This window comes from Myxococcales bacterium, assembly GCA_022184915.1.
In the GTDB taxonomy this organism is placed as follows: Bacteria; Myxococcota_A; Polyangia; order Fen-1088; family Fen-1088; genus JAGTJU01.
This window is the reverse complement of sequence record JAGTJU010000001.1, coordinates 922,745-980,415: the sequence shown is the minus strand read 5'-3', so window position 1 is coordinate 980,415 and position 57,671 is coordinate 922,745. Positions and strand designations below refer to the sequence as shown.

Sequence of the window (57,671 nt, the reverse complement as noted above, 5' to 3'; positions counted from 1 at the left end):
AGGAGACCGCGCTCAGCAACCTGATCGTTCCCTACCGCCTCGATGGCAAGCTGCTCATGATCGCGACGGCAGATCCCACCCGGGAGGATCTGCTCGTGCAGTTGAGGATGTCGACCATGTGCGACGCGCGCTTCTCGTTGACGACGCCGTCGGCCATCGAGCGAGGGCTCGAGAGAGCCTACGGAGCGGCAGTCGCAGCGCAGCCCTTCCTCCCGCGCCCTGCGAGGGCGGCCCCGGACCCGGGCGCTTCGTCGGTGCTCGAACAGCGGCTCGCTCGGCTCGAGCAACACGTTTCGATGCTGGTCAACACGCTGGCTGACAGCGACCTCGTCGACGTCTCCAAGTTCAAGACCTGACGCGCCCCCAGGGGGGCTCGCGCCTCAGTGTCCCCGGCGAATTTCGGGCGGCGGGAAGCCGATCTCGAACAAGTGCACCGGCTCGCGCTTGCAGGTCACGGCGCCAGTCTTCAGATCGACCAGATGAGGAACCTGGGTGCTTTCCCTCTCGTATACCACCCGATAGCCTCGCTCCGACAGTGTGTCGATCACGATGTCGACGGCCAGGGCATCCTCGAAGAGCGGAGATTGAGACTTGATGTGGGCGCGACCCGCGAACGCATGCCGACGAATTGGGGGCACGAACTCTGCGTCGATCACCGCGACCACGGCACGAAACAGCGACGCATGCCGATGTTCATAGTTGTCGAGACGCCGCACCAGCTCCTGCCGTGCATGTACGATGATCTCGGCTGTCACGGGAATGTGATGGATTATGTCGTAGGTGTCGTGGTCGAGTTCTAGGGAGCTTTGGTACTTGAACTCGTTCTTGATGTTTTCTTCAACTTCGTCGAGCGCAGCCTGCGCATTGATGAAGTGGTAGTGGAAATGCTTGCGGAGACTGGTGAGTGCTTCGTACGTCTGCTCCTTGAACGTCCGATAGCGGCTTCGCGCCAAGTCCTCGTTGACGTCGGTGGGTCGCAACTCGATGGGCCGGCCTACACCCGTCCGCGCCACCTGTTCGTTGTGTAGCAGGATCTCCTGCCCGCGGATCAGCTGTCGTTCGACCGAGGTCTGCTCGTCGATGAAGAGCACCGTGATCCGGAAGAGCGGCCTTCGAAACTCTGGGCCGAGAGGCGTTTTGAAGAACTCCGTTCGCAGGTCGAGCATGCGGTCGTGGAGCAGCTTTACGGCCTCGACCTGCATCTTGGTCCGTGGGAAACCATCCACCACAACGCCCGATTCGTACGCGGGCTTGAGCAGCTGGCGCAGGAGCACCTCGATGACCTCCCGATCGCCCACCAGCGCGCCCTTGTCCTTGAGCGCCTGCATCTCGGGCGCGTCGAGCAGATCGCTCATGACGATGGGAGCTGCCGTCAGGCCCCGCTCGCGCATGATGAAGGGCGTGTTCGTCCCCTTGCCTGCACCCGGGGCGCCGCCGAGCCACATGATCTCCTTCGGAAAACGCAAATTCTGCCGACCGAAGTCCGCCTCGAGCCGTCGCCAAACTTGGTCGAAGATGAGCGGAGCGTCCTTGATCTCCAGCTCGGCATTGGGGGCCAGGGTGGCTTCGCTGTCAGCGGGTGTGTTTACGGGCATGGGCACGGCCGCCATTATGAGGTCTACCTGCGGCCCCGGCCAGACGCCTTGTCACACTTCCCCCGCACACGCCCCGGACGCCGCATGCCAGGCCCACGAGACCGCAAGGCGCGACAGGCCGGAAACATGCCCTCCAAAGTCACGGCCTCGGCCTGCGCCGCCTCAGCCGGCCGCAGCCGTCTCGCTCGGCCCGGGCACGAAAAAAGGGCTGCGAAGCTATGGAGCCGCGCAGCCCTCGTCCCGAGTGCGGCCGATCAGACCGCGTCTTTGGCAGCCTTGACCGGGCGTGCCTTGATCACTTTACGCGCGGGCTTGGCCTTGAAGACCGTGGGCTCGCCCGTGAAGGGGTTGGTGCCCTTGCGGGCCTTCGTGGCGGGCTTCTTGACCACGGTCATCCGAACCAGACCAGGCACCACGAAGAGAGAGTTCTTCTTGAGCTCCTTGTAACCGAGATCGGCCAAGGCTTCGACCACGCCCTTGACGTCCTTGCGGGCCAGCTCGCTCTTGTCCGCGATCGCTTGGATCAAGCCGCTTTTGGACAGGGGGCCACCAGTGGCCTTTTCTTTAGTTGCTTTTGCTTTCTTTGCTTTCTTTGCCGCCATCACGTCTCCTTTTGCGGAACGTACGACAGTATTGAAACCCCGTTTTTTCGGCTTCCACAACATAAATTGTTGGTTTTCGTCGGTATTTCTGCGCATCTCGGTACGCGCGTACGACGAAGGCGCGCGCAAACTTCGTCGCAAAGCCCCTTCCGCGTTGGGCGTCACGGGCGCGTGCAAACCTTCAGGAGCTACAAGAGAGCATCGAACAGCCGGGCCGCCGGCGGGCCCACTCGGGACGTTTGGCCGCGAAGCTTTCCCGCCCGGGCTGTGGCTCGTAGGGCCGCTTCAAGACATCGAGCAGCTCAACAAGAGCCGCCTCGTTGCCATCTGTCACCTTCTCGATGACCTGCTGCACAAGATAGTTTCGCGGCACGTAAAGCGGGTTCACCGCGTCCATGCGTCGCTTGCGCTCTTCGGGGGAAAGTCCCTCCCGCGCAACGCGCGCGGCGTAGCCCTCGAGCCAGCGCGCGAGCGGACCCGGAACCGCGAGGGCTGCTCCGTCGGGCACGTAGTAGGCGCCGCGCAGAGCCTCGAAAGCGGCTTCGACGGAGCCGCCGGGGTCCACCTCGGTCAGTAGCCGATAAAACAGAGTCATGTCGGTCTCGGTCACCATGAGCAACGCAAAGAGCTCGTCGATGAAGCGTTCATCGTCCTCCGCCGTCTCCGCGCGCTCCGTGAGCCCCAGCTTGCCCAGCATCATGCGGCGATGCCCTGCCTCGAATTCGTCCTTGTAGGCTTTGAGCGCCTCTTCGAGGGGTGCCACGTCGTCTTGCAGCTGCGCCAGAGCCGCCGCGAACTGCAGCAGGTTCCAAAACGCGACCTGGGGCTGATGGCCGAAGCGATACCGGCGGCCCTGGGCGTCGGTGATGTTCGGAGTCCAGTGAGGGTCGAAGGGCTCGACCCATCCGTAAGGTCCATAGTCGATCGTGAGGCCCAGAACCGACATGTTGTCCGTGTTCATCACGCCGTGCACGAAGCCCACCCGCATCCAGTGCAGCACCATGCGGGCAGTGCGACGAACGACTTCCTCGAGAAACCCCGCGAGATTCATGCGGGCCTCCTCCACGAACTGCGGATAAAACTGGTCGAGGGTGTACCGCAACAAGGCCTCGAGCGTGCGGCGGTCCTTCCGAGCGGCGTGAAGCTCGAAGCTGCCAAAGCGCAAAAACGAGGGCGCCACCCGACACACGATCGCCCCGGGCTCGAACGTGGGATTCCCGTCGTAAAGCATGTCCCGCTCGACCAGCGCCCCCGTGCCCACCAACGAGAGGGCGCGCGTGGTCGGGACGCCCAGATGAAACATGGCCTCGCTGCAAACCAGCTCTCGCAGTGACGAACGCAGCACCGCCCGGCCGTCCGCTCGGCGGGAGTAGGGTGTGGGGCCCGCCCCCTTGAGCTGCAGTTCGTAGCGCGCACCCGCGTCGTTCACCACCTCGGCGAGCGTGATGGCGCGGCCATCCCCCAGCTGCCCTGCCCAGGAGCCAAACTGATGGCCTCCATAACAGGCTGAATAGGGCTTCATGCCCGGCAAAACCAGGTTGCCCGCGAGCACGGCCGTCAAGGTGGGGGTCTCTTTCGCCGCGAGATCCAGCTGCGCTGCGACCTCGGGCACGAGGGCGAGCAGCCGGGGCGCGGGCACGGGCGTGGGTGTCACGTGCGAATGGCACGCCTCGAACACCTGACGAGTGGTGTTGTCCGTGCGAGGGTCTCCGGGCAGCGATGCCACGAAGCGGTTCTCGAAACGAAGCCCCTCGACCGGCCTGGGCGAAGCTGAAGCATCTGTAAGCGGAGGAACCATGTCGGCTCAACCCTAGCAGCCCGACCCCGCCCCTTGCCCGGTAAGCGAACGAGGACGGGCCTTGCACGAACGCGGAAGGCCTCTCACAATCGAAGCGAGGGCGTGCACGACGTGCGGACACGCCCAAAACTCTCTCGCAACGGTCGAGGGGCGTTCGAGCCAACGGAAGGGACTAGATGCACATCGACACGAACCAGCGGCTCTCCCGGTCGCAGCTCCGCCGGGCAGAACTGTTGCTGGTCGCGGTTTTGGTTGGTTCCGGCGTGCCCGGACAGGCGGCCCCGGCGATGCCGCTGCCCCGCGCTCCTGCGCCGGAGGGGGTGTCGCTCGAAGCCCTGAACCTCGCTGGCGTCAAGGCGCTCCGGGCCAACAAGGACCGCAAGAGCTGGGTCCTGGTGAACTTCTGGGCCACCTGGTGTGGTCCCTGCATCACAGAGTTCCCGGACCTTCTCGACCTGGAACGAGACTACGCTCAGCGCGGCTTCGAGCTGGTCACCGTGGCCGCTCAGTCCGAGGACGAACGCAACCAGGTGCTCGCCTTCCTGACAAAGCAGGGCGCGCGCGGGCGCAATTACTTGTTGGCCGATGCGGACAAAGAAGCCGCCCTGACCGCGTTCGACAAGGCATGGGAGGGAGGACTTCCCTTCACGCTGCTGCTGTCACCCAAGGGGAAAGTGCTCTACCGGCAGCAAGGCCCCGTCGACGTGGCAAAAGTGCGTACCCTGCTGGACAAGGGTCTGAGCAAGGCCGCGCGCTGAGTCAAGCGTAGCCGCCGGCGAAACGTCGGGCCGTGTCCATGCTCCTTCTGGCGACCCGCAGCCCTCCTCTGACGGAGGAGACCGTGTTTCAAATTGCCGCGGTGGCAGGCCTGTCTGCCGCGGACGTCCGGCAGCGTTTGAGTGGGAGCTTTCCTCGCGTGCTGGCCATGGCGGCGTCGGGAGAGCCTCTCGACGGTATGGCCCCGCGACTCGCAGACCTGGGTCTCGAGACGCTGGTCTGCGACCCGGCCTGCGCCCCCTCGGATGCGGAACGGCTGCTACCACGCGCCCTCACCTTCCATCCCGAAGCCCTCATCGTGGACGATGCCCAGGGCACGCCTCACATTTGCCCATGGGGGGCGATCGCCCTCATTCAACGCGGCGTTCGGCTCCACGTCGAGGTCAAGGCAACGAGCACCACCCAGCGCCGCTTCTCACCCGTCCGTGCGCTGCTCACCGGAGGGCTCTCCCTTTCGCGCAAAGAAACGCGGGTCGAAAACCAGGTGCGAGAGCAGCCGGAGCGGTTCGTGCTGCTTCACCGAAGTGACGGCCAAGACGACATCATGCTCTACGAGCGCCGCCTCCATTACCAGTTCCTCGAGGACCGGATGCAGGCCTCGAGCTTCGCCAATTTGGAAACGGTCCTTCAGGTGGTGCGTACGCACGCCCCCGCCGCACGCGTCGAGGACCGGGTGGGACGGCCAGGGTTCGTCAACGCCCTCCCCAAGACAGCCACGGATCCCGTCGATCTCGCCCTCTACCTAACCCAGCTCGCCGTCGCGCGTGACGCGTGAGGCGCGGGGGCGCTCTCGCGCCTACCAATGGGTCCAGCCCCCCGCGCGACCTCGCCGCGCTCACCCCTCCTTGAGAGCCTGCACGAGGTCCACCAAGGCCTTTTTGCCATCACCGAAGAGCATGAGGCAGTTGTCGGCCGCGAAGAGCGGGTTCGGAATGCCCGCAAACCCGGGGCTCAAACTGCGCTTGACCACGACCACGGTGCGCGCTTTGTCGACCTCGAGGATGGGCATGCCGGCAATAGGGCTCTTCGGATCCGTGCGCGCCACGGGGTTCACCACATCGTTGGCCCCGATCACCAACACCACGTCCGTCTGCTGGAAGGTGGGATTGATCGTGTCCATGTCCACGAGCAGATCGTAGGGGATGTCCGCTTCGGCCAACAGGACGTTCATGTGTCCGGGCATGCGGCCTGCCACGGGGTGGATGCCGAACTCGACCGTGATGCCTCTGCCCTTCAAGAGGTTGGCCAAATCGCGGACCACGTGTTGGGCCTGCGCCACGGCCAAACCATAACCCGGAACCACGACCACGCGTTGAGCGCTGTCGAAGAGCATGGCCACCTCTTCAGGTGAGGACGACTTCACCTTGCCGCCATACACCTCGTCGGCCTTGGCCTTTCCGCCGGAAGCGCCTGGCGCAAACTTGGCGAAAAGGACATTCGTGAGCGAGCGATTCATCGCCTTGCACATGATGTTCGTCAAGATGATGCCCGAAGCCCCCACCAACGAGCCGGCGATGATGAGCACGTTGTTGTTCAGGACGAAGCCCGTGGCCGAAGCCGCGATGCCCGAGTACGAGTTGAGCAGGGAGATCACCACCGGCATGTCAGCGCCACCGATCGGAATGACGAGGCCCACGCCCAGGACCGATGAGATCGCGACGAGGTACCAATAAAACTCGGTTCGCGTTGGGTCCATGCCCACGACGACGCCACAGGCGACGGCCGCCAAGGCCAGCACGGCGTTGAGCGCTTGCTGGGCTGCGAACGCCGGGATCTTTTCGACCCACTTGAGCTCTTGCAGCTTCGCGAACGCAATGAAGCTACCCGTCAGGGTGACGGTCCCGATCAGCCCCGAAGCCACGGTGGCCACCATAAACGTGGCCGTGGACACCTGAAGGCCGAGCTGCACCTGGTAAAGCGCGGTCGCAGCCACCAGGGTCGAAGCGGCGCCACCGAACCCGTTGAGCAGCGCCACGAGCTGTGGCATGGCCGTCATGGGCACCTTCACGGCGACGATGGCCCCCACGAGAGATCCCACGGCGATGCCGGCGAGAATCATGCCGAACGAGGTGATGCGCTGATCGAGCAGGGTCACCAACACCGCGATGAACATCGCGATCGCGCCGTAGGCGTTGCCGCGAACAGCGGTTTTGGGCCGGCCCAGCAGTTTGATGCCCAGGATGAAGAAGACAGAGGCGACGAGATACGCCAGGTTGATGATGTTGTTCAGCACGGGGGATCCGTTCAGGTCGAAAGGAGAGCAGCAGGAGGCTAACGACGGCGAAACGCGCGACGGGCGTCAGCGCTTTCGCTTGAACATGGAGAGCATCCGGTTCGTCACCAGGAACCCTCCCACCACGTTGACGGTGGCCAGCACGGTCGCCCCGAAGCCCAGCCACATCGACAGCTGGTCTTCCTTCATACCGGCCGCCAGGAGCGCGCCCGCGAGCGTGATGCCCGAGATGGCGTTCGACCCGGACATCAAGGGGGTGTGCAGCGTCGGCGGCACCTTCGTGATGAGCTCGAAGCCCACGAAAACTGCCAACACGAACACGGTAAGGCCGGTAATCAGAGTTTCCAACTTGGTTCCTTCTTGGCGGATGGCCCACCCGTTCCGGAGGCCGGAGGCGGACAGGCGCAGCGAATCTGGGCGACCCCGGGGCAAACCCAAAGGCCTTGCCGCAGAGAGCCCGCTTATTACCCGGGTTCGCGGGTTTCGGCAAGACGGCTCCCACGGCGGGAGCCCCCCGCGTCCCTCCGCGTCATCGTACCCGCCGGCTCAGGCCTTGGGGGAATTGATTCCCCTGCTGGAACCCGGCATGCTCATTGCGTTCATTCATGCCGAAGCGTCATTGGTTGATGAAGTCAGAGCCAGAGGTGTTCTCGATCGACGATTTGGCAGCCGCCAAACGAGGCACCACATTCTGGGACGGCGTCAGAAATTACCAGGCTCGCAACCTGCTTCGGGACGAGATCCAGGTGGAAGACCTTGTGCTGTATTACCACTCGAATGCGGCTCCCTCGGCGATCGTGGGGACAGCCGTGGTGGTGAAGCCGGGCAGCCCTGATCCTACCCAGTTCGATCCGAAGTCCGACCACCACGATCCGGCGTCAACCCCGCAAGATCCGCGATGGTTCGGGGTTCACATCCAGTTCGCGAGCAAGTTCTCACGCCCCGTGACCCTCGACGAGGTCAAGGCGGATCCCCTCCTGTCCGAAATGGTCCTCGCGAAGCGGAGTCGGCTTTCGGTTCAACCGGTGACGAAGGCCGAATTCGACGCCATCGTGAAGCTGGGCAGCGGCCGCTGACGCCGGGAGGGCCGGACTGAGACGCGCCTCACCCCTTCAGGATCTGCCCACGGTAGATCCGCATGGGCCGCGACGGTGCAGGGGCGATCGGTCCTGGTGTCGGAGGCGGGCGAACAGCCGTTGCCTGGGTGGTCGGCGTCCGGGACTGAACCATCGTGGGCGTGGAGCGAGACAGCGGGGGAGGCACGGGCGGAGGCGTGGGTCGTGACGCCGTCAGCGTGGGCAAACCGGTAGGCGTGGGGGGAACCACAGGCATCGTCTGGGGTGGCAAGCTCCCGTGGCGCTGGGCGATGCGGTCACCCACCCGGCGCGCCATCAAGTTGACGGCCATACGTAAGGCGGGCCCGTTGACCTGAGCCGTGGTGATGAGACACAGGAAACCATTCGGCACGCGCCGCGCGTGCAAAGCCTGCTCACCGAACTCGAGCACGAACAGGTCGAGAAAATCGCCTGTCGACGACATGGCTTCGTGGAAGCGCCCGAGCCGTGGAGCTACTTCCCGTAAAGCGCTGTCGTCCACGAACGCCGCCAGGTCGCGCGCCACGACCTCGCCTTCGTCCGAAAGCACGAAACTGGCCATGACCCCCTCGACGTCCCTGAGCGAGGGCAACGCAGCCGTGAGCTCCATGTCCATCATGACCTCCTAAAGACCGAAGCGGGCTTTGAAGCGCTTGAGATCGTCCTGATTGGCGATGCTCTTTGCGACCACCTCCCCGGAGTGCGATACCAGCATCGCCCATCGCTTGTTCTTGAACTGCATGTCGATCGCGGTGAGCCGATCGAAACCCAGGAGTTCGCCCACCAAAGCACCAAGGCGGGCGCCGTACGACAGGGCTCCGGAGAAATGCTCCTCCACAGGCCCCTGGGCTGTGATGGTGCCGTCGGTGCCGATGCGGATCTCCCTGTCGGGGCTGGGTTCAGGAGCCAATTCCACCACCGAAGTTGCCGAGATGGGGCGTTCCAGTGGAGGCGGAGCTTCGGCGCCCACGGGGCGAAGCGGGTACCCCCCCATCCCTCCGAATCGTGTGTTCGCGCTCATGTACGCCTCTCATGTGTCATCGTCGTCATCTTGGTCGTCGTCCAGGTCGTCATCTCGTCGGATAAACCATGGCTGGAGTCGCCGCCACGGTGGGGTCAGCGTCGGAAGCCGAGTCAACCGTAGCATTCGTGAACACACCCTGGAACTCGGGGTAGGCTTCGACGCCGTGCTCCACGAGATCCAGACCGGTCAACTCCGCTTCGCGGTCCACCCGGACGCCCAGCGTGGCCTTCAGCAGCCGGAACACGATGTAACCCACCCCGAAGGCCCACACGAAGGCTGCAGCCACGCCGACGATCTGTGACATGAGGAGGTTGGCGCTTCCGCTCGTGAGCAGGCCATTACCCTTGGCAAACAAACCCACCGCCAGGGTCCCCCAGGCGCCGCACACGCCATGCACCGAGATGGCCCCCACGGGGTCGTCGACGCGAATCTTGTCCACCAAGACGACCGAGACCACGACCAGGAATCCGGCGGCGAGCCCCACGACGAGAGCCGAGGCCACGGAGAACACGTCACACCCCGCGGTGATTGCCACGAGTCCCGCAAGGGCGCCGTTCAGGGCGAACGTGGGATCGGGCCGCTTGAACCAGAGCCACGACAACGCCATGCCTCCAAACGCGCCGGCAGCAGCCGCCATGTTCGTCGTGACGGCGATGCTCGCAAATGCCGCATTGCTCACAGAGGTGGTGCTTCCCGGGTTGAACCCGAACCAACCCAGCCAGAGAATGAAGACGCCCAGCGACGCCAAGGGCAAGCTGTGCCCAGGCATCGCGGTCACCTGCTGGCCCCTGTAGCGTCCCGAACGTGGCCCCAGGACGATGGCGCCCGCCAGGGCCGCCCAGCCGCCCACCGAGTGGACGACCGTGGAGCCGGCGAAGTCGTGGAAGCCCATGTTCTCGAGCCAGCCCGACCCAAGATACAAGCTGCCCCACGCCCACGACCCGAAAAGAGGGTAGATGACGGCGGTCATCACCGCGGAAAACACGACATAGCTGCCGAACTTGGTTCGCTCGGCCATGGCGCCCGAAACGATGGTGGCTGCCGTGCCCGCAAACGCCGTTTGAAAGAGGAAGAAGGCCCACGAGAAGCCCTCCGACCACCCTTTGGCTGAAGCCATCGTTTGCTCTCCGAGCACGTTCGAGGGGTCGTAGAAGAACCCGTTCATACCCGCGAACCCACCGGAGGCGCCGAACATGAGCCCGAAACCCAGGACCCAGAACGCCATGGAGCCCACCGAGAAATCCATGAGGTTCTTCATGAGGATGTTTGCCGTGTTGCGGGCACTCGTCATGCCCGCTTCCACCATGGCAAAGCCAGCCTGCATGAAGAATACGAGGAAGGCGGCAAGGCAGGTCCAAAGCGCGTTGACCTCGTCCGCCGTGAGCTTGACTGCGGCATCCTCGGCGAACGCCGGTGAGGCCCAGGATGGCACCAACGCCAACGCCATGAGCATGCCCGCTGCGGGGCCCACCCTTCGTGTCCGGAGCACTTGCCTCATCTTCATGCTCGCCCAGGGTAGCGCCGGTGTGGTTAAGCGCGCGTTTCGGGAAGGGCAATTCTGAGTGACTTGACCAGGGCTAGGGCGGACGCGGGGCGGCGAAGTCGCGCCGCGCACGAAGACCCAAGAGGGCCAGTGTGCCCACGGCACCCCTGTCTGCCACTCTGCACGAAGACGCCTTCGCCCGGGCAACTGGTGCCCAGAAACAGGGCGACCCTCGTCTGCGTTTCGGTTGGCAGCGTCAGGCATTTTCCCCTAACCTGAAAAGACAAACCCTTAGTTTTTGCTCGCTTTATCCTCGCTTTACCCTGGCTTTTCCATGTCATCGGCTACCCACGACTCGTGCGGGTGGCGCCCGGCAGCGCCGTGCGCGCCCCGAGACCCGGCTCCATCGCGTCGCCGCGCCCCACGGGCCCGGACGTCCCTTGCCTTGGGGCGCCTGGCTTTCCTCTTGGCTACGGCGTTGGTCGGCGGCGCATGCGGTCACGACGACGCTGCGCAGATTCCCGACGGGGACGCGAAGGAGGTGCCGATCCTGGATGCGGGCGCCCCGGGGGACGGCGCCCAAGCCCCCGAGCGCGTACGGCCGGGCTTCGAGACCACGGACGCGGACACCTGGACCCCCGCTAGCCCCGACGCGGCCACCCAGGATCCGGACGGCGGGAGCGGCGCCCCCCTCCTCTTCACCGTCAAACAAGGATGCGCCTTGCGGGCCGAACGGTTCTGCACCCGCCTGGCCACGTGCTCCGACTTCAAGCTGCGAGAAGCGTTCGGAAGGCCCGAGGTCTGTCGATCCCGCTGGGCAGCAGCCTGCGAGGCCGATGCGGCAGCGAGAGACACGGGGCACACGCCCTTCACGCTCGTGCTGTGCGCTCAAGAGCTCGAGCGGGCCGCGTGCCCCCAAATTAGCGAGTTCCTCGAGCCCGAGGCCTGCCGCCCCCCGGGCATGCGTCCGGAAGGCAGAGCGTGCGGCGGGCATACGCAGTGCGCCACCGGTTTCTGTGAGCAGGTCGATGAGGGCTGCGGAACCTGCCGCGCCACGCGGCCCGAGGGGTCTTCCTGCGCGGAGACGGCCGGCTGTCTTTCGGGCCTGCGCTGCGGCATCGCGGGAATTTGCATTTCGCCTTCGGGGCTGGGCGCCTCCTGCAGCGAGGACACGCCTTGCCCCCCTGCCCTCGCGTGCCTCGGCGGGCAGTGCCAGGCGCCGCTCACCGCCGGCATGCCCTGCAGCGGCGACGGCCAGTGTGCGCACACCGACGGCCTCCTGTGCCTGACCGAGCCGCAGCTGACGACGCTTGCGGCGGCGCCCCTGCCCGTCTGTCGGGTGGCTCCCCTCGGAACCGCCAACCAGATCTGTCGCATCGAAGGACGAATGGTGGTGCATTGCCCGGGCGGGCGGGCCGCGTGCGTCAGGAACAACCTGGGCGAGCATCGTTGCTTGACGCCTGCGTCCGACGGGGGAGCGTGCGGAGCCAACGCCGGCGGACGGACGTGTGTCGGCCCCGCCCGCTGCGTCGCGGGCGTTTGTCGCCTGGCGCCTCTTTCCACCTGTGAACAGTGAGCGCCTCTCGCCTGTCTCACGAGTTGGCCATGGCGCAGGCCGCGGCCCTGGCAGCCGGGGCCGCCATCGAAGCGGTCGGCCCCACCCAGCAGGTGAACAAGTCCGACGGCTCGCCCGTAACCGCCGCCGATCTGGCCGCAAACCAGGCCCTCATCGAGACCTTGAGGGGCCACTTCCCCCACGATGGCTGGCTGAGTGAGGAATCCGTCGACGGGCCGGAACGACTCGGCTGCGAGCGCGTGTGGGTGGTCGATCCCCTCGACGGCACTCGCGACTTCGTGGCCCGAACGGGAGAGTTTTCGGTGCACGTGGCGTTGGTCATTGACGGGCAGGCTCAGGTGGCCGCCGTGCTCGAACCCTCGGCTGGCCGCCTCTCCTGGGCGGTGGCAGGCGAAGGCGCGTTCATGTCCGAGCGGCGTGGCCCCACGCGCCGCCTACGGGTCTCCGAACAGAACCGCCTGGCAGCGTTCCGTATCGGGACGAGTCGATTCGCGGCGAACGCCGCACTTCACAGCTTTCTCGCGGACTCCCCGCCCCTGGCGCGGACCGGGATGGGGGCCTCCACGAAGATGATGGCGCTCGCACGGGGCGAGCTCGATGCGTGTGTGTGGTTGTCGAGCGCAGAGAAGGAGTGGGACACATGCGCCCCCGCGCTCATCGTGACCGAGGCGGGAGGCTGCGTGACCGACGCGGACGGGCGTGCGTTCACGTACAACAGACCCGACGTGCGCCACGGACGCGGCATCCTCGCCAGCAACGGACTTTGCCACGGCCTGCTCCGGCAGCGCGCTCAGCGGGCCTTTCCGGGGACCTCCGCATGAGCCCGCCCCCCTTTCTTTTCGTGGAGGGCATCGATGGCAGCGGGAAGTCCACCTGCGCCCGCTGGCTGGCTGCGCAGTTGCCGCGCACGGGGCGCTATGTCGTCACCGTGCACGTTGACGACTTTCGTCGACCCGTGGCCTGGGCAGAGTGCGCCGACGAAGCCACCGCCTATTACGACCGCTACTACGACCTCGCTCGGCTCGACGACACTTTGGCGCGCATCAAAGGCGGCGACGCGGTGGTCGAGGTTCCCCGCTACGTCGAGGGAGCACCCGAGAGCGTCTTCGCGCTTCATGTCCCCACAGCCAGCGTGGTCGTGGTCGAAGGGGTCTTCACGCAGAGGTTGACCCATGCAAGGGCCGCCGCCCTTGTCTCGATCGAGGTGGACTGGGCGATTGCCGAGGCACGGGTTCAAGCACGCGACGAGGCGCGCGGCCGCACGGCCGAAGACGTGCTTCACCGCATCCACCATCGTTACTTCCCCGCGCAGCGCCGGTATCGTCAGCGCCACGAGCCAGCCCGGCGAGCCGATTGGGTCGTGACGATGAACACGCAGGGCGCCCGGCTCGACCGTCGACCGGCCGACAAGGCCCGAGGATTCGGGGCCGTGCTTACGCGAAGTGTCTCGGAAGCGCTCGCGGCGTTCTGCGTTCGAGGGGCCCCGTAGAGGCTCTGGGGGCCACCGAAACGGCACGGGGGCGCCGCCGCGCTGCCGTGCCACAAACGTAACTCACGGCGGCAGTTCCGCTTGTGGGGGCTTCCCCCCATGCTAACGTTTGGCTCCGGGTTGGGCGGCGTGGCGGGGCGGCACGGGAACAAATCGAACCTGCCGCAGGTTCCCCCTCTGAATAAGGAACGGACCATGGCGACATTCGGCACGCTGACTCTGTTGTTGGCTTTCGTCGTCGCGACCTACGGCGGTGTCGCCTCGGTCGTGGGCGCACGGCGCAGCAACGAGCGTTTGATGGCTTCGGGACGGGCCGCCACGTACCTGCTTGCCGCGGTACTCGGCCTCTCCTCGGTGGCGATCGTGTACGCGTTTTTGTCGCAGGACTACTCGATCAAGTACGTCCAGCACTACACAGACGCCAACTCTCCCCTCTTCTACAAGATCACAGCCTATTGGGGGGGACTCGACGGTTCCATCCTCTGGTGGGTCTTCCTCCTCGCCGTGTTCGGCGCCATTGCCATCCACACGAACCGGCACCGGCACAAGGAGATCCTGCCCTACGCCATCGCCACGCTGATGGTCATCGCAGACTTTTTTCTCTTCCTCATCCTCTACCACAAGAACCCCTTCGCCACGTTTTTGGGTGAGGCGCCCACGGTAGGCAACGGGCTCAATCCGCTCCTCCAAAACGCGTACATGATCACCCACCCCCCGGCGCTCTACGTGGGCTTCGTGGGTATGAGCATTCCGTTTGCCTTCGCCATGGGCGCGCTCATCTCCGGGCACCTCGATGACGCCTGGATCATGTCGGTACGCCGCTGGACCCTCATCGCCTGGTTCTTTTTGTCGATGGGCCTCACCCTGGGCATGCTGTGGGCCTACGAGGAGCTTGGCTGGGGCGGTTTTTGGGCTGGGACCCCGTCGAGAACGCAGGGCACTTCCCTGGTTCACAGCGACGGCCTTCCTGCACTCCATCATGATCCAGGAGCGACGGGGCATGATGAAGATCTGGAACTTCACCCTGGTCATCCTGACGTTCCTGCTCACCATCTTCGGCACCTTCATGACCCGCTCGGGCATCGTGCAGTCGGTCCACGCGTTCGGCCAAGACACGAAGCTCGCCTGGATCTTCCTGTTTTTCATGGGTGCCGTGACCCTCATCAGCTTCGGGGTTTTGATCGTTCGTTTGCCCCTCTGCGTTCGCGCGGCCAGCTCGACTCCATCCTTTCGCGTGAAAGCGCCTTCCTCTTCAACAACTGGATCTTGCTGTTCACGGCGTTTTTCGTCTTGTTCGCCACCATGTACCCAACCCTGTCGGAGTGGCTGCGGGGCGAGCGGTTGACCGTGGGCCCGCCCTTCTTCAACCGTTGGATGGTGCCTATTGGTCTGGCGCTGCTCCTGCTGACGGGCATTGGCCCTCTCATCGCTTGGCGCAAAGCCTCGGTGAGCAACCTCAAATACCAGTTCACCTGGCCCACGCTCTCGGCGCTCGGCACCCTGGGCGCCTGCTTCGTCTTGAAGCTGACAGACTCGATCGCGGCCACCATCTGCTTTACGTTCTGTGCGTTCACTCTGGGAACCATCCTGCAAGAGTTCGCGCGAGGCATTCGGATCCGGCGCAAGAACAGCGGCAGCGACCCCTTCTCGGCTCTGCTGGGCATGATGCTGCGAGGGCGCCGTCGTTATGGCGGCTACGTGGTGCACGTGGGCATCGTGCTGATGTTCGTGGGCTTTGCCGGCACCGCGTACCAAAAAGAAGAGCAGATCGAGATGCGCCCCGGTCAGGAGATCAACTTCGGCGGCTACGCGCTCAAGCTACTGAAGCTGCGCCACGAGGAAGACCGCCAAAAGGAGATGGTGACGGGGGACATCCTCGTCTCGCAGCGGGGGAAGGAGATAGATCGCCTTCACCCGGCCATGTGGTACTACACAAACAAAAACAGCGACCGCACGACCGAGGTGGCCATTCGGCGCTCGCCCGCCGAGGATCTCTACATCACGCTCGGGAACTTCGACCTTTCTGAAGGCATCGGCAACTTCGAGATACGCGTGAATCCCCTGGTGGATTGGATCTGGGTGGGGTTCATGATGTTGGCCTTCGGCACGGGCATCACGTTGTTGCCGGAACGCGTGCTTGCGCCGCTCGCGGCCAAGGTGAAGGCCGATGTGGGCGGGGCCACCCAGGCCGCCACGACCCTGCTCCTCGTGGCGTTCGTGGGCGTTGGCGGTCTCCTCATTCCCAGCCGGGCCGCTGCGGCGCCAGAGCCCTCCCATATCGAAGCCGAGCTCGAGTGGTTCGGCAAGAACTTGATGTGCATGTGTGGCTGCCGGCACATCCTGGGCGACTGCGGCGAGGCCGAGTGCGACTACGCCCCGAAAGAGTTCGCCATCATCCGCGGCCTCCTGGAGGAGGGCAAAACGAGGGACGAAGTCATCCAGTACTTCATCGCACGCTACGATGGGCAGTCTGCGTTGGCAGCACCGCTCGACCAGGGGGTGAATCGCCTCGCCTGGGCGTTGCCCTACGGCATGGGCGCGGCGGGCGTGGGAGCCCTGGCGTTCGTGGCCTGGCGGTTCTCACACAAAAAAGCCGCGCTTGGCCCCGGTCTCGCGGGCGGCGAAATTGAGCCCAAAGGCAGCGCCAACCAGCGCCCCGACCTCGAGGACAAGCTCGACGAAGAGCTCGACAAGCTCGACTGATCCGCGGCCGGCTTTTTCGCTCCGTCTGCTTTCCGCGCGCGTGCCGGGCGCGTACACTCTCGCCGTTCCTCGCCGCTCCTTCCCCCCTCTCAAAGTGCCTACCACCTCCCCCGCATCCCATTCCCACGCCTCCCGCGGCCTTGCGCTGTCTTTGGCGGTCATTGGCGCCGCGGTCGGAGTGGCCTTCGGGGTCTTCGTGGGTCGCCTGGCCTTCGGCCCTCCCCTGGTCATGCTGGGCCTCGGAGGGATGACCTTGGGCTTCGCCGCCGTGGCCGCCTGGCGTGTGCTGGGCCCCCTCGTCGATCCCGCCTCCGTCGAGCGCATGACAGCCCCCACGGAGCCAAGCCGGGTGCGCGACTTGCAGCGAGAGAAAGCCTCGGTGCTCAAGGCGATCAAGGAGGTGGAGATGGACTTCCACATGAGGAAGATCTCCGAAGCCGACTACGAAGAGATGACCCAGCGCTACCGCCGCAGAGCCATGCGCCTCATCGGGGAACTCGAGGCCGGCGACGATTTGCGCGCGCTCATAGAGCACGAACTGCGCAACCGCTTGGCCGACGGCGAAAAAAAACGGGGCCCCCGAGGCGGGTGACCAGGCCGCCGCGGCACCCGGCCCGCACCGCAGCTGTTCGGCATGTCAGGCCGTGAACGACGCGGATGCCGAATTCTGCAAGAAGTGTGGCCACAAGCTGGCGGCTTCCGGGGAGCCCACGTGAGGCGCTTACCTTCCGCACGACGCGGAGCTCTCGCAGCGCAAGCTTGTGCGTGGGCCCTGGCTGCCCTGTGCCTTGCCTCGCCAGGCTTTGCCCAACCGCCCGATCTGCGCCAAATGGCGGGGCGGCCTCTGCCCGTGGCCGATCTGCCCGCGGGCACCGTCAGCGTGCGGGTGGCGCGCAAGATGCCCGCAAACCCGGCGACCGGGATCGCCGTGAAGGCCACGGTGACGCCCAACGGAGGCGCCCCGCAGGTCAAGACGGAGACGACCGGCGAGGACGGACGCGCCACGTTCGCGGGCCTGCCCCCGGGGGCCATGTTCCAGGCCGTGGCCGTGGTGGACGGGGAAGCGCTCGAGACCCAGCCCTTCGCCGTGCCGGCCACGGGAGGCGTGCGCACCATGCTCATCTCGGGTTTGCCCCCCGCGGGGTCTTCGCCCGCCGGCGCGGCGCCCGCGGGCGACCCTCATGCAGGCGGCACGCCCCCCGCAGCGCGGTTTTCGTTCTCGATCACGGTGCCGGCGCCTGAAGCGTCGTCTGACCTACCTCCCGGAACTCTCGAGGTGGGGGTGGTGGACGACGAAGGCCGGCCGGTGGCGGGAAACTCCGTCAACTTGGGTCAGGCGGGTAAGGACGGCCGGGTACAGGCGTTCGAGCAAACGACGGACGCACGAGGGATTGCCCGCTTCGCCGACCTGCCCACCGCTCCCGACCTGGGCTATCTGGTGGTTGTGGAGGTTGGAGGGTTTCGCGTCGGCAGCCGTCCTTTCCGCATGCCACCCGATGCGGGAATGCGGCTGCCTCGTCTGGCGCCCCCCGCACGCACCGATGACCTGTCGGTGTTGAGCCTCGATCGCTCGTCACGCTTCATTTTCGAGGTCAGAGAGGATTTCCTCTTCGTGGGCGAGGTGCTCTCGTTCAAAAACGACTCTGACAAGGTCTTCGACGGCGGCCCCGGCGGCATATTCGTACCGCTGCCAACGGAAATGACCAGCTTTCAGGCGTTCAACGACAGCGCCCCGGTGGAAGAGGTCAAGAGCAAGGGTTTGCTGATGCGGGCCCCTGTGCCTCCCACCGGCCCCCGAGACAAGGGGGTGCAGGCGCGGTTCGCGTTCATGCTCCCCACCTACGGGGATGACACGCTCGTGTTCGAGCAAAAGATGCCCGTCGGCGCAAAGAGCCCGCTGGTCATCGTACCCGACAGCTACAAGCTGACGCTTTCATCGCCGGGCCTCAAGACCCTGCCGAAGGACACGGACAATCAGGGAAACGCCGTGTCTCTTTACGAGCTTGCGGACGTCAAGGCGGGCGAGACCATCGAGATCACGATCGCAGGTCTGCCGAAGGTCGACCGCGCGGGACACATGGTCGTCATCGCGCTCTGCCTCGTCCTCTTGGCCTGGGGCCTGTGGGGCGTTTTGGGGGTGAAGCGGGTGGATGCAGGCAAGCTCGACAGGCGGCGCCAAGATCTCCGCAACCGGCGCGAGAATCTCTTTGGCGAGTTGGTGGCCCTGGAGCGCAAACGACGCAGCGGCGCCGACGTCGACGAGGCGCGCCGCGCCACCCTGGTCACGCAGCTCGAGAGCGTGTACCGCGACCTTCAGGCGCTGGACCAGCCCAAGGCCTAGCGACATGTCCGTCGAGGGCCCGTGCTTGCACCTGGAGAACGTGGGCAAGTCCTTCGGGCGCCACCGCGCCCTCGTGGGGGTGAGCACCGTGTTTTCCCCGGGGCAGGTGGCCACCATCCTCGGACCGAACGGCGCCGGCAAGAGCACGTTACTGGGCGTGCTGGCCACGCTGGTTCGGCCCACCACGGGCACGCTTCGGTGGGGTGACGCTCCCCTGCATCCCACGGCACCCGCCCGCGCGGCGATCGGGTACGTGGGGCACGATCCGGGGCTCTACGGCGACCTCGGTGCCTTCGACAACCTCGCGCTCTTCGGCGCTTTGCACGGTCGACAGATCGCGGCCCCTGCCCTGCTCGAACGCGTGGGCTTGGGGCACGTCGATCCCACAGCTCCCGTACGAACGTATTCTCGGGGCATGCAGCAAAGGCTCGCCCTGGCTCGGGCGCTGCTCCACGAGCCCCCGATCCTGCTCTTCGACGAGCCCAGCGCGGCCCTGGATCCTACGGGCGCGGAGTGGCTGGCCGCGCAGCTGGCCGCACAGCGGGCCGATGGGCGCATCGTGGTGGTGGTGACCCACGACCTCGACGCCGTGGCGCCCCTGGCCGATCAGGTCCTGGTGCTCCGCCGGGGCCGCCTGGTGTACGACGCACCGGTGCCCGTGCCCCTTTCGGGCGAAGACCTGCGGCGTCTGTACCAGGACAAGACTGCCGCCGCGCGTGTGCCGGAGGCGACCTGATGTCCACGAATCGTCCGCCTTCCTTCTTCAAAACCGTCTTGCTCGTCGCGGGCAAGGACCTTCGCATCGAGTGGCGTAGCCGCGAGATCACCGCCACCATGGGCTTTTTTGCCGTGCTCGTGGTGCTCATCTTCGCCTTCGCCTTCGTAAACCCGGCGGGCGACGCCCTCTTGCCCCCGGTGACGGCGGGCATCTTGTGGGTCGGGCTGCTGTTCTCCGGCACCATCGCCCTTGCCCGCACCTTCGACCGCGAGCGGGACTTGGAAGCGGTGAGGGCGCTGCTGCTTTCACCTGCGCCGCGGGCGGCCATCTATCTGGGCAAGCTGCTGGGCGTGGTGGCTCTGATGCTGCTGGTGGAGGCGGTGGTGACCTTCCTCGCCGCGGTCTTCTTCAGCGCGGACATCGGCCGCCACGCGGCCTGGCTGGTGGTGCTCCTGGTCCTGGGAACCGTGGGCTACGGGGCGGTGGGCACGGTCATCTCGGGCGCCCTGCTGCGCGCCAAGAGCCGGGACGCGCTCATCGCGGCCCTGCTGTTTCCTCTGGTCACGCCCCTCGTCATGGCGGGCGTGCGGGGCACGAGCCTTCTGCTCGATCCCCAAACGGCCGACCTGGCCACGGTTGTCTTCTGGACCCAATTTTTGGCTTCGATGGACGTCATCTTCGTGCTTTTGGGGTTGTGGGCCTTCGAGCCGGTGGTGACCGGCGAATGACCGCCGGCCCGCGGCGTACGCGCCGCAGAGGCAGCAGACGGGCCCGCGACGCGATATGATTGAAGCTCACGGGCGGCCGCGGCCCCCAAGAGAAACGAGGACGTTCATGAAGCGCGCACCTGGGTTCGTTTGGCCGCTGTGTTTGGTCTTGTTGGTTCCCGTCGCCTGCGACGACGACGACAGCAGCGACGCACCTTCCGTGGATGCGGGTGGGGGCAGCGGAGGCGTCGGGGGGACTGGCACCGGGGGGCTGGGCGGTATCGACACACGCCTCGACAAAAACAAGCGGGTCGACCAGCTGAGCCCGGACGAGCTCGCGCAGGCCTGCAAAGATTTCCAAAACTGGGGCGCGGATTTCGAGGCCGCGTTGACGCCGAAGCTTTGTCGCGTGGCAGGCGTGCTCGCGGCCGTCGGCTCCCCGGGCTCACCAGCCGCAAATCCCGGCCAGAGCTGCCAAGCCGCCGTCGCGGCCTGCGAGGCCTCGGCCACGCCGGATGCCGGCGCCCCCACCGAAACCGACTGCACGGCGCCCGAAAACTGTACGGCCACGGTGGGCGAGCTCGAGACCTGTCTCAACGATAGCCTCGCCCGCGCCGACACGTTCCTCTCCGCGTTCCCCTCCTGCGCCATGCTGGCGGCGGGAACGGGGTCACTCCCTCTGGGCTTGCCCCAGAACCCGGCGTCCTGCGCCCCCGTGGAACAAAAGTGTCCCGACCTTCCCATGATCGGCGATCTCGTGGAAGGGGGACTTTCCGGGGGTGGACTGCCGCTGCCCTGACGGAAAACGGCGCCGCGGGCCCGAGAAGGGGGAATGCACACCCCCCCCGCAGCGGTTATGCTGCGTCTGCCTTTGGCGCCGCCCATGACGACCTCCTCGAAAGCGAACCGGCCCCCGGGTCTCACCTTGCCCTTTTTGCTGGGCGCACTGGTGTGTGCCGTGGGCTTTGCCTGGGTACCCCAGATGATCGTGCAAGCCCCCGTCGAGTCGACGATGGGGCCGGTACAGAAGATCTTCTATTTTCACGTGCCCTGCGCCTGGCTGCTCATGCTCTCGGTGTTCGTGTGCGCCGGCGGCAGTGTGGCGTATCTCTTCAAAGGTTCCGAGGCGGGCGACCGCCTGGCCCGCGCCAGCGCCGAGCTCGCGGTGCTCTTCGGCATCTGCGTCCTGGTGACCGGCCCGCTGTGGGGCCGCGTGGCGTGGGGTGTGTACTGGCAGTGGGATGCCCGCCTCACCAGCTCCTTGCTGCTGTGGCTCATCATGCTCGCCTACCTGCTGGCCCGGCGGTACGGTGGCCCCGCCTCTCGAAAACTGGCCGCCGCGCTCGCGCTCTTCGCCGCGGCTGATGTGCCCCTGGTTTACGTCAGCGTGCACATCTGGCGCACCATCCATCCGAAGACCTCGGTCGTGCCCTCGCTCCAGCCCGAGATGCGTAGCGTGTTTTGGACCTCGCTGCTGCTTTTCTCGGTGTTCTGGGGCGTGCTTCTGGCCGTGCGCTTGCGCCTCGAGCGCCTGCGGGCCGAAGTGGAGACGCTGCACCTCGATGTCGAAGACGCCCTCGAAGACCCCGCGGGCTTGCCCCCCCTCATGGAGACCAAACGCGCATGAACAGCCGCCTCTCATCTTTTTTCACGACCGTGGTGGCGGCCGTGACGGTGCTGGTCGCGTGGGCAGGAGCGCCCCGCCTGGCTTTGGCCCAGGGCTACGCCCCGGTGGCTGACAAAGATCCCACGACCATCGCCGCCAATCCCTTCATCGCTGGGGCCTACGGGTTCATTTGGGTCGCGCTGGTCGTGTATCTGGTCGTGATTGCGAAGGGGCTCACCAAAGCCCACGCCGAGGTGAACGAGCTACGCCGCAAGCTCGACCGTCAAGCCTGAGCGCCGCGCGCCGTCGCATGGACCTGCCTCCCTCATCCCACTTCATTTACATCCCCGTCATCCTCGTGCTGGGCGTCGTCTTGGGCTTCGTCATGGGCAGCCGGGCAACGCGGGATCAGCTGCGCTTCGAGCAAAACCAGGCCGAAGAGCGCGCGCGGAAGCGCCAAGCTCGTCAAGCCGCCCGAGCGGCAGAGTCCGGCACGGGCAGCGATGCTTCGGAACGGGCCCCCTGAGGCCCCCGAGGCTCCGCTCCGCACGCGGCGTGCCAACGGCTTGACCCAAGAGGCCGACAGCCTCGGGCGTGCCCGATTCGGCAGGGCCGGCAAAGCGGGTTATGCTTGAGGGCTCTGGAGGACACGCATGGTTGGTTTCGACTTCACGGAAGAGCAACAGCAACTCATCGACACGGCCCGCAACTTCACGAAGAACGAGATCATACCGGTCGCCGGTGAGCTCGACGAGCACGGCACGTTCCCCGACGAGATCTGCAAGAAGGCCTGGGAGACGGGCCTCATGAATTGTGAGCTGCCCGAGTCGATCGGCGGGCTCGGGCTTTCGTGCTTGTCTCATTGCCTGATCCTGGAAGAGATCTCTTATGGCTGCGTGGGGGTGAACACCACGCTGGCGGGTAATGCCCTGGCCTCGATGCCGCTCATGTTGGCGGGCTCGGACGCACAGAAAAAGGAGTACCTCGGCCGTTTGCTCGAGAAGCCGATTTTCGCCGCCTACGCGTGCTCGGAACCCGATGCCGGCTCGGACGTGGCAGGGCTCAAGAGCCGTTACCGGAAAGAGGGAAACACGTACATCCTGACGGGCCAGAAGCGCTGGATCACGAACGGCGGCGTGGCCGATTGGTATGTCACCTTCGCGCGCGCCGAGGGCACCGAACGGCACAAGGGCGTGACCTGCTTCGTGCTCGACCGAAGCCTGCCGGGCGTCTCCGTGGGGAAGAAAGAAAACAAGATGGGGCAGCGGGCCTCGAACACCACCGACGTGCTCTTCGACGAGGTGAAGCTCGACGCCAGCCACGTGGTGGGCCCCGAGGGCGAGGGTTTCAAGATCGCCATGCGCACCTTCGATCGCACCCGGCCCTGGATCGCCGCCGGGGCGGCCGGGTTGATTCGGCGCTGCCTCGATGAATCGCGGACCTACGCCCTCGAGCGCAAGACCTTCGGGGTGCCCATCGCGCAACATCAGGCCGTGCAGTTCATGCTGGCCGAGATGGCCATCGCTCACGAAGCCACCCGGCTGCTCTGTCACAAGGCCGCCTGGGCCATCGAGCAGGGTCAGATCGACTCGGTGGTCTCGAGCTACGCCAAGGCCTACGGCGCCGACGCGGCCATGCAGGTCGCCACGGACGCCGTACAAATCTTCGGCGGCTACGGGTACACCAAGGAGTACCCCGTGGAAAAGCTGATGCGGGACGCGAAGCTGCTGCAAATCTACGAGGGCACGAGCCAGATCCAGCGGATGGTGATCGCGCGCAACGTGCTGGCAGGCAAATAGCGCCGCCGACACAAAAACGCCCCCGGTACCGCGAGGTGCCGAGGGCGTTGTATGTGCGCAGTCGTGCGGCGGCGCTCAGCGCTTGGCGCGGAAGGCCGAAACGCCGGGGTAGATGGCGGTCGCACCGAGCTCCTGCTCGATCTTGAGCAGGCGGTTGTACTTTGCCGTCCTGTCCGAGCGGGCGAGCGAGCCGGTCTTGATCTGCCCTGCGCGCGTGGCCACCGCGAGATCCGCGATGAACGCGTCTTCGGTCTCCCCGGAGCGGTGCGAGGTCACGGTGGTCCAGCCATTGCGGTGGGCGCTCTCGACGGCCTCCAGGGTCTCCGTGATGGAGCCGATCTGGTTCACCTTCACGAGCACGCTGTTTGCGGCGCTCTTGGCGATGCCCATCTGAATGCGCTCGGCGTTGGTCACGAAGAGATCGTCGCCCACGAGCTGCACGCTCTCGCCGAGCTCCTTGGTCAACGCCACCCAGCCGTCCCAGTCGTTTTCGGCCATGCCGTCTTCCACCGAAACCACGTGGAAGTCCTGCGCCAGTTTTTTGTAAAGCGCGATCATGCCGGCGGTGTCGAGGGTCTTGCCCTCTTTCTTGAAGACGTACTTGCCGTCCTTGAAGAGCTCGCTGCTGGCCACGTCGAGGGCCAGGCCGATGTCCTTGCCAGGCGTGTAACCGGCCTTCTTGATCGCGTCGACGATCACCCCGCAGGCCTCTTCGGCACCGTTCAGGTTGGGGGCAAAGCCACCCTCGTCGCCCACGGAGGTGCTGTGGCCGCCGTCGTTCAGAATCTTTTTGAGGTTGTGGAACACCTCGGCGCCCGCACGAAGGGCCTCACGGAAGCTGGGAAGACCCAGGGGAACGATCATGAACTCCTGGAAGTCGAGCTTGTTGTTGGCGTGGGCGCCGCCGTTGATGATGTTCATCATGGGCACGGGCAACACGCGGGCGTTCGGGCCACCCAGGTACTTGTAGAGCGGAACGTCCAGCTCGTACGCCGCAGCGCGGGCCGCAGCCATCGAGACGCCCAGGATGGCGTTGGCGCCCACCTTGGCCTTGTTCGGGGTGCCGTCCACCTCGTTCATGGCCGCATCGAGACCGGCCTGATCGAACACGTCGCGCCCTTCGAGCGCGGGCGCCAGCAACTTGGAAACGTTCTCGACGGCCTTGAGCACGCCCTTGCCGAGGTAACGGCCCTTGTCGCCGTCACGCAGCTCGACGGCCTCGTGCTCGCCGGTGGACGCGCCCGAAGGCACACCGGCCGCAGCGCAGATGCCGCTGTCGAGCTCGACCTCGGCTTCGATGGTGGGATTGCCGCGCGAATCCAGGATCTCGCGGGCGGAAACTCGGGTGATGATCGCTTTCATGGCGGGGGCAATTTGGCACGACCGGCCGAAATCCGAAAGAGGGTTGATGTTTCGATTGCAGGACAATGCAATGCGCCGTCTCGATGGATGGCGCGCCCTGCCTGGCACACCCGGCGTTGCAGTGGGATACTGCGCAAAGGTCGTCATGCGTTTGAACCCGCGAAGCGAAGCCGGCCCGGTGCTGTCGCCGCGGCAAATCTTCGAGCACCTCAACCGCTACGTGGTGGGGCAGGAACGTGCCAAGCGCACGGTGGCCATCGCGGCCTACAACCACCTCAAGCGCTGCCTGCAGGCGCGCGGCGGGCGGCGCTTGCTGCGCAAATCGAACATCTTGCTCGTGGGGCCCACGGGCTCGGGTAAAACGCACATCGCCCGCACGCTCGCCGAGCTTTTGGACGTGCCGCTTCAGATCGCGGACGCCACCGAGTACACCGAGGCTGGGTACTACGGCAAGGACGTCGAGGTCATGGTGGGCGAACTGCTGCAAAAGGCCAACCAGGACGTCGACCGCGCGCAGCGGGGCATCGTGTTCATCGACGAAATCGACAAGATCGCGCGCCGCAGTCCGGGCGCGCGGACGGGGGCGGGCGCCCGCGACATCGGCGGCGAAGGGGTGCAGCAATCCTTGCTGAAGCTGCTCGAGGGCCGAGAGCTCTACGTGCCCATGAACCTCACCCAGCACTGGAACAAACACGATTTCGTTCCCATGGACACGCAGGACATCCTGTTCATTGCGGCCGGGACCTTCGCCGACCTCAAGCCTTATCGAGAGTCCTCCGCTCCCGTGGGCTTCGGACACTCAGAAAGGCCTGCGCACGCGTCCGACACGAGCCGCGTGACGGAGAAGGACCTTCTCGACTACGGCCTCATCGGCGAGCTGCTCGGGCGCTTGCCCGTGCGGGTGCGGCTGCAAGCCCTGGGCGAGCCGGAACTGCTCCAGGTGCTCACCGAGCCACCGGATTCCGTGGTCAAAGAATTCACCACCCTGCTGCAGCTCGATGGCGTGAATCTGAAGTTTTCAGACGAAGCGCTGCGAGAGGTGGTGCGCCACGCGCTGGCGCGGAAGACCGGCGCGCGCAGCCTTCGCACCTTGGTGGAAGAGCTCTGTCACGACCTCATGTTCGAGGCGCCCGAGCGGAAAGGCCAGACCTTCGTCATCGATCGCGCGTACGCGGCCGCGCGGCTCGAAGCTTTGGGCGAAGATCTGGCCTCCTGACGGACAGCTGACTCAGAACGCACGCGCGCCGATGGCCATGCGGTACCTGTGGGTTTGCCCGGGATCGAGCTTCCGCGTTCCCGGGCGGTTGAGCGCGTTGGGGGCGTCGGTCCAGGGCTCGAGACAGACGTAAGGGGCGTCGGGCGAGGCATTCCAGGCCACCCACACCGGGAAGCTCTGTTCGCTGCCCGCCACCGACACGAAGGTGGCCATGCCGGCCGCCTCGTCCACGACCTCGAGCGACGTGGCTCCCGTATCGGCCAGCACGATTGAGCCTGGAAGGTCCTCGTGGTCGAGCGTGACCGTACGAGCAGCTTCCGGCGTGCGGCTGACCTGGCGCCACCCGTCCTGGGGCCGCAAGCGTGTGCCCGCCGGCAGTGACACCTGGCAAGCCGCTGCGCGGCTTTGCGGCGCGAGGGGCATGCGCAAGTAGGGGTGAAAGCCGAGGGCGTAGGGCATGGGAACTTCACCTGCGTTCTCGATGACCGTATCGGCAACCAGAGATGTGCCTTCGAAACGGTAGGTCAAGCGCATGCTGAAATCGAAGGGGTAAACCGCCTTCCAGCCGGGGTGCGGCAACAACACCGCCGTGAGCGCTTCGTCGCTCGACGCCTCGATTTGCCAATACACGTTGCGGGCCCACCCGTGCGGGGGCATCGCGAGGCTTTTGCCCCCGTACTCCCAGCTGTCGGGATGCGCTCCGTTCGAGACCCCGACGGCCGGGAACAAAATGGGGTTACCGTAGCGGCGATCGGAAGGCTCGATGGCCTCACCCGCCACGTGCAGCAGCTCCGTGCGTTCCCCCCGCGGCGAAGGCGCACGGAACCCCAGCAGCTGAAAGCCGCGCTCGGGGTAAAGCAACGCCTCACAAGGGCCTTTGCGCAACACGATCAATCGGGACGAAAGCGCTTGGTTCATGGCGCCTTTATGCCGCGTGCTCATGAGGGCGGCAACACCGACTCGCAGCAGCAAGCACCCCCGTGCAATCACCCCTCGGGACCTCCCGTGGGAGGCGGGGGGCACGGCTACAAAAATCTCCCCAGGCGTCCGGGGCTTTCGCTATCATGCCGCGCTTACCCATGAAGATCTGCGATCTCTTCCCCACGAACCGCCGCCTGTTTTCGTTCGAGTTTTTTCCTCCCAAGACCGACGCCGGCGAGGCCGCGCTCGAAAAAACGATCACGGACCTCGAAGACCTGCGCCCCTCCTTCGTGTCCGTGACTTACGGCGCTGGCGGCTCGACCCGGGATCGCACGATCGACCTGGTTTCGCGGATCCAGAAAGAGGGCATCACGGCCATGGCTCACCTCACCTGCGTGGGCGCAAACCGCACGGAGCTCGGCGCCGTGGCGGACAGACTGGCCGAGGCGGGGATCGAAAACATCATTGCCTTGCGCGGCGATCCGCCAGCGGGCGCCGAGACCTTCGAGACCCCGAAAGACGGCTTCGCGTACGCCTCCGAGCTGGTGGCGTTCCTGCGCCAGCGCTACGGGCAACGCTTCTGTGTCGCGGGCGCGGGCTACCCGGAGGGGCACGTCGAATGCCGCGATCCCGAACTCGATATCGTCAACCTCAAGAAGAAGATCAACGCCGGCGTGGACTTCGTCGTGAGCCAGCTCTTCTTCGACAACCGCTACTATTTCGACTTCGTCGAACGGGCGCGTCAGGCGGGCATCAACGTGCCGATCGTGGCGGGGATCATGCCGATCCTGAACGTGGCACAGATCGAGCGCTTCACGAAGATGTGCGGCGCTTCGATCCCGGCCACCTTGCACAAAGAGCTCGATCGCCACCGCAACGATCCCGTGGGGGCGCAGCAGCTGGGCACGGCCTACGCCACTGCCCAGTGCGTCGACCTACTCCAACGCGGCGCCCCTGGTATTCACTTCTATACGCTGAACCAGTCCGCCGCGACCCGGATCATCCTCACGGCGTTGCGGACCGCCGGCTTGGCCTGAGCCTACAGAAACTCGCAGAGGTATGCCGCCGGTGTGGTGGCGCGCACGTCGAAGCCGCTGCCCCCTGGCACCTCGAACACGGTGCCCTGGGGGTAGGGCACGAAGTGACTGTGGCCCGGCAGGCGCACGTCGAGGGTGCCGCTCGTCACGGTCATGCGCTCCGGCGCGTCGGTGTTGAAGTGAAACTCTCCGGGCGCGATCACGCCCACCGTGGCGCGACGACCGTGGCGCTCGAAGCCGACGCTTTGCACTTGGCCTTCGAAATACGTGTTGTGCTTGAGGGTGCTCATCGCAGTTGCTCCTTCAGGGGGTCGCCATCAAGCGCCCGTCAAAACCTCGTCCACCAGGCGCTTGACCATGCCGGCGTCGAACTTGCCTTTGTTGGTCTTCATGACCTCGCCCATCACCCGGCCCGCCTGTTTGGGATCGGTCGCTCCCATGCGGGAGACTGTTTCCTTCACGGCCGCACGCACCTCGTCTTCGCCCGCCAGCTGAGGCAGGAAGCGGGCGCAGAAACCAATCTCGAAATCAATTTGCTCGATGGCCTCCTGCCCACGCTCTCCGAGCCCTGCGTACTCCTCGCGGCTTTTTTTGAGTTGCTTTTGGTAAGCAGCGACCACGTCGAGCCAGAGCTCGTCGTTGAGCTCGCCCTTGAAGCCAGCGGCCGTCCGGCGCTCCATGTGTTTGGTCTTGAGCATGCGGACACAGTTGGCCGAGCGGCTGTCTTTGTTCCGCATGGCCTCCTTGAGGGCATCGTTGAGTTGCGCTTCGATGGACATGGGGTCCCTGATTACCGCAACTTCTGCTCGCCGTCGACCCCGGGGCAACGCGACGCGCATGAGGCTGTATGGCACGCAGGTGTGGCGGCGGCGCCACGCCTGGTCTCGGTGGGAGGCGCCCGCTTCGTGCCAAGGCCGCGAAACAGTTGAAGCTGGACGCGGCCTTCGGCTTGCTATGAGAAGCTCCGCATGGCGAGCCCGGCCGGTCGAGGATCGAACGAGATGACGCCCCGAGCGTTCAAGGCCGTACCCCTTGAGAGGTGGCTGCCGTGGGGCCTCTTTGCAGTGTCGGCTTGGCTTGGCTTGGCCCCAGGCGCGCGCGCCTGGGGCCAAGCCGCTGACGCCGCGCCTCCCACGGGTCCGAGCGAGGCCGCACCCGCACCCTCCCCACGGGGTGCGCCCGTGCCCCCTCAAGCAGAATCCCCGCCCCTCGAGCGGGCCGGCGGGGGCTACTGCTACGACGGCCCTCACCCCACCGACAACCGCGAGGCGGCCGGCCCACGCTGGGATCAGGCGCCCGGACGCCACGTTCACTTCTATCCTCCTCTCGACCCCCGCCTCTTCGTGTTGCGCGGTGACTGCTACCACTTCGCGGGCGATCCCACCGACTTTGGTTTCGACGGAAACACCCAGCCCTACTATGGCGCGCACCCGATCCCGGGAGGGGGCTGGTGCTACATGGTGGGTGGACACCAGCACGCGTTCGCGCCCTTCGGAGCCGGCTTCGTGACCGTGGGCCCCTGGTTGCACTGGCAAGGGACGTTCGACGCCACGTTTTGGGCGTATTGGCCCTATTTTTCGGCCTTCTACAAAGACCTTTATCCCAGGTACTACGGGGGCGGCCAATGGAGACGCCAGCGCCACGTTGCGCCTGCGCTGCCCCCCGGAGCCTGGACACACGGGCCGCGTATCGAGGGCGAACGTACCGAGGGTTCCCCCGGGCGACGGCCCCCGCCTCGCTGAAGCGGCGTAGGCCTCCGCAGCCACCGTCACCGCGTGCCTCCGTTGTACGCGACGTCGCCTTTGCGCGCAGAAGGTAGGTCAGGCACCGACTTTGGGCGCTAGGGTCACGCACAAATCACGCTAGCGCAATGCGCTTGCGCCCTGCGTGCGGACACGCGTATAACGGGCGAGGGTTCGTTCGGTGATCTGGCCGTGGTACGGGAGAGGCGCCCCGGGTGGAGGACCGAAAAGAACGTTCCTGTGTCCCGTTCCACTCACCTCCCAAGGGGCAATTCGATGAGCGACTCTCACTTCGACGCCGTCGTCGTCGGTTCAGGTTTTGGCGGTTCGGTCATGGCCTACCGCCTGGCGGAGGCAGGGCTGTCCGTCTGCGTGCTCGAGCGGGGCAAAGCGTACAAGCCCGGGAGCTACCCCCGCGCGCCTCACGAGCTGGCCCGCAACTTCTGGGATCCCGCGGCAGGCCTCTACGGCATGTTCCACCTGTGGCAGTTCAAGCACTTGAACGCCCTCGTCAGCAGCGGGCTGGGCGGAGGCTCGCTCATTTACGCCAACGTGCTCATCCGCAAGGACGAAGCTTGGTTCGCCGACGAAGGCGCCACAGAGGGGACCTACGAGCCTTGGCCGGTCAGCCGCGCCGATCTCGACCCGCACTACGACGAGGTGGAAAAGCAGATTGGCCTGGAGGTGTATCCCGCGCATCTCGCCGCCTCGACCCCGAAGACGCGCGCCTACGCTGCGGCCGCGGCCCGTGCGGGCTTGGATCATGCCTGCCTGCCCCTGGCCGTGACCTTCTCCCGCCCGGGGCAGACGCCCGGCGAGCCCGTGGTCCCTCTCGACACGGATAACCTGCACGGACAGACCCGTACCACCTGCCGGCTTTGTGGCGAATGCGACGTTGGCTGCAACTATGGCAGCAAGAACACGCTCGACCTCACCTACCTCTCGCAGGCGAAAAAACGGGGAGCCGAGATCCGGACAGGGGCCGACGTGCGCGCGTTCCGCGCCCTACCCAAGGGCGGATGGGCCGTGGACTACATCGACCAAAGCCTGCAAGACGGCGTGCCCGTGGATAAAGCCAAGCGCCTCACCCTCACCGCCGGCCAGCTGATCCTGGCGGCGGGCACGCTCGGCAGCACCCACTTGATGCTGCGCAATCGGGGGAACCTCAAAGGGCAACTGCCGAAACTCGGGAGCCGCTTTTGCGGCAACGGCGACATTTTGGGCATGGCCGTGCTTGCGAAGGATGAAGCGGGCACGTTTCGTGAGCTGGCGCCCAACCGCGGCCCCGTGATCACGAGCCGGGTTCGTCTGCCCGACGCGCTCGACGGCCCCGGCGCGAAGGGACGGGGCGCGTACATCGAGGATGCCGGCTTTCCCGTGTTCCTCAACTGGGTGGCCGAGTCGTTCAGCGCCGTCCGCAAGGGAGGACGGGCCTGGGGTTTCGTTTGGGAGCTCCTCAAACGTACGCTGGGCTTGTCGCACGATACCGATTTCAGCCGCGAGTTCTCGAGGCTCATCAGCGGCAACGAATTGACCATGGCCTCGCTGCCCATGCTCGGCATGGGCCGTGACGTTCCCGACGGCCTGCTGCACCTCAACGAGGGCGGCCGGCTCGATTCCACCTGGAACGTCAAGACGTCGGCCGCCTTCTTCGATCGGGTGCGCGACCACATGAAGATCCTTTCGCATCAGATGGGCGCCAAGTTTCAGGATAACCCTCTGTGGTGGTTCAAACGTCTCGTGACCGTGCACCCGCTTGGGGGATGTCCCATGGGGCGGCACGCGCAGGAAGGCGTGGTGGACGATCACGGCGAGGTCTTCGAGAACCCGGGCCTCTTCGTTGCCGATGGCGCCGTGATGCCGGGTCCCGTGGGACCGAACCCAAGCCTCACGATCGCAGCCCTCGCAGACCGCTTCGCGAACCGCGTGATCGCCAACCACAAAAAGGGGATCTCGGCATGACGGCGTTGGGACACCTGTCTACGGGTTTGCTGCTCAAGGGCCGATGCCCACGGGCCCCCCTGCCCTTGCTGCTGCTGGCGGCGGCGCTGCCGGACGTGTTGTGGGCGGCGCTCAATCTCTTGCGGACGCCTGCACGCGCGCCCCTCGAGGTGGTGCGGGTGGACACCCCTTTTCGCTACGTGGGCGACCAACACTTGTTGGTCCAGCCGTGGTCTCATGCGCTGGCCAGCAACCTGCTCTTGGCCGCCTTCGTCGCAGCCATGGTGTATCTGGCCTATCGCGATCGCCGCGTGAGCGGGGCCGTGGGGCTCGCCGTGTTCGGACACTGGGTGCTCGACTTCCTCGTGCACGACGCCGACCTCACCCTCTGGCCGTCTCTTGACGCCCGTCCCGTGGGGCCGCCGTTTTCCTTCGATGCCGCGCATCCCGCACGCGGATTGTTTTCCACCCACCCGCTTTGGGGATTCGCCCTGCAGACGCTGGTGGTGGTGATGTCCACGGCCGTGTTCCTGCGCGCCTTCCCGGTGGCGCAACGAGCGGGCCGCTGGAAGATGGCCATCGGTATGACCCTGCTCGCTGCGGCCTCTTTGCCCCTCTTCCTTCACGGTGCCATGACGGAGATGATTGGCGGCTCGACCGAGCTTCTCCTGGGCGCCGTGGTCGAGATGGTCGTCATGGGCGTCGTGCTCGCCTGGCTGGCGCGGTTTTCCGTGGGCTCCGCGCTCGATACGGGCCCCCTGGATGGACCAGAAGACGAGGCGGTGCGCTTCGTTCACCGGTTGTTCTCGACGGCAGGCGTGGGGTGCCTCGTGGTGGCAGCGGTCTACATGCTCCAAAGCATGCTGGACGCGCAGGCAGCGCCCCGCATCGGCTGGACGTCGATGGCCATGGCCTTGGCGTTTGTACTCCTGGCGCTGCGGTTCTTCGCGCGCAACCCCTTCACCTTGTGGCTGGCAGCGGGCCTTGGGTTCCTTGGTGGTCCTGCGGTGCGCATTTTCAGTGATGCGGGACGCCTGGGTCCCACCTTGCTGTTGCTGGAGCTAGGCCTCGCGTTCGGGGCTGCCGCACTCATCGCAACGCTGCTGCGACGCAATCTTTCCCTGTGAGGCGCAACATGGCTCTTTCTGGCTCGCCGCCTCCCCTCCTGCAGGATCGCATCTTCCGCGTGACCACCCGTCGCAGCGGCACGTTGGCAACCACGCTGCATCCCTTGACGACACCGGACGGCGTGCGCATCTCGGTGTCGCGCCTCCCGAACCCCGGCGCCCGCGACGTCTGTTTGCTGATTCATGGCCTCACCACGTCCTCGGACATGTACGTGATGCCCGAACATTACGGGCTGGCTGCCTTCTTGCACGACCAGGGCTACGACGTGTGGTTGGCGGACTTCCGCATGAGCAATCACTACGCATACAACACGGACGCCACTTTCACGTTCGACGAGATTGGCGCTTACGACTGGCCGACGATCATCGATTTCATCAGACGCACAGTGGGTTCCGATGCGCGCCTGCACGTGATCTGCCACTGCCTGGGGTCGGTCACCTTTCACCATGCCCTATACGGCAAGCACGTGTCGGGCATCACGAGTGTCGTATCGAACAGCGTATCCTTGAACCCGCGGGTCCATCCCTTTGCGATGATGAAGCTGGTCGCCGCGCCTTTCCTCGTGGATTCCGTGCTGCGCATGCGGGTTGTCGATCCGCGGTGGGGACAGCCGGGCGTAAAGGCCCCCTGGGTGGGGCGGGCCCTCGCCAAGCTCGTGAACCTGGTGCACCTCGAGTGCAATGACCCCGCCTGCAACCTCGTGAGCTTTTTGTGGGGTTCCGGCTTCCCGGCGGTGTTCACACACGAGAAGATGGCGCCCGAGACCCACGACCGCCTCACGGAGCTGTTTGGGCCCGTGGCCATGTCCTATTTTCGCAACGTGCGGCACGGCGTGTTCAACGGCAACTGCTTCGGGCGTTACTCAACCAAACCAGAGTTCGCGAAACTGCCGGATCGCTACATCGATCGGGTGGGTGAAGTGGTGGTGCCCACGCTCTTGCTCTCCGGAGACCAAAATCACATCTTCCCTGGGGCCAACGCGCTCACCGCAGCGCTCATCGCCCGCAAGGGCCTCTCGGGATACGCGTACCGAGAGCTTCCCGGATATGGTCATCAAGACGTGCTGATGGGCAAGGATTGCGATCGCGAAGTGTTTCCTCTCATTCACCAGTTCATCCGGGCGCAGGCGCTTGCGGGGGTGAGCCGCCCATGAGCACGCCCATCGACGCCCTCGTGATTGGGTCTGGGTTCGGCGGTGCGATCACCGCCCACCGCCTTGCCCAGGCGGGACGCAAGGTGGTCTTGCTCGAGCAAGGGCGCCGCTGGAGCAAAGACGAGTTTCCCCGCAGCATCGCCCGTGTGGCGAACGGCTTTTGGCAGGAGCACAAGTCGCCCGGCTTCCTCGAGTACCGCGTGTTCCGCAACATGGACGTCATCCAGGGCGTGGGCGTGGGCGGCGGCTCGCTGCACTACTTCAACGTCCACATCCGGACGCCCGCCCCTGTGATGAAGAGGATCTTTCCTCGCGAACTGTCGCGCGAGGTGCTCGATCCCTACTATGACCGCGTCCAGGCGCGCCTCGAGTCGAAGCCTCTGCGCCCTCCGCAGGGAAGGGACCTGCCCCCGAGGACGAATGTTTTCATGGACGCGTCGAGGGCCGCGGGTCACGCGCCCCGGATGCTCGACATCGCCGTGTACACGGGACCCGATCGGCACAACGCGGCCGGGATTGCCCAGTCGGCCTGCGTGTACTGCGGCAACTGCCTGCTCGGATGCCACACACAGGGCAAAAACACGCTGGACATCACCTACATCGCCGAAGCCGAACGCCGCCATGGGCTGGAGGTGCGCCCCCTTCACAAGGTGGATCACATCGCGCCTCTCGCCTCGGGGCAAGGCTTTGCGGTCCACTACCGTGTTCTGTCGGACAGCAAAGCCTCGACGCTCGAGACCGGGGTCATCGAAGCGCGGAACGTGGTGGTGGCGGCGGGCACGCTGGGAACGAACGAGATTCTGCTGCGATCACGTGATCGCACCCGCACCCTACCCCAGCTCGGTCCCTTCTTGGGACAGCGCTTCTCAGGGAACGGAGATTTCCTTTTTGCCGGCGCGATGGATGTCCCCAAAGTGGTGGATCCCGCCTTCGCGCCCAGTATCACCGCCGTGGCAGACTGCTCGACAGCCGCACACGACATCCACATCGAGGACCTCGGTTTTCCCGATCAGATGATGTGGTTCCTGGAAGGCGCCCTGCCGCCGAGAACGAGCTACCTCCGCCGCATCTGGGTGGTGCTTCGGGCCTACCTTCGCCGCTCCCTGGGCTTGGGGGTGGAATCGAGCCGCCTCAGCGACGAGATCGCCGCTTTGCTCGACGGCGGCCGCACGGCGCGCTTCCTGCCTTTCCTGGGCATGGGCTCTGATGCAGCGGATGGGCGCATGAGCCTGCGCGACGACGCGCTCGACCTCGCGTGGAGCCACAAGCAGAGCCGCGAGATGTTCTCGCAGATGGAAAAGGCCATGGCCCGCATCGCGACGGCATCAGGGGGACGCTACGTTTCGAGCCTGCTGTGGCGGTGGCCGCTGCGCAAGCTACTCACGGCCCATCCCCTGGGAGGCTGCGTGATGGGGGAAACCCCCGAGACCAGCGTGGTGGATCACCGCGGACAGGTCTGGCAGTACCCCGGGCTCTTCGTCACCGACGGCGCCTGCATCCCGGGGGCCCTCTCGGTCAATCCGTCCTTGACGATCGGGGCCGTGGCCGAACGCGCGGCGTTTTGGATGTTGCACGGCCGCGACATGACGGCCGCGGATCCCGATCAGCCCTGACTTTGCGCAAGGTTTCCCATGTCGAACTCCAAGGTTCGCTCATTTTGGCCTTCACCGAGCCCGCCCTCGCACCTGGAGGCCCACTACGACGTGGTGGTCCTGGGCACAGGACTGGGTGGTGCCCTGGCCGCCAGCCGTTTGGCGGCCGGAGGGCTACACGTGGCGCTCTTCGAGCCGGCGGAAGAGCTCGGGCAAGAGCCTGGGACGGGTGAACGGCCCTTCGCACACCAGGACGCGCTCTTCGCACACGCCACGCTCCCCGCGCGTCTTCGGGCCGACCGGGATGGCCTTACCCGGGCTATGGCACAGGTCGATGGGGCCAAAGCGAACGCCCAGAGCGAGGCCGCCCTGACCGCCGCCTACCTCGGCGACGCGATGGCTCGTGGGGTTCCTGCCTTTGTGAACTTCGTGCCTCAGCGCCTCGAGGTCCACGCACAAGGGTATGCCCTCAGCTTTCAGATCGAGCGGGTGGGTCGCGAGCGCTTCGATGCGCCTTTCCTCTTCGTCACGACGCGTGCGGTGGTGGTGGCCACGGGCACCGAGGCGGGACGCTGGTTGGCCCGCTGTGGACTGACGGTCTCGGCGCAAACAGGCGTGCGCTGCGCGATGGCCGAAGGGAGCCTGCAAGGGGGCGCGGACGCGGAGGGGCGAGTGTTCACGGGCGAGGGCCAAGCGGTGCATGGGGGCCTCTACGTGGCCGGAGGGGCCCTTTGCCCGGCCGACTGGGGGCTCTGCCCCACCCTTTCGCTCGCCACACTTGTGACCCGGAACGTGACGTTGTGGCTGTCCGAGCTGAAGGCGGGCCCGATCGAGACGGCCCCGCTGCTGGCGGCCCCCACCCAGCCGACAACGGCGGGCCTGCGCTTCACGGAGGCCATGAAGGGCTTCGTCTCCGCGCAAGTGACCGCAGACGGCGCCTTCGACGCGGGCTTTCGCCGCGGCCAAGAGGAGCAGTCGTCACTGGTGTTCGTGTTGACGCTGGTGACGGAGAGCGTGGACGGGATGAACCGGGATCCGGAGCACCCTGCGCGGGCCGTGGGCACGGTGGTGGCCCCCGCGCTGCATCCTCGACCCTTGTTGGTTGCGGGAGGCCACTTCAATCTCTTCGTCGACCAGCGTGACGGCTCGCGACGCATGAAGTACCGGATGAAGTTGCTGAGCGACGGCGGGCGCTGCTTCTTCTTCGACGGGTACAAGGTGATCCGCGACGATCCAGGTCTGGACGTCTGGGCCGACACGACCACCCTTTACGTCACCGTGTACGACGGCGATTCCGAACAGGCGCCGGTTTGGGGCCGCGGCCTCTTGCACATTTTGCCCCAGGACTTCGCTTCGCAGCTGCTCACGTTTCACGTCTTCGGGGCACGCACGCCCTGGCAACAGATGCGGGCGCAGACGGCCTTCATGCGGCTGTTTTTGGGGACGCTCTTCGAGACCTACGTGGGGGCGGCGCGGCTGCTTCCGGACCTGCGAAAGCCGGGCGGGTGGCTCAAGCTCGTGGCCGCGAAGCTGGCCTTGGCCGTGGCGGTGATCGCGGGGCTTCTGTTTTGGATCTGGCCCTGGCGCCCCGCTCCCCTTCGTAACCAGCCGCAGATCACCTCTCAAGGAAAGCCGTTGGCCTTGCCAAGCGCCATCGCGCAGCTCGGGCTATTCCCCGAATTCCTCGAGGGTCTCGCGCTCGACGACGAGGCCGCCGAAACCCTCGAGACACAGCGCTACCATTGTTCCTGGATCCCCGACAATTTGGTGCAGACCCATGGCGGCATCGGCGCCATCCCGTTTCATCCACCCGACATCGGGAAGCTCACCGACTTGGCCATTCGACGTGGCTTCGTCAACCTCACCCGCATCCGCAACGACGACGGGCAAGTGGTGGGTATTGGCCATCAGCTCGAGACCGTGATCCTCGACAAAGACGCGGTCGCCCAGAAGTCGATCGATGCTTTCACAGACTGGTCTCTCACCTTCCCTGACCGAGGCATGTTGTTCATGGGGCAAGTCGAAGGCGGACCTGATTTGGCCGAGCTCCAGAACGAAGTCAAAAAGACCGGCCGTGCGTGGCAGGGCCTGCGTGAGATGAACCGCTCCTTGGGCCCTCTTACCGACGGGTACGGCATCGTGCACGCAGGCACCGGTGGCTTTCGCAATGTGATCGGCGCCTTCCGCGAGTTCAACATCGTCAAGGAAGTGCCCGTATTGGGCGACATGGTCGCCGATACACGGTACGAACTTCAGTTCGTACATGCATCGCCCCAAGCCCAACCGGCGACACCCGAGATCGAGGCTTTGCGTCTGCCACCGCGCTGTACGAGGCGATTGAAGGCCGGCCTTCCCTGGCGCATGGAACGTCGACAACTGACCTTCTCCGCCAAGCAAGACCTCATCTACCGAACTGCCGGCCTCGACGTCGACGAACCCGTCTTCCCGGCCAGCCTGGGACCCCTTTCGGACCAAAAGCTAGCGGGCGTGCGCGTGTTGTTGGCGAAGCTCCGCGACGAGCACGGCGCCGTTACAGGCCTTGCCGCGGCGGCGAGCAGCGAGCCGGGTGACAATCTCGGGTATCAGAGCCAGTGGACCCTGCTCGTATCGGGTGCAGGCTCGCTCTACGTGGCCACCGATGGCAACAACAGCGAAAGCCGCCCCACGCACGGATACATGGGGGACCAGCGAGGTCTCATCCTGGGCGGCACGGGCGTCTTCGCGAATGCCACGGGCGTGCTGCACGAGCGCTGGCCTCTGGATGGCCAGGGAGACGTGACCTTCGACATCACGCTGGTCACACGCACGCCCTGAGCACCGCCGGCCCGGAACGGAGGCTCAGTTCTTCACGTCTTCGTCGCGGCCGAAGATGTCGTCGCGATACAGGATGAACGTACCGAGCGAGAGGAGCGCCAGGCCCCCGGCCGTAATGAGCGAGACGGTGGCGATGTCGGCAAAGCGCGCCCGCTCGTCCAGGCTGTCTTGATGCTCGAGCCGGGTATCACCCGAGGTGCTGACCTGGGACAACACACCGAAGAAGCCACCGCTGGCCAGCGCCGCGAGGCTGAGCGCTCCCGTTGCATACGCCACCTGACCTGGGAACTGGCGTCTCCGCGGCAGATTCTCCTCTGTGAGGTTGATGCCCAGATCCTGCCCGGGCAGCACCTCCACCGTGGACGTCCAGGAAAAGCGCTGATCGGCTTCGACGCGCACCCTATGCGGGCCGGGCAGCAACGTCCCCGAGATGAGCGGGGTAATCCCTAGATAGGCGTTATCGATGGAGACCCGTGCGCCTTCGGGCATGCTCTTCACCTCGACACGCCCTGGCTCCACGCGGGGCTTGAACAGCTCGGCGGTTCCCGACTGTACGGCCCTGATGAGGGCCTGCACGTCGCCTTCGATCAGACGAAACACCCTGTTTTCGACCTGAGCGCTCTCGACGTTGTTCAGCGCCAAGCTGAACAAGAACTGCTTTCCCCGAACGCCGACGCTGCCCGAAACGATCCGGCGCACCCCCAGCGACACGGCCGCGCGGCTCAGGCACGACATGCTCTCGAGGCAGGCCTGTCCGCGCACCTCGGAATCCATACCGAGCCGCGCCTGGAACTCCTCTTTGCCGGCCAGCTCGAAGGTGCCGTGCCGCGCGACGTGGGCAATCACGACTTCGGTCACGTTCTCGGCGAGATCGGCATCGGCCTCCGACGTTCCCAAGATCAGCACCGCCAGCTTTTCGGCCCCCCACGCCTTTCCGCCTGCCTGCGCCCCCTGCGCAAGCACGACGAGCCCGAGGCACGGTCCCAACCAGGTCTTCATCCTACCCAAACGCAGCATCTCGGCGCTCCTCAGTACCCAGGGATTTCGGCACAGGCACGGGCCGTGACGTTGCCTTGATTGTCGGACGCAGTGACCACACAGTTCTTCGATTCGCACTGCTGGTTCGTCTCGCAAGCCCGTCCAGCCCTTCGCGGCGGCAAACAAACGTTCAAGGCCAGTTCGCAGTACCCTTCCCGGGCGAAGCGTTGTTTGATGCAATCGTCGTCGCTGCGGCAAAGCGTGGTGCACAAGCCCACCTGTTGACCGGGCGCTTTTTGGCAGGCAAGCCCACCGATGCACTGAACGTCGGCCAAGCACGGTACCCCGAGCTCCCCCGGCCAACACACGGGCGCCTTCGTGCGATCGACCTGGGGAACGCACATGTGATTGACGCCGCCAAAGGCCGGGCACCCTCCCGCAACGCAGGGAAGGAGGCAAAACCCTTGCGACTGTAGGGGCGTGATGCGAGCGCAGATTTCCCCTGGTCGACAATTCGCGTCGACGTCGCAGGCAGGTCCCTTGAACGCCCGAGACCCAGCGCAATACTTGGCAGCGTTACAGAAGAAGGTGCCGTGTTCACCGTCGTACTTCGCACAGTCCGAATCGCTTTGGCACGCGACGGTACACATATTGAAACCTGCCCCCGTATCGACACAATCTCCGAAGAGACAGTCCATCTTGCTCTCGCATCGAAGGCCGAGAAGGCCGGGGATGCAGACGTTAGGGGATATCGCACTGTAGAGTTTGCGAAAGCAGAAGTAGTTGGGAGGGCAGTTGTCGTTCGAGTCGCAGTTGGGCACACAGATATCCGAGGGCTTCGACTCCTTGACCACCACGTTTCGAAGGCACACTTCACCAGGGGAACATGCCGTGCCGTCGGCCCGGCAGCCAAACTGCACGCAGTAGGTATGGTCAGTCTGTAGACTCGCTCCAGGGTAGGTCGATTGAATGAGCTCGCCCATGCAGACCGAGCGCACCGGATCACGGCAGTCGGAATTGGTTTGGCATGGGCTAAGCGTCATGCACACGCCTTCGGCGCCCAAAAGATCCGTACGCAAACACGATAGCTCTGGGTGCCCACAAGCGTCGGGGATTGCCGGATTGCACTTCTTGAGCGCGGCGCCTGAGAGCCTTTGAGAGGAAAGCGGGCCCGCAGGTTGGCAAGCCACCGTCTCGTTGCCATCTACCGGTACGACAGCGCGATCGCAGCTCTCCGAGCAAAAGTTGGGGCCGCCGAGCTGCTGAGCTGCCACGCAGACCATGGGTTGCCCCTCACGATCGGTGCCGCACCCAGGCTCCTTTGCGCTAGGGTTGCATGAAAACAAGCGTTGATGAAAGGCTTCGACGTCGACCTGGCAGCCGGTGCTTAGCACCAAAGCACACAGGCCGATCAACGCCGCCGCTAGAGGGGTCGGGATGGGGCGTTTCATACGGGCGTTCTTTATCTGACGATGCTCTTGATGAAGGCGGCGTCCGGGGCATTCGGCGCCATTTCTAGGTACTTGCGATAGTTGTCGGTCGCACGCGCAGTGTTGCCTGCACGCATGTAACACTTGCCCAGAAACTTGTAGGGGGCCGCCGCGCTGGGCTCGAGACGTCGAGCCTCTTCTCCCTTGGCACAAGCCTCGTTGGTTTGTCCCTTGCCGAGCAGCCTCTGGCCCTCACTGAGTGACAGCTCCCAAAGAGGCAGGCGAGGCGCCTCGGCCACTGCGGCCACGGGAGCATGGACAGCGGCCTGCGACGGTTGCGGTCCAGGAAGAGGAGGAACGCCCGAGCCCACCACGTCGCCGACGGGCATCGAAACCTTTGGCTTGCGACGCCTAACAGGCCCCTCTCCGTTAGGGGGTTCGACCAGTCGTGGCCGCTCTTCGGGGGCGGCCGTGGGCGGGGCCGTGGGGAGCACAAATGCGGCAGCCGGCGCCTCGGTACCGGGCGACGTGCGCGAGGCGGGCGCAACTTTGTGGGAGGCCTCGTTGGACACATCGGGGTCCCCGCCGCCCGGAGCGGGCATGAAGGTCTCCTTCGAGGGTGTCGGCCCCGTACTCGGCATCAGTACAGGCCAGGCCAGTGCGGCGCCCGCCACGGCAAGTGCGCCCACACCGAGCCAGAGTCCCTTGCGTCCCCCCGAGGCGAGCGCGACCTTGTCCGTCGTAGGCTGACTGATCGTCCCCCGACCTGATGACGAGGCCAGCATCACCCCCGACGGCCCGGCCGTGTGAACCCCGGAGGAGCGGGGCCCCGTGCCAATGACCGGCACGTAGGCAAGCACATCTGAGACCGCGTCCCGTAAGGACTCCCTGAATGCTGCGGCCGATTGGGGGCGACGCGCGGGATCCTTCTCGAGAGCCGAAAGCACCAGGGCCTCGAGCCGCGGAGGAACATCGATGCCAGGCTTTCGCATCGTGGGCGGTTGGGGCGGCTCACTCAAGTGCATACTGAGCAGAGCCACAGGTGACGTCGACTTGAAGGGCACCTCCCGCGTCAGCATCTGGTAGAGCAAGACGCCCGCAGCATAAAGGTCGGAACGTCCATCCAACTTTTCGCCGCGTGCTTGCTCGGGCGACATGTACTCGGGCGTTCCACAAATGAGCCCCTTCATGGTCAGGCCCTCTGCCCAAGAAGCCACGGAGGCGTCGGATTTCGCAATTCCGAAGTCGCAGACTTTGACGAAATCAGGGTCGCCGCGGCGACTCACGAGCATGACGTTGGCAGGCTTCAGGTCTCGATGAACGATCCCATGTTCGTGAGCCTCCTCGAGGGCAGCAAGCACCTGATCGAAGATGTGGATCGTGCGCTCTAGGGGAAACGGCCACTGCGCCTCGATGCGCTGACTCAAATCCTGGCCATCAAGGAATTCCATTGCGATGAAGAGGAGATCTCCGTCGCGGCCAAAGTCGATGATCTGAATGCAGTTGGGATGATTGAGAGATGAGGCGTTCTTGGCTTCCAGCTCGAAGCGCCGACGGAGCGTTTCGTCGATGAGCAGCTCGCGCCGCAACAGTTTGAGCGCAACGTCCTTACCGAGTGAGAGCTGCTGGGCTCGGTAAACATCACCCATGGCGCCGGCACCGATCAGACTGGTGATTCTGAAGTTCCTGGCGACGGTTTGTCCGATCATCGAGGGCGGAGGCGTCGACCGGGTAGCCGAAGGCGGCGAACCGTCGGTATCAGACAGGTCTTCGGGCGCCTCACCTTCGTATGCCATCGTCCCCACGTTGAGGAGCCCATGTTAGCGCAGTCTGACGTATACCCGCTACACTGCGCGCCTGACCACGTAGCGGTGATTCACACACGCCCCCTCAGTAGACCACCCTGGGACACTGGTCGGCCGCGGCGGGCCCTCTTTAGTCTTCTGTCGGAATACGCACAGGCCCCCACGTGACGCCGGACAGGAAAAGCTGCCCAGGGCGCTCTTGCAGGCGGGCGGGCACCAGAAACAAGTGACCCCCGGCATCCGCGAACGGAAGGGGGTAGACCCGCACGGTTTCGGCAGCGCCTTGGTCCGGCTCGAAGCGGACCGCCAGCGGTGCCCCTGGTAGGGGCGCCCCCAAGGGGTGCCTGGCACCCGCGCGCACGCCGCCTTGGGCTGTCAGGTACAGGGTGACGTACGGCTCGTGACGATCCTCCCCCGCCGTGAACGCCGCGGTGGCCGTCATGAACGAACGCAACCGCCCGAGGACCTTTGCGAAGGAGTAATCGCTGATCCAGTGGTCGCTACAGTAGCCCATGAAGTCGGCTACCAGCGTGGGGGCCCGCAGCGACCTGGCGCGGTGGTCGAAACCCCAGACGCCCACCAGCCCCCCCTCGTGGGGGTACGCGGGGTCGACGGTCTCACCCGCGTTGCAGGGCGCGTGCAGCAGTCCCAGGGTGTGCCCGAGCTCGTGCACCAGGGCGCGCACCGAGACGTCGCCGGCAAACCCCACAGACACCGCGACCCTCAGCTCCGGCAGATTGGCCAGGTTGCTGAACCCGAGCCCTGCGGTGCAGTTTCCCTTGCAGTAATCCTCGAGCTCATTCGTTGGCGCCACGAGTCCCAGGTAATGCACCGCCTGGCGAGGCGCCTCTTTTGCCCGCATCGCCCGCAGCTCGTCGAGAAGGAGGGGAAACGTCTCGGCAGAGAGCACAATCCCTGTAGGCACCGGGAGGTGCTGGCTAATGACGATCTCGCTCATGGGCAGCATGGCCGAAAGGTTCGCGCGGATGAGCTCGATCTGGGCCGAAGAGGTATCGGGTAAGCGGAAACTGCCGTCGGCCCCGTAGGCGAAAGGCACGATCATCAACTCGAACGGAGCCACCTCCACCGCGCCCACGGGCAGCGGCCCTTCGCGCGGTACGCGGGCCGCGGGGCCTTGGCAATCAGAGCCAAGCTCGAGCTCGACTCGGTAGCGGGTCTGCGGGGTCATCGCCTGACCCTCCACCGAAAAATTGAACGTGCTCGCCCCGCTTGCGTCCGTCGATGACTCGGTCATCCACGTCTCGGCCTCATAGTGGCGCACCTCGTGATCCGGAACAAAGAGCGATAGCCGCGCCTTGACCATACGAAGGTCCCACTGCGGCCCGGGCGCAACGTAGGCCCGAAACAACGTGGCCTTGCCGGCGACTAAGTTGACCGGGCTCTCGACGATCTCACCCTCACGCCACAGCACCGACTTGACGGCTTGAAAGGCGGCGACCTCTGTGAAGGCCAAATCACAGGCAGGCGGGACGGGTGCCTCCGGCAGATCGACAGCCATGTCCGGGCGGCGGGGAGGGGGAGTCGTGAAGGCCGAGGGCGAATCGGGATTCGGGGGCATCGCGGGCGCCAGCTCCGGCACGGGCGCCGGCACGGCCTGACCAGCTTCTGGGCGGGGCTCCGGCCCCTGCGCCGTTTGGCCCGAACAGGCTGCGAGGGCCACGAGCACGATGCGTGCGCGACGATGATCCCGGGACAGCAAAAGTACGCCTCGTTCACGTAACTTAGCGCGCCTTTTGCCCGAATCCCCCTGAGGAAGGGTAAGTCGCGCCGCGCCAGAGGCTAAGCCCCCGAGATAATTGACCTATCCCGGCAAAGTGTGCGCTCAGTTGAGCCCGTGAGGGAAAAATGTGTCGGTGTAGCTGTAAGACGGCGAGCGGTCGAAGGTGAGGGCACCGAACAGATTGACCGCGATGGAGAACGCGACCATCGCCTTGAACCAGAAACCCAGTTTCCGATTGCCGAGCGCGATCAGCACCATCAGCAGCACCATGTAATCCAGGCTGAAGCGGTAGCCGAACTGCACGAAGCCCGAGTTCTGATAGAGCAAATGCGGAATCGCTGCGCCGAGCACGGTCAACCAGAGCCCCGGCCCCAAAGGCGAGCCTCGACGGGGTCGCAGCAGCAGGATGAGAAAAGGTGACGTGACCAACAAGGACATGCCGTGCTGGCTCACCTGCACATACGGCGGCTTGACGAGAATGCGCGGAAGGAGCGTCAGGGCCGTGGCGAGGTTGCGCGAAAGAAAGTGATAATTGAAGAGGCCGAACCGCTGGATGCGATCTTGCCAGGTGATGTTCAAAAACTTGTGACCGAACTCTGAGGCGCGCTCGAAGCGCAGCTCGTTGTGAAGAAGCAGGAGGGCGACGATGGCGAGCGCCGGGATCGCCGCTTTTAGACACGTCGCGAACCAGCCCGGAGGAAAGCGACGCTTTCGCCACAAAAACTGGCCGAAGGAACGCCACCCCCCGTTGACCCGAACCGACTCCCAGATGAACCAGGCAAACGCGAAACCCAAGGGCGCACGGGTTGCGAAACCAAGTCCCAGACACAAGCCCGCAAGCACCGGGTGACGCGCGTCGAGGCCAGACCAGACGTAGCCAATCACAAGCGTCGTGGCCACCACGTGCGCCGTGTACCACACCTGTCCGATGACGGAGGAATAGAAGTACACGGAGCCAAGACCAAAGGCCACGGTCAGCCAAAGGTCTTCGATAGGCGTTCGTTCGGAATACCCGCGCCGCCGCAGAGCACCCAGAAGCAAAAAAAACAGCGCCGGATTCAAGCCCGCCCACAGTACGGTGAACACCACGTCGTTCGCGGCCACCCCGGCGATCGCCACCCAGGGCAACATCAGCACGGCGGGAAACGGCGGAAACGAGACGTAGCGAATGTACGTTCTCGCCACGATCTCGTCCGGCATGATCGTAAGCGGCGGGCCGGAGAGCGGATAAAACCGATCTTGATTGCCACGTCCACTGAACATGCCCTTGACGGTGCGTCCGTCCCGCAAGGTCAGCACGTCCACCTTCGCCCAATCGTTTTCGTTCGGCGGGCTGAGTGTCAACGCGAGACGCCCCTCGAGCCAACTGTGGGCCAGGTACGCAAAGTGATTGTAGGGCGTGGGGCGCTTGAGACGATTGCCTGAGGCCGCCAGGTAGCAAAGCGTGAACGCAACGTACAGCACCACGAACCCTCGCCAGCCCAAAAGCCAGCGCGGCCCAGGAACGTATGCCGCTGTCCCCGCTGACGCTACGCCTGCGGAGGCAGCGTCTTCGGACGCAGAGGACGATGCCCCATGAGCGGGCGCAGAGGACGGTGACGACGCGTCTGAGGTCATGAGCATCAGGGGGCGCCGGGGCGCCGGTAAGCGGTGACGAGGGGAACGCCTTCGCGCGTGCGCACGTAGGCAGGACGAGTGGTGCCGTAGGACTCCCAGAACACACCTTCGTACAGGGTCATGTGGCGTTCATGCACGATGATGCCGAGATCGGAGCGGCGAATCGCGTCCTCACCGACTCCCGTATTTCCGAGACCAGGCGGCAAACGGCCATCGCGAATGTACATGTGCAGCGAATCGTGCAAAACGTCGTGCCAGTAGGTGTTGTGGCGTGCGGGCGCCTGCGCCGCCATCCAGTCGAGCATGGGCAACACGGAGTAGCCCCAGAACTGCCGGTTCATGCCACGGCTCGCCCCCCCGGCGAAGCCGCCGGCAAGGAGATTGTAGTGACTGAGGCCGTCAGGGTGTGAGCGCTGAGTTTCGGCGATCGCGGGCAAACACCCCACGAACACGACCGCCGGCAAGGTGAGGGGCACGAGCGGGGACCAACGGTTCGCCCGGGCGACCAGGGCCATGCGCGCGCCGATGAAGGCCAGGCCCATGCCGGCCACCATGGCGATGAAGGGATAGGCGGGCATGTAGTGCTTCACGCCGCCGAAGATGGGCGCGGCGGGTACGGCCAACACACTCAGCGGGCCCAAGATCTGGAACAGGAAGAAGGCGCCCGGCGCCCGGTCGACGTCGCGGCCGGGGCGAAGCCAGGAGGAAACGGCCTCGGCATCGAAGCGCTCTTTGGCGAGCGTGGGTGGCTGCTCGTCATCGGTCGCGGCGCCTCCTTCGTCGGCGCGGGCTTGACGACGGCGCCGCCGCACCAGCACCAGAGCCCCCACCCCGGCGAGAGCCAGAGTGGTCACGGGCATCGTGTAGGCCGTCGAGACGACAGGGAAGGTGGAACGCAACAGCTTGAGATCCGCGTCCTTCGGCGGGTTGTTCCAATTGCGGCCGAGGTACTCGAAGTTGTAGTGCTCGTGCTCGAGGTGCCGCAGCACATAGGTGCGGGTCCGCTGCACGGGGCTTGGCCACAGCCACGGCCAGTGCGCGAGGAAAATAGGCGGCCCCAGGACCAGCATCGCCACGAAGGCAAGCGGGATGGGCGGCAAGCGCAGACGAAGCAGGTCGCGCCGGCGCATCCACAGATAGTGCGCGACCAAAAAGATCGGCATCAACCATGCGTTGTGTTTGATGCCGAGCGACAGGCCAAACAAGACCCCTGCCGCAAGTCCCCATCGTGGCGAACGCAGCGACTTCCAGTACGCAAACGCCACCGCGACGGCCATCGTGGTGATGGGGGCGTCGAAACAAGACAGGGGCGCGTGAAAAAAGTAGTGCGGCTGCGCGATGGCCAGCACCGCCGCACCCGCGGCCGGCAGCAGCCCGATGAACTGCGTGGCGAAGATGAACACCAACGCCGCAAGCACCCCGGCACACAGGATCGCGGGCAAGCGAAACGCGGTCGACGGACGTGAAAACAGCGGGAACGTGCCTTCGGCCGAGGTGGCGGGCACAGGATGAAGCCCTGCCCCGTCCGGGTCTTCCACGCCGTGAAAGAGGCGCCAGGAAGCGCCGTAAAGCACCTTCATGATGACGGGGTGATCGGGGGCGTTGTCGCTCCAGTACCGATCGATCGACGCCTGCGAGAAGGATTGACCCACCTGCCCCGCCCGGGCGTTGTCGGCAAGCTCTGCAAACCAGCCCCAGTAGCGTTCACCGGCGCGCATGTACTGGGCCTCATCACGCCCGATGCCCTGGCCGCCCTCGGTGGCGAGCAACCACAGTACGGTACCGAGCGCGAGAAAGAGGGCCACGGGCCAGCGCCGCGCCCCCGACCACCGCTCCTCGCGCAGGGGCGCGGTCTTCGAGGGAGCCGCGCTCATGACCGAGCCTCCGCCGCGAAGCCGAAGTGGCGTGAAAACGGGTTGTCTGTGCTGATGATAAACTTCACCATCTGGCGCTGCCCGACGAAGTCCGTGGTGTCGAAATCGTGTGGGGACCACGCAGACCGATTGCCCACCTGGATGCGGCCCAAAGATCGATCGCCCACGAAGACCTCCAGGTTCACTTTGCCCTCACCCGCCTTGCGCAACCACACGTGATGTAAACCCGCGGCCACGGTGAGACGGCGACCCATGGGCACATCGTCGTAGGCGATGACCAGGTTCGCTCCGCCCACGGGCTGCGCGTAAAGAGCCTCGCGAAGGCCAAAGTCGATCTCGAGAACGGCGGGCTTGACCGAGTTCCACCCGAAATCCGGGCACTGGATGCGGTCGGGCCCGAGCGCGCAGGGCACCTCCGCGCCACCAGCCTGCCGGCTGACACGGGCCTGCTGCCACGCCGCCACGAAGTCGAACTTCACCTCGGCCGGGGTCCGCTCGAGGCGACGCACGGTGAGGTTTCCGTGGCGCGACTCGAAGACCACCCGCCCCGTGGCTTCCGGCGCCCTTGCGCCTCTTTGGGTCACCTCCCAGACGCGGCCGTAGGCGGCCGCATCGAGGCGCGTGGCCATGTCCACCGAGACGAGATCACCCAGGTGCAGACGCATCACCGGGTCGGCCCAGGCCGGTGCCGCCACGATCAGGTCGCCCGGCCGAAACGCCGACCGGATGGTCTGGCTGGCAGCTTGCCAATCGGCTTCAGAGGGCGCACGTGCCGGGGCACTGACGGCGTTGACCGTCTCCACCACGGCCAAAAGCAGCACGGCCAGGCCTCCGAGGCCGGGCAGGTGTTTTTTGAAGGTGAAGGGCGTTCGTTCGTTCACGGGCGCGGCGAAGACTAACCGATTCCCCCGCCCGTGGGGGCCGCAGCGGGGCCGCAAAAGGCCTGAACCACCCTAAACAGTGGGGGATCGACGCGTGCCTGCCGGGGGCCGGCCCACGAGGTGGTCACGGCCGTGCGAGGCGCCAAAACGGCAGACGCAGGTCGCCGAAGCGTGCCTCATCGCTGTGAGCCACAGGTGCGGGCGCCAAACGGGCGAAAGCGGCCTCCGTGAGCAGCACATCGCCCGGTGCCGCGACATCCTCGCCCAGCTTCGAGGCCAGGTTCATCTCGTGACCAAAGAGATCACAGTGGTCCAACATCAGCACCTCGCCGAAGCCGATGCCCACGCCCACCAAAACATCCCAGTCCTCGGGTAGGAAGCGATTCGCCTCGGCGAACGCCGCTTCGAGCGCCCAAGCCGCATCGACAGCCGCCGCCACGGCGGGAAACACGCAGAACAGGTTGTCGGCTTCGGCCTTCACCACCCGCCCCCGGTGGTCGCTGACGACGGGCCCCGCCGTCAGCTGCATTCTGCGGATCATGGCCAGGTAGTGCGTGGTACCGTGGCGGGCCACCAAGCGCGAGAACCCAGACATGTCCAGAACCAGGATCGCGTGGGTCTCTGCGAAGGCCTGTCGGATACGCCGATCGATGTCGGCCAGGCGTTCGGGGTGCTCGTTCCGTTCGTCGAGCAGGGCGTTCAGCCGCTCTCTGTCCCGCCCCGGTGCCCGTTCCGCCATGGAAACAAGGTACCATGGCCGCGATGGCGTTCAGCGCAGAGAAACGGCCTTGAGCCCGCCCTGGACGAACTTCACCAGCAAGCTCGCCCGCAACACCGTTTCGATGCGGCCTCGGCCGAACTCTGGGTGGTAGATGATCTCACCTGTTTTGTACCGCTCCTTCGGGTCGAAGTCGCGCACGGTGCCGTTCTCGACGGCCTCCGCCACCTGTGCCAACAGCAGACTGCCTTCTTTGGTTTTCTGGGGACTTGCTTTGATGGGAGCCGTGACCACGGCAACGTCGTCATCGTATCCGCCCGAGGAGACCTCGGCAGAAGGAGTCTTGCGCGCGGGTGTGGTGCGGTAGCCATGGCGGCCGTTGCAGGCCTGGCAGATCACCTGCTTCGGATCTTCGCCCACCATCGCCACGATGGTGTGGTCGGTAAGCCCGCCGCAGGGGCCACACCAGGCTTCCACCTCGCCCCCCACCCGGAATCCGCGACGTCCCGCGCCCGCCCCTTGACCGGCGCCCCAGGACACGCCCGTGATGTGCCGCTCACCGACCTTCGACACCTTGTGGGGATCGCGATCGGGAGTGCTGCCGGCAATGACGCCGATGCGAGGCAGAAGCGAAGCGGAGCGCCGAATGTCCTGAACCCGCCGGCCGAGCGTACGATCCACTTTCATCTTTTCACCGTCGCTGAGCGCGTCGTAGAACGACTTGAACTGCTGCGACAGTTTTTCCACCGCCATGTGAGCGGCGGTGACGACCTCGCGATCTTCAGCGCGCTCCTGCGCGGCATTGATCTGAAGGGCGACGTCTCGAATGGTTTGGGTCAATTCATCGGAAGGGCTCGACATGTCAGGCGTCAAGACCATTCCACGACCTGAGCAGGTCTGCAATCCACTTACGCGTGACGCATGGCGTTTTCTCGTCCTCGGCCGGCCGTCGTCTCACCGGCTCATGCGGGTGATGAGCTCGCGATACCGGGGGTAGCGAGCCGCCAAGTCTGGGCCCGTGGCCAGCTCGAAGTCCTCGAACGCGAAGCCGGGAGCCACCGTGCATCCGAAGAGGCAGTGGGACACGCCCGGGGGCAGCGCGGTGCCGAACCAGGTGCCGGCGGGGATGACGAGCTGGGGACGCTCACCGGCTCGGAGGTCGCGGCCGAGGCGCCGCACCTGCCCGTCGTCGTCCGGCCCCAGCATGAGCACGTCGAGCGGACCTCCTTCGTAGAGGTGGAAGACCTCGTCCGAGCGCAAGCGGTGAAGGTACGTGGCCCCCTGGTCCTCGCCGAGCAGGAAATAGATGGCGGTGCTGGCAGCCCGTGGCCCCGGGTGCGTGGGAGACTGGACCTGCACGGGCGTCCGATGGGTTTCTGCGAAGTATCCCCGCTCGGGATGCGGCGCGAGCTTCAACAAGGCAATGAGTTCGTCGATGCGGCTCACGGCGCCAGAGTGTAGTCGACGGAGCCTGACGAAACGAGCCTCCTTCGAGAGCCCGCGAACGAGGGCAGCACCCCGGCGGGCTACAGGGCGCGCCGTTGCTCAGACACTCACGGGGCCTCATGCTTTCGTATCATGATTCCGATCAGCGACGACAACCCGACGCTTCGCACGCCGGTGGTGACCTGGGCGTTGCTGGCGATGCTGGCCCTGGTGTGGGTGTTCGTGCAAGGGGCTGGACTTGATGCCAATGCCCTGGCGGCATCGGTCTGCAACCTCGGCCTCGTGCCGGGCGAGCTGACCCGGGCGGCCGAGGTGGGGTTCGGCGTTCCCATTGCCGAGGGCATGGCCTGCGTCGTGGATCGCGAGCCCATCAACGTGCTGACGCCCGTGACGTCGATGTTCCTGCACGGCAGCTGGATGCACTTGCTGGGAAACGGTCTTTTCCTTTGGGTCTTTGGCAACAACGTCGAAGACAGCATGGGGCGCTTGCGCTTCGTGGCGTTTTACCTGCTGTGCGGGCTTGCGGCAGCGGCGGCGCAGATCGCCGTCAATCCGGCCTCCCCCGTTCCCATGGTGGGCGCCTCGGGGGCGATCGCGGGCGTGCTGGGCGCCTACCTCGTGCTTTACCCCCGCGTCCGGGTCAACATCCTCTTCATCTTCTTTATCTTCATTCGCATCATTCCCCTTCCCGCCTATCTGGTGTTGCTTTGGTGGATCGGCTTTCAGCTGCTTGCGGGACTGCCCCAGCTCAACAGCATGAAGTCCGAGATCTCGGGGGGCGTGGCGGTGTGGGCGCACATCGGCGGGTTCGCCGCGGGGGTGCTGATGGTGAAGCTGTTCGAGAACCGCCGCAGCGTCAAAGAACGCAGGCGTCAGCGAGCCGCCCTGCACCCTCTGCGCCCGTGAGGCGCACGAAGAGACATTGCGAGGTCAGCGTTGGTTCGTCTCGAGCTGGCGCGCGTCGTCTTGGGCGTCACGACTCAGATGAGCCTCGAGCGCCGTGGCGTGATGGGTGTGGCGGCGAATGTCGCCCACGATACGTGCCCCGCAGTGGGGACACTGTTCGGCCGCGCGAAGCAAGCGCCCGCCACAGCGAGGCCCCGAGCAGGTGAGCGCCAGGAAGGAGCCTCCCATCACGTAGCCGATGATCGGGAAGCCCAACATGATGAGCGAGACGGGCACCAAGCCAAGCGGCCTCAACATCATCACCACGGCCATCGCCAGCGTCAGCCCTGCGCCACACAGCAGGCTCGAGCGATCGGTGGGCACCCTGAAGGCGACCCGCTGGGGGGCCTGGCGGTAAGGCAACCCGCTGCGCGCGTCCAGGGCGGGCATGGGGTCGACCACGTCGACAGGAGGCTCTAGCGCCTCGATGAGCTGGCGCGCCTCTTCGGCCCGCTCGAGAGGCACCCGCAGGTCGATGTCGAGGATGCGGAACCCCGGAAGCATGGACGCATGTTCGAGCCCCGGGTGCTGAACGGGAAGGCCTGCCTGCTTGAGGGCGGCGGCAAGGAAGCGCCCGCGCAGCGGATCGTTAGTTCGCAGGACGGTGACGAAACGCTTGTGCTCTGGCTCTTCCATGTGCCCTCGCTGGCTTTGAACGGCGCGTGCCGGCGTCCGTCATGCCTCCCCTACGTACAAGTTTCATACCACCCTCACCGAGTCTCGCCCCGCAAGGAGCGCCGAGTGTGCCCCCCTGTGTGCATCGACACTTATCTCGAGGCGGCGCCAACCGGCCTGGGTTGCGTTACAATCGAGCGCCATGAATCACGGGGAGGGATTTCGGTTTGGGTTGGCGTGGGCCGTGCTGGGATTGATGGGCGCGTGCGCTTCCGCAACCCCTTTACCCCGCACACCTGCTCTCGAGCTGTTGACGGAGCCGGAGGTATTCGCAAACGCGCCCCCGCCGGAATGGCCCACGGTGGCGCCGGAGGATCCCACGAAGGCGTCGGTGGAGGTGTCCTGCGGCGTGGCCCCTCTGTTGCCGAATGGGCGCCTCTACACCGCCCTCAGCGTGCGCGGCAGGACGATGAACGGGGAGGTGGCACCGCTCAACGTGGGCCTCGTGCTCGACCGCTCGGGCTCGATGCGCGGCCGGCCCTTCGCCGCCATGTTGCAGGCGGCCGAGGCCTTCGTCGCGGCGTTCCGCGAGGGTGACAAAGTTTCGCTGGTCGTGTTCTCCGACGGCGTATTCGAGGCGTTGCCTCCTTTGACGATCGACGCCTCCACGAGGACCGAAGCCATCACCCGGATCCGCGCCCTGGCCAACGGCGGGGGCACTTGGCTTTCAGGAGGATATTTGGCGGGCCTCTCGGAGACGTTCTCTGCGTTTTCGGCGTGGCAAGTCAACCAGCTGGTGTTGTTCTCGGACGGCCAGCCCACGAAGGGCCTTGCAGCACCCGAGGCCTTGTTCCGCATCGCTGCGCGGGCGGCCGAGCATGGCGTGGGCACCACCACCATTGGGTTTGGCCCTGCCCACGACGAACTCCTCATGCAGGGCATGGCCGACGCGGGCGGCGGCACCTATCACTTCGTGGGATCGCCTGCGGACATTCCCGCCATTTTTCAGCGCGAGGCGAACGCCATCTTGCGAACCGCCGTACGAAACACCTGGGTCGAGATCGACGTGCCGTCGGGGCTCACGGTGGAAGATGTGATCGGCTGGGACTACCTGGTGAGCGGGTCGAAGCTTTACGTCTTCGTGGGCGCCGTGCCTCATGGGGAAGAGCGCTACGCGGTCGTCAAGTACCTGCCCGAAGGCGGCTTGCGCCCCGGGCCGGTGAACACGCTCGTGACGTACGCCGATGTGAACCGTCGGGGGAAGTTTGGTGTGAGCTGCGCGCCCGGCATCGTCGCGGGCGGGGGACGCGACACGTGGGTCTTCACGCTGGCAGGCCGTGCCGAGGCGGCCTGGGGATTGGCCGAAGCCATGGGCTGGGCCGACGCCGGCAGCGACGTCTATGCGATCTCCCAGCTGGCTCATTCTCGCGATGTGCTGGCGATGATGCGGGCCAAGCTTGCCCCCGGGGCACTCGGCGCGGAGGACGCGCTGCTTGCCGAGGCGCAGACGCGGCTCGGGATCGGCGTGGCCGAACGAGCGACCAACTCATTTCTCTCGGGGGGCGTTGCGGGCCTGGTGAACTTCGCCACGAAGACCGCGGAGACGACAGCCGCATCCGCGGTGGCCGACAAAGTCGACGGAAACTTCGCCCCGCTGGTGCGGCGAGGTCTGCCGGTGACGTTCTACGGTCGCTCGGGCACGCGCTTCAGCGCGCGCGGGCAAAGGCCCTTCAAGCTCTACGCCCCCGAGAAGAGCCACACCTACAAGCAGGCCCGGTTCGACGCCTACGTGATGATGCGCGTGCGCCCACGCTGAAAGTCGCGCCTAGGGCGTGCCGAGGTCGATCACCTGATCCACCGCCAGGCCCCCCACATCGGAGTTGTCTTCGATCATGAGTGTGGCGGTCTGGCCTTTGTACGCCTCGACCGGCCAGGTGAGGGTGGCGGGTTCGCCCTTGGGGGCCGCTTCGTGCACCACCTCGGGGCCCACGAGCAGGGCCACGCGCAGACCGGGATGGCGATCTCCGTCGAGCCACAACCGGAGGGCTCCGCCCGAGAGCACGAAGGGAGAAGAGCGCAGCACACCTTTGGTGTGGCGGCCCAGCACCCGCGAATCGGCGGCAAAGCGCCCAAACGCGCCCGGGGGCGCAGGGGACGGTGTCGGGTCCCAGGCGTTGCCCTCGGGCTGAAAGCCCGCCCAGATGCCCTGCTCGAAGTCGAAGAGCACGGTGGCGCCGGGGGGCAAGGCGGGAGGCGATCGAATCGGCAGCAGGATCTGGCGAGGCGAGGTTTGTGCCCCTGAAAACATTCGTACGGAGTCGAGGCCTTCGGTGAGCGTCTTGACCACGTGATAGCGGTTGTCGAGCCCCGGCCATTCGTAGGGGCGAGACTTCCAGTCGAGCACGATGAAGTCGAAACGCTGTTCGGCGATGGCTTGGTCGAGCCCCGCGGGGCGGCCGAGCTGGGCGCCCACGTCCATCACCCCCATGCGGTGCACGAAGGGCTTGTGCCCCGAAAGCACGGCGTAAAAGGGGTGAAAGGGAATGAACCCCTCGCCCGGCAGGCCGCGCAAGATCTCGAGCAGACGGACGGCCGCGCGCCGATCGGTGCGCGAGGGCGCAAGCGCGCTTTTGTCAGGGGCGCCGTCCCTCACGCTCGCGAAGCCGAGGCCCGAAGCCACCAGCACCGCGAGCGCCACCGCACCCAGGCGCACGGGCGCCACGGCCACGAGCCGCCCGCCAAGGGCCGCCACGGCCCAAGCCGGAAAGACGATGGCGGGTATGAAGGCGTTATCGAAGGCCCACTGGGTGCCAAAGCCGACGCATGCGACCACGAACCCCGAAACGGCAAGCAACAAGGGCAGCGCGTCGATCCTTCGCAACCGCCGCCCGAGTGCCAGGCCCACGGTGGCAAGCGCAAGCGCACTGTAAAGCGGCCAGGCCTGACGCAGGAGCCGCAGCGGCGTTTCACGATAGGCCAGAGCGCGGTTGAATCCGTGGCTTTGGTGGAGCTCGAAGACGTACGTCCAAAACCAACCGCCGCTGCGGGCCTGCCAGTAGAGCACACCGGCTCCCAGCGCCAAAGCGGCGGTGACGCCGTAGATGAATCCGCGTCGCAAGTTTGCCACGAGCAGCCCGAGTCCCACGGCGATGCCCGGCAAGGACGCCGTTTGTTTCGTGAAGAAGGCAAGCGCGATCAAGAGCCCCGCGGCCACCGCGGACAGCGTACGCCGCCCGAGAAAGCCGCACGTCGCGGACAAGCCGATGAGCAACATGGCCAAAGAATCGGCGCGGACGAGATCGTAAAAGGTGCCCGTGAACACGTAGCTGGCTGCGATGGGCCCTGCGGCCCCCAGCCCCAGCGCCCCCGCCAGCAACGCCCCCCACCGCCGCGCCCCCGCGTCCAAGCGCCATGCGGGAACCACCGCCAAAACGGGTGCAAGCAGGCACACCCCTGCGAACGCCAGCACGGACACCGAACGGCCAAGCCCGTAGCCCAGGGGAAACACATGCCCGAGCCACGCGAGAAGCTGCGGATAAAAGGGCGTGTAGAGATAAGGAATGAAGTCGAGCGAGGGCGGAACGTAAATTTCGAGGCCCTGCTGCAGGCGCTGCGCGTGAAGCAGCAGGCCTCCCTCCATCCACTCGAGGTCAAGGGCGAACGTGAGGCGGGCCGCGAAAAGCTGAAAGAGCCACGCCAGGGCCACCCCGGCGGGACCTGCGGCCAGGGCAGCGGCCAGGGCAGCCAGAGCGCGGTGGAGCCGAAGAGGCAGCACGGCCTAGCCCCTCACGATTGCCACGGTGACGCCATCACCACCCTCTTCGCGCTGACCAGGACGCTGCCGTGCAACCGCGGGAGAGAGCGACAGGAACTCCCGCACGGCTTTACGGAGCGCGCCCGAGCCGTAACCGTGAATCACGAACACGGCATCGGCGCCCTCGCGCAGGGCTTCGTCGAGCCGCGACTCGACCGTGGCCAAGGCGTCATCGACCCGCAGGCCGCGCACATCGATGCTGTTGCGCCGAGATTTGAGGACCCCTGCGAACTCGTCCTCGGGGGCCGGGGCGGCCATCGGCTTGCCGGGTGGGGGCTTCACAGGCCCCGCCGCCACCACCCCCTCGCCCTTGAGGCCGCGAAAGCCCCGGCGGGCCCAGGCCTTCTTGAGCCGCTCGAGATCCAGCTTGGGGTCCGCCTCGGGCAAGCCCTCGCGGGCCGCCTCCGCCGTGCGCGCCAGCGCCTCCCGCGCCGCTGCGACCGCGCGATCGACGCCCTTGTTTGCCGCTTCGTTGCGTGCGGTCTGCACGATCTCCCGAAGCTGCTCGCGCGCTTGTTTGACGGAAGTCTCGATCGTTTCCCGGATCTTCACCGCCAGCTCACGTTCGCGCTTGACGAGGGCCTCGGTCGCGGACTTTTCTCGCTCGGCTTGGTGCTCGAACTCCGCCCGGGCCTCCGCGAGGGCGGCCTCCTGTGCGGCAAGCGAGGCCTCCCGCAGCTCGAGATCGCGCAACACCGTCTCGAGCCCCACCGACGGCGCCCCCACGAGCTCCTGCGCGCGGGCCAACACCGTCACGGGCAGGCCCATGCGCCCCGCGATGTCGAGCGCGTAGCTACGCCCCGGCAAGCCTTCCCGCATCCGAAAGGTGGGGCGCAGGTTCTCGGGATCGTATTCCATGCCCGCGTTGCGAAAGCGCGCATCGCCGTCGGCCAAAGCCTTGAGCGCGTCGTAGTGGGTGGTGCAGACGCCCAAGGCCCGGCCCTCTGCCATCGCTTCCAGGCAAGCCCGTGCGAGCGCAGCCCCTTGGTCCGGGTTGGTGCCCGCCATGAGCTCGTCGCAGAGCACGAGCGCCGGCTGCCCCCCCGTGGCGGCCACGGTCTCGAGGATGCCTGCCATGTTCGCCAGGTGCGCCGAGAACGTGGACAGATCGCCGAGCACGCTTTGCTGGTCGCCGATATCGGCCAGCACCGCCGAAAAGCGCCCCACGCGGCAACGTGCGCTGGCCGGCACGGGCAAACCCGCATGGGCCGAGAGCACGGCCAGCCCCACGGCCTTCAGGAACACCGTTTTGCCGCCCGCGTTGGGTCCACTCACCACCAGCAGCTGCGCGCCCAGAGAGCCCCCGAGGTGCACCTCGTTCGCGACCACGGCAAAGCCTTCACTCCGCGCGCGGAG

Annotated in this window: 52 protein-coding genes (2 of these 52 running past the window's edge); 27 read left to right on the top strand and 25 right to left on the bottom strand. The window is 65.8% G+C overall.

Annotation, left to right across the window (positions count from 1 at the left end; all coding sequences use genetic code 11):
* Positions 1–356: the 3' portion of a hypothetical protein gene (locus KA712_04045; protein MCG5052112.1), read on the top strand. The gene continues 238 nt to the left of window position 1, outside the view; 356 of the gene's 594 nt are visible here — the last part of the coding sequence; the start codon falls outside the window, past its left edge; its stop codon occupies positions 354–356.
* Positions 357–380: 24 nt separating this feature from the next.
* Here KA712_04045 and KA712_04040 read toward each other — a convergent pair whose 3' ends face one another.
* The 3 genes from KA712_04040 to KA712_04030 all read right to left on the bottom strand — a co-directional run bounded on the left by KA712_04040 (position 381) and on the right by KA712_04030 (position 3,995).
* The gene (locus tag KA712_04040; protein MCG5052111.1) at positions 381–1,601 is read right to left on the bottom strand and encodes a nucleoside monophosphate kinase; all 1,221 of its coding nucleotides are present in this window, start codon (positions 1,599–1,601) and stop codon (positions 381–383) included.
* A gap of 248 nt (positions 1,602–1,849) precedes the next feature.
* The gene (locus tag KA712_04035) at positions 1,850–2,197 is read right to left on the bottom strand and encodes an HU family DNA-binding protein (protein MCG5052110.1); all 348 of its coding nucleotides are present in this window, start codon (positions 2,195–2,197) and stop codon (positions 1,850–1,852) included.
* Positions 2,198–2,378: 181 nt separating this feature from the next.
* Positions 2,379–3,995 carry a YdiU family protein gene (locus KA712_04030; GenBank protein MCG5052109.1) on the bottom strand — a complete coding sequence of 539 codons (1,617 nt, stop codon included), beginning with the start codon at positions 3,993–3,995 and terminating at the stop codon, positions 2,379–2,381.
* A 176-nt stretch (positions 3,996–4,171) separates the two neighbouring features.
* Here KA712_04030 and KA712_04025 point away from each other — a divergent pair, with 176 nt between their 5' ends.
* Together KA712_04025 and KA712_04020 are read left to right on the top strand one after the other, a co-directional pair.
* Positions 4,172–4,753, top strand: coding sequence for a TlpA family protein disulfide reductase (locus tag KA712_04025; protein MCG5052108.1), 582 nt, complete (start codon positions 4,172–4,174; stop codon positions 4,751–4,753).
* Between the two features lie 32 nt (positions 4,754–4,785).
* The gene (locus KA712_04020) at positions 4,786–5,547 is read left to right on the top strand and encodes a hypothetical protein (protein MCG5052107.1); all 762 of its coding nucleotides are present in this window, start codon (positions 4,786–4,788) and stop codon (positions 5,545–5,547) included.
* Between the two features lie 60 nt (positions 5,548–5,607).
* On the opposite strand, the gene KA712_04015 is transcribed toward KA712_04020, so the two are convergent.
* Positions 5,608–7,005 carry an NAD(P)(+) transhydrogenase (Re/Si-specific) subunit beta gene (locus KA712_04015; protein MCG5052106.1) on the bottom strand — a complete coding sequence of 466 codons (1,398 nt, stop codon included), beginning with the start codon at positions 7,003–7,005 and terminating at the stop codon, positions 5,608–5,610.
* Positions 7,006–7,071: 66 nt separating this feature from the next.
* Complete coding sequence (locus KA712_04010; protein MCG5052105.1) at positions 7,072–7,353, bottom strand: NAD(P) transhydrogenase subunit alpha; 282 nt, start codon at positions 7,351–7,353, stop codon at positions 7,072–7,074.
* Positions 7,354–7,610: 257 nt separating this feature from the next.
* Between KA712_04010 and KA712_04005 the strand changes: the two genes are divergently transcribed.
* Positions 7,611–8,081: an EVE domain-containing protein gene (locus KA712_04005; GenBank protein ID MCG5052104.1), complete on the top strand. Its 471-nt coding sequence runs from the start codon at positions 7,611–7,613 to the stop codon at positions 8,079–8,081.
* A gap of 28 nt (positions 8,082–8,109) precedes the next feature.
* Here the strand turns inward: KA712_04005 and KA712_04000 are convergent, their stop codons facing one another.
* Genes KA712_04000 through KA712_03990 form a run of 3 tightly spaced genes read right to left on the bottom strand, consistent with a single transcriptional unit; the run spans position 8,110 to position 10,576 of the window.
* Positions 8,110–8,715 carry a hypothetical protein gene (locus tag KA712_04000; protein MCG5052103.1) on the bottom strand — a complete coding sequence of 202 codons (606 nt, stop codon included), beginning with the start codon at positions 8,713–8,715 and terminating at the stop codon, positions 8,110–8,112.
* A gap of 9 nt (positions 8,716–8,724) precedes the next feature.
* Positions 8,725–9,120 (bottom strand): hypothetical protein, encoded by a 396-nt coding sequence (locus tag KA712_03995; GenBank protein MCG5052102.1) that lies wholly within the window; start codon positions 9,118–9,120, stop codon positions 8,725–8,727.
* A 49-nt stretch (positions 9,121–9,169) separates the two neighbouring features.
* Positions 9,170–10,576, bottom strand: coding sequence for an ammonium transporter (locus KA712_03990; protein ID MCG5052101.1), 1,407 nt, complete (start codon positions 10,574–10,576; stop codon positions 9,170–9,172).
* A 496-nt stretch (positions 10,577–11,072) separates the two neighbouring features.
* Between KA712_03990 and KA712_03985 the strand changes: the two genes are divergently transcribed.
* The 13 genes from KA712_03985 (at position 11,073) to KA712_03925 (ending at position 23,545) form a co-directional block, all read left to right on the top strand.
* On the top strand, positions 11,073–12,182 hold the full coding sequence (locus tag KA712_03985) for a hypothetical protein (GenBank protein ID MCG5052100.1): 1,110 nt from the start codon (positions 11,073–11,075) through the stop codon (positions 12,180–12,182).
* A complete protein-coding gene (locus tag KA712_03980; protein ID MCG5052099.1) occupies positions 12,179–13,003 on the top strand; it encodes a 3'(2'),5'-bisphosphate nucleotidase CysQ in 825 nt (274 codons plus the stop codon). The genes KA712_03985 and KA712_03980 overlap by 4 nt, the downstream gene beginning before the upstream one ends.
* Positions 13,000–13,671 carry a hypothetical protein gene (locus KA712_03975; GenBank protein MCG5052098.1) on the top strand — a complete coding sequence of 224 codons (672 nt, stop codon included), beginning with the start codon at positions 13,000–13,002 and terminating at the stop codon, positions 13,669–13,671. Before KA712_03980 ends, KA712_03975 begins: the two co-directional genes overlap by 4 nt.
* A 195-nt stretch (positions 13,672–13,866) precedes the next feature.
* A complete protein-coding gene (gene ccsA / locus KA712_03970) occupies positions 13,867–16,374 on the top strand; it encodes a cytochrome c biogenesis protein CcsA (GenBank protein ID MCG5052097.1) in 2,508 nt (835 codons plus the stop codon).
* 94 nt (positions 16,375–16,468) lie between these two features.
* Positions 16,469–16,966 carry a hypothetical protein gene (locus KA712_03965; GenBank protein ID MCG5052096.1) on the top strand — a complete coding sequence of 166 codons (498 nt, stop codon included), beginning with the start codon at positions 16,469–16,471 and terminating at the stop codon, positions 16,964–16,966.
* Between the two features lie 120 nt (positions 16,967–17,086).
* Positions 17,087–18,715: a hypothetical protein gene (locus KA712_03960; GenBank protein MCG5052095.1), complete on the top strand. Its 1,629-nt coding sequence runs from the start codon at positions 17,087–17,089 to the stop codon at positions 18,713–18,715.
* Positions 18,716–18,719: 4 nt separating this feature from the next.
* Positions 18,720–19,451, top strand: coding sequence for an ABC transporter ATP-binding protein (locus KA712_03955; protein ID MCG5052094.1), 732 nt, complete (start codon positions 18,720–18,722; stop codon positions 19,449–19,451).
* Positions 19,451–20,161, top strand: a complete 711-nt coding sequence (locus KA712_03950; protein ID MCG5052093.1) for a heme exporter protein CcmB — start codon at positions 19,451–19,453, stop codon at positions 20,159–20,161. Before KA712_03955 ends, KA712_03950 begins: the two co-directional genes overlap by 1 nt.
* Before the next feature lie 106 nt (positions 20,162–20,267).
* Positions 20,268–20,939, top strand: a complete 672-nt coding sequence (locus tag KA712_03945; GenBank protein ID MCG5052092.1) for a hypothetical protein — start codon at positions 20,268–20,270, stop codon at positions 20,937–20,939.
* An 84-nt stretch (positions 20,940–21,023) separates the two neighbouring features.
* The gene (locus KA712_03940) at positions 21,024–21,767 is read left to right on the top strand and encodes a cytochrome c biogenesis protein (GenBank protein ID MCG5052091.1); all 744 of its coding nucleotides are present in this window, start codon (positions 21,024–21,026) and stop codon (positions 21,765–21,767) included.
* Positions 21,764–22,039 (top strand): hypothetical protein, encoded by a 276-nt coding sequence (locus KA712_03935; GenBank protein MCG5052090.1) that lies wholly within the window; start codon positions 21,764–21,766, stop codon positions 22,037–22,039. The genes KA712_03940 and KA712_03935 overlap by 4 nt, the downstream gene beginning before the upstream one ends.
* 17 nt (positions 22,040–22,056) lie before the next feature.
* Entirely contained in the window at positions 22,057–22,272 is a 216-nt protein-coding gene (locus KA712_03930) for a hypothetical protein (GenBank protein ID MCG5052089.1), read from the top strand.
* A gap of 127 nt (positions 22,273–22,399) precedes the next feature.
* Complete coding sequence (locus tag KA712_03925) at positions 22,400–23,545, top strand: acyl-CoA dehydrogenase family protein (GenBank protein MCG5052088.1); 1,146 nt, start codon at positions 22,400–22,402, stop codon at positions 23,543–23,545.
* Between the two features lie 75 nt (positions 23,546–23,620).
* On the opposite strand, the gene eno is transcribed toward KA712_03925, so the two are convergent.
* Positions 23,621–24,907 carry a phosphopyruvate hydratase gene (eno, locus tag KA712_03920; protein MCG5052087.1) on the bottom strand — a complete coding sequence of 429 codons (1,287 nt, stop codon included), beginning with the start codon at positions 24,905–24,907 and terminating at the stop codon, positions 23,621–23,623.
* Positions 24,908–25,052: 145 nt separating this feature from the next.
* Here eno and clpX point away from each other — a divergent pair, with 145 nt between their 5' ends.
* A complete protein-coding gene (gene clpX / locus KA712_03915) occupies positions 25,053–26,123 on the top strand; it encodes an ATP-dependent Clp protease ATP-binding subunit ClpX (GenBank protein MCG5052086.1) in 1,071 nt (356 codons plus the stop codon).
* A gap of 12 nt (positions 26,124–26,135) precedes the next feature.
* On the opposite strand, the gene KA712_03910 is transcribed toward clpX, so the two are convergent.
* Positions 26,136–27,065, bottom strand: coding sequence for a hypothetical protein (locus KA712_03910; GenBank protein ID MCG5052085.1), 930 nt, complete (start codon positions 27,063–27,065; stop codon positions 26,136–26,138).
* Positions 27,066–27,202: 137 nt separating this feature from the next.
* Between KA712_03910 and metF the strand changes: the two genes are divergently transcribed.
* Positions 27,203–28,081, top strand: coding sequence for a methylenetetrahydrofolate reductase [NAD(P)H] (metF, locus tag KA712_03905; protein ID MCG5052084.1), 879 nt, complete (start codon positions 27,203–27,205; stop codon positions 28,079–28,081).
* 2 nt (positions 28,082–28,083) lie between these two features.
* On the opposite strand, the gene KA712_03900 is transcribed toward metF, so the two are convergent.
* Positions 28,084–28,371 (bottom strand): pyrimidine/purine nucleoside phosphorylase, encoded by a 288-nt coding sequence (locus tag KA712_03900; GenBank protein ID MCG5052083.1) that lies wholly within the window; start codon positions 28,369–28,371, stop codon positions 28,084–28,086.
* 27 nt (positions 28,372–28,398) lie between these two features.
* Complete coding sequence (locus tag KA712_03895) at positions 28,399–28,860, bottom strand: GatB/YqeY domain-containing protein (GenBank protein ID MCG5052082.1); 462 nt, start codon at positions 28,858–28,860, stop codon at positions 28,399–28,401.
* Between the two features lie 222 nt (positions 28,861–29,082).
* On the opposite strand from KA712_03895, the gene KA712_03890 reads away from it, so the two are divergent.
* From KA712_03890 to KA712_03865, 6 genes are all read left to right on the top strand, one after another.
* Complete coding sequence (locus tag KA712_03890) at positions 29,083–29,823, top strand: hypothetical protein (protein MCG5052081.1); 741 nt, start codon at positions 29,083–29,085, stop codon at positions 29,821–29,823.
* Between the two features lie 276 nt (positions 29,824–30,099).
* A complete protein-coding gene (locus KA712_03885) occupies positions 30,100–31,785 on the top strand; it encodes a GMC family oxidoreductase (GenBank protein ID MCG5052080.1) in 1,686 nt (561 codons plus the stop codon).
* The gene (locus KA712_03880) at positions 31,782–32,891 is read left to right on the top strand and encodes a hypothetical protein (GenBank protein ID MCG5052079.1); all 1,110 of its coding nucleotides are present in this window, start codon (positions 31,782–31,784) and stop codon (positions 32,889–32,891) included. Before KA712_03885 ends, KA712_03880 begins: the two co-directional genes overlap by 4 nt.
* An 8-nt stretch (positions 32,892–32,899) precedes the next feature.
* Positions 32,900–34,045: an alpha/beta hydrolase gene (locus tag KA712_03875; GenBank protein MCG5052078.1), complete on the top strand. Its 1,146-nt coding sequence runs from the start codon at positions 32,900–32,902 to the stop codon at positions 34,043–34,045.
* Positions 34,042–35,658: a GMC family oxidoreductase gene (locus tag KA712_03870; protein MCG5052077.1), complete on the top strand. Its 1,617-nt coding sequence runs from the start codon at positions 34,042–34,044 to the stop codon at positions 35,656–35,658. Before KA712_03875 ends, KA712_03870 begins: the two co-directional genes overlap by 4 nt.
* Positions 35,659–35,676: 18 nt before the next feature.
* A complete protein-coding gene (locus KA712_03865) occupies positions 35,677–38,451 on the top strand; it encodes a hypothetical protein (protein MCG5052076.1) in 2,775 nt (924 codons plus the stop codon).
* Between the two features lie 24 nt (positions 38,452–38,475).
* On the opposite strand, the gene KA712_03860 is transcribed toward KA712_03865, so the two are convergent.
* The 10 genes from KA712_03860 to KA712_03815 form a co-directional block, all read right to left on the bottom strand.
* On the bottom strand, positions 38,476–39,468 hold the full coding sequence (locus KA712_03860; protein ID MCG5052075.1) for a PEGA domain-containing protein: 993 nt from the start codon (positions 39,466–39,468) through the stop codon (positions 38,476–38,478).
* Positions 39,469–39,479: 11 nt separating this feature from the next.
* The gene (locus KA712_03855) at positions 39,480–39,833 is read right to left on the bottom strand and encodes a hypothetical protein (GenBank protein ID MCG5052074.1); all 354 of its coding nucleotides are present in this window, start codon (positions 39,831–39,833) and stop codon (positions 39,480–39,482) included.
* Between the two features lie 1,058 nt (positions 39,834–40,891).
* Complete coding sequence (locus KA712_03850; protein ID MCG5052073.1) at positions 40,892–42,655, bottom strand: protein kinase; 1,764 nt, start codon at positions 42,653–42,655, stop codon at positions 40,892–40,894.
* Between the two features lie 139 nt (positions 42,656–42,794).
* Positions 42,795–44,384 (bottom strand): hypothetical protein, encoded by a 1,590-nt coding sequence (locus KA712_03845; GenBank protein MCG5052072.1) that lies wholly within the window; start codon positions 44,382–44,384, stop codon positions 42,795–42,797.
* Between the two features lie 123 nt (positions 44,385–44,507).
* Entirely contained in the window at positions 44,508–45,869 is a 1,362-nt protein-coding gene (locus KA712_03840) for a hypothetical protein (protein ID MCG5052071.1), read from the bottom strand.
* A gap of 158 nt (positions 45,870–46,027) precedes the next feature.
* Positions 46,028–47,896, bottom strand: a complete 1,869-nt coding sequence (locus tag KA712_03835; protein ID MCG5052070.1) for a glycosyltransferase family 39 protein — start codon at positions 47,894–47,896, stop codon at positions 46,028–46,030.
* Positions 47,893–48,777, bottom strand: coding sequence for a hypothetical protein (locus KA712_03830; protein ID MCG5052069.1), 885 nt, complete (start codon positions 48,775–48,777; stop codon positions 47,893–47,895). The genes KA712_03835 and KA712_03830 overlap by 4 nt, the downstream gene beginning before the upstream one ends.
* A 124-nt stretch (positions 48,778–48,901) precedes the next feature.
* Positions 48,902–49,516 carry a hypothetical protein gene (locus KA712_03825; protein ID MCG5052068.1) on the bottom strand — a complete coding sequence of 205 codons (615 nt, stop codon included), beginning with the start codon at positions 49,514–49,516 and terminating at the stop codon, positions 48,902–48,904.
* 30 nt (positions 49,517–49,546) lie between these two features.
* Positions 49,547–50,356, bottom strand: a complete 810-nt coding sequence (locus KA712_03820) for a hypothetical protein (GenBank protein ID MCG5052067.1) — start codon at positions 50,354–50,356, stop codon at positions 49,547–49,549.
* A gap of 93 nt (positions 50,357–50,449) precedes the next feature.
* Entirely contained in the window at positions 50,450–50,941 is a 492-nt protein-coding gene (locus KA712_03815; protein MCG5052066.1) for a cupin domain-containing protein, read from the bottom strand.
* 132 nt (positions 50,942–51,073) lie between these two features.
* On the opposite strand from KA712_03815, the gene KA712_03810 reads away from it, so the two are divergent.
* Positions 51,074–51,847 (top strand): rhomboid family intramembrane serine protease, encoded by a 774-nt coding sequence (locus tag KA712_03810; protein MCG5052065.1) that lies wholly within the window; start codon positions 51,074–51,076, stop codon positions 51,845–51,847.
* A gap of 24 nt (positions 51,848–51,871) precedes the next feature.
* Here the strand turns inward: KA712_03810 and KA712_03805 are convergent, their stop codons facing one another.
* Entirely contained in the window at positions 51,872–52,522 is a 651-nt protein-coding gene (locus KA712_03805) for a DUF2007 domain-containing protein (protein ID MCG5052064.1), read from the bottom strand.
* 181 nt (positions 52,523–52,703) lie between these two features.
* Here KA712_03805 and KA712_03800 point away from each other — a divergent pair, with 181 nt between their 5' ends.
* The gene (locus KA712_03800) at positions 52,704–54,317 is read left to right on the top strand and encodes a VWA domain-containing protein (protein ID MCG5052063.1); all 1,614 of its coding nucleotides are present in this window, start codon (positions 52,704–52,706) and stop codon (positions 54,315–54,317) included.
* A 9-nt stretch (positions 54,318–54,326) separates the two neighbouring features.
* Here the strand turns inward: KA712_03800 and KA712_03795 are convergent, their stop codons facing one another.
* Both KA712_03795 and KA712_03790 read right to left on the bottom strand, forming a co-directional pair.
* Positions 54,327–56,276 (bottom strand): DUF2029 domain-containing protein, encoded by a 1,950-nt coding sequence (locus tag KA712_03795; GenBank protein MCG5052062.1) that lies wholly within the window; start codon positions 56,274–56,276, stop codon positions 54,327–54,329.
* Positions 56,277–56,279: 3 nt separating this feature from the next.
* A protein-coding gene (locus KA712_03790) for a Smr/MutS family protein (GenBank protein MCG5052061.1) crosses the window boundary here: on the bottom strand, positions 56,280–57,671 show its 3' portion. The gene runs 951 nt beyond the window's last position; only the last 1,392 of its 2,343 coding nucleotides appear in the window; the start codon falls outside the window, past its right edge; the stop codon is at positions 56,280–56,282.

Coding starts and splice junctions, on each gene's coding strand:
- KA712_03975 (MCG5052098.1), top strand. CDS start 13,000: ATGAGCCCGCCCCCCTTTCTTTTCGTGGAGGGCATCGATGGCAGCGGG.
- KA712_03860 (MCG5052075.1), bottom strand. CDS start 39,468: ATGCTGCGTTTGGGTAGGATGAAGACCTGGTTGGGACCGTGCCTCGGG.
- KA712_03800 (MCG5052063.1), top strand. CDS start 52,704: ATGAATCACGGGGAGGGATTTCGGTTTGGGTTGGCGTGGGCCGTGCTG.
- metF (MCG5052084.1), top strand. CDS start 27,203: ATGAAGATCTGCGATCTCTTCCCCACGAACCGCCGCCTGTTTTCGTTC.
- ccsA (MCG5052097.1), top strand. CDS start 13,867: ATGGCGACATTCGGCACGCTGACTCTGTTGTTGGCTTTCGTCGTCGCG.
- KA712_03910 (MCG5052085.1), bottom strand. CDS start 27,065: ATGAGCACGCGGCATAAAGGCGCCATGAACCAAGCGCTTTCGTCCCGA.
- KA712_03875 (MCG5052078.1), top strand. CDS start 32,900: ATGGCTCTTTCTGGCTCGCCGCCTCCCCTCCTGCAGGATCGCATCTTC.
- KA712_03870 (MCG5052077.1), top strand. CDS start 34,042: ATGAGCACGCCCATCGACGCCCTCGTGATTGGGTCTGGGTTCGGCGGT.
- KA712_03990 (MCG5052101.1), bottom strand. CDS start 10,576: ATGCTCATGGCGTTGGCGTTGGTGCCATCCTGGGCCTCACCGGCGTTC.
- KA712_04005 (MCG5052104.1), top strand. CDS start 7,611: ATGCCGAAGCGTCATTGGTTGATGAAGTCAGAGCCAGAGGTGTTCTCG.
- eno (MCG5052087.1), bottom strand. CDS start 24,907: ATGAAAGCGATCATCACCCGAGTTTCCGCCCGCGAGATCCTGGATTCG.
- KA712_03890 (MCG5052081.1), top strand. CDS start 29,083: ATGACGCCCCGAGCGTTCAAGGCCGTACCCCTTGAGAGGTGGCTGCCG.
- KA712_03820 (MCG5052067.1), bottom strand. CDS start 50,356: ATGTCGAGCCCTTCCGATGAATTGACCCAAACCATTCGAGACGTCGCC.
- KA712_03885 (MCG5052080.1), top strand. CDS start 30,100: ATGAGCGACTCTCACTTCGACGCCGTCGTCGTCGGTTCAGGTTTTGGC.
- KA712_03880 (MCG5052079.1), top strand. CDS start 31,782: ATGACGGCGTTGGGACACCTGTCTACGGGTTTGCTGCTCAAGGGCCGA.
- KA712_03995 (MCG5052102.1), bottom strand. CDS start 9,120: ATGAGCGCGAACACACGATTCGGAGGGATGGGGGGGTACCCGCTTCGC.
- KA712_04000 (MCG5052103.1), bottom strand. CDS start 8,715: ATGGACATGGAGCTCACGGCTGCGTTGCCCTCGCTCAGGGACGTCGAG.
- KA712_03835 (MCG5052070.1), bottom strand. CDS start 47,896: ATGAGCGCGGCTCCCTCGAAGACCGCGCCCCTGCGCGAGGAGCGGTGG.
- KA712_03930 (MCG5052089.1), top strand. CDS start 22,057: ATGGACCTGCCTCCCTCATCCCACTTCATTTACATCCCCGTCATCCTC.
- KA712_03940 (MCG5052091.1), top strand. CDS start 21,024: ATGACGACCTCCTCGAAAGCGAACCGGCCCCCGGGTCTCACCTTGCCC.
- KA712_03925 (MCG5052088.1), top strand. CDS start 22,400: ATGGTTGGTTTCGACTTCACGGAAGAGCAACAGCAACTCATCGACACG.
- KA712_04030 (MCG5052109.1), bottom strand. CDS start 3,995: ATGGTTCCTCCGCTTACAGATGCTTCAGCTTCGCCCAGGCCGGTCGAG.
- clpX (MCG5052086.1), top strand. CDS start 25,053: ATGCGTTTGAACCCGCGAAGCGAAGCCGGCCCGGTGCTGTCGCCGCGG.
- KA712_03895 (MCG5052082.1), bottom strand. CDS start 28,860: ATGTCCATCGAAGCGCAACTCAACGATGCCCTCAAGGAGGCCATGCGG.
- KA712_03850 (MCG5052073.1), bottom strand. CDS start 42,655: ATGGCATACGAAGGTGAGGCGCCCGAAGACCTGTCTGATACCGACGGT.
- KA712_03955 (MCG5052094.1), top strand. CDS start 18,720: ATGTCCGTCGAGGGCCCGTGCTTGCACCTGGAGAACGTGGGCAAGTCC.
- KA712_03865 (MCG5052076.1), top strand. CDS start 35,677: ATGTCGAACTCCAAGGTTCGCTCATTTTGGCCTTCACCGAGCCCGCCC.
- KA712_03855 (MCG5052074.1), bottom strand. CDS start 39,833: ATGTGCGTTCCCCAGGTCGATCGCACGAAGGCGCCCGTGTGTTGGCCG.
- KA712_03805 (MCG5052064.1), bottom strand. CDS start 52,522: ATGGAAGAGCCAGAGCACAAGCGTTTCGTCACCGTCCTGCGAACTAAC.
- KA712_04035 (MCG5052110.1), bottom strand. CDS start 2,197: ATGGCGGCAAAGAAAGCAAAGAAAGCAAAAGCAACTAAAGAAAAGGCC.
- KA712_03825 (MCG5052068.1), bottom strand. CDS start 49,516: ATGGCGGAACGGGCACCGGGGCGGGACAGAGAGCGGCTGAACGCCCTG.
- KA712_03935 (MCG5052090.1), top strand. CDS start 21,764: ATGAACAGCCGCCTCTCATCTTTTTTCACGACCGTGGTGGCGGCCGTG.
- KA712_03900 (MCG5052083.1), bottom strand. CDS start 28,371: ATGAGCACCCTCAAGCACAACACGTATTTCGAAGGCCAAGTGCAAAGC.
- KA712_03945 (MCG5052092.1), top strand. CDS start 20,268: ATGAAGCGCGCACCTGGGTTCGTTTGGCCGCTGTGTTTGGTCTTGTTG.
- KA712_04025 (MCG5052108.1), top strand. CDS start 4,172: ATGCACATCGACACGAACCAGCGGCTCTCCCGGTCGCAGCTCCGCCGG.
- KA712_03810 (MCG5052065.1), top strand. CDS start 51,074: ATGATTCCGATCAGCGACGACAACCCGACGCTTCGCACGCCGGTGGTG.
- KA712_03950 (MCG5052093.1), top strand. CDS start 19,451: ATGTCCACGAATCGTCCGCCTTCCTTCTTCAAAACCGTCTTGCTCGTC.